The organism is Parahaemophilus parainfluenzae, from assembly GCF_001055095.1.
GTDB classification, from domain to species: domain Bacteria; phylum Pseudomonadota; class Gammaproteobacteria; order Enterobacterales; family Pasteurellaceae; genus Haemophilus_D; species Haemophilus_D parainfluenzae_Z.
Genome location: NZ_JVHG01000024.1, coordinates 1 through 57671 on the forward strand (window position 1 = coordinate 1; position 57671 = coordinate 57671).

The following is a 57671-nucleotide window of genomic DNA, read 5'->3' on the forward strand; positions in this document are numbered from 1 at the left end:
CGTATCTTTCGATACGCCTTCTTTATCTAACTTGTTACAGTTAATACATCAATTATTTGATGATTTTCGCAACAACGCCAGCACCTACTGTACGGCCACCTTCACGGATTGCGAAACGTAAACCTTGGTCCATCGCGATTGGGTGGATTAAGCTTACTGTCATTTTGATGTTATCACCAGGCATTACCATTTCCACGCCTTCTGGTAACTCGATTGTACCTGTTACGTCAGTTGTACGGAAATAGAACTGTGGACGGTAACCTTTGAAGAATGGAGTGTGACGACCACCTTCATCTTTTGATAATACGTAAACTTCTGATTCGAAATCAGTGTGTGGAGTGATTGAACCTGGTTTCGCTAATACTTGACCACGTTCGATTTCTTCACGTTTTGTACCACGTAATAATGCACCGATGTTTTCACCTGCACGACCTTCGTCAAGTAATTTACGGAACATTTCAACACCAGTTACTGTTGTTTTCGCTGTTGGTTTGATACCAACGATTTCAACTTCATCACCAGTACGGATGATACCACGCTCAACACGACCTGTTACTACTGTACCACGACCTGAAATTGAGAACACGTCTTCGATTGGAAGAAGGAACGGTTGGTCAATTGCACGCTCTGGTTCAGGGATATAAGTATCTAAGTGGTTTGCTAACTCAAGAATTTTTTCTTCCCATTCTGCAACGCCGTTTAATGCTTGTAATGCAGAACCACGTACGATTGGTGTATCATCACCTGGGAAATCATATTGAGAAAGAAGTTCACGAACTTCCATTTCTACTAATTCTAATAACTCTTCGTCATCTACCATGTCGCATTTGTTTAAGAATACGATGATGTAAGGTACACCTACTTGGCGACCTAATAAGATGTGCTCACGAGTTTGTGGCATAGGACCATCTGTTGCTGCTACTACTAAAATAGCACCGTCCATTTGTGCCGCACCGGTAATCATGTTTTTAACATAGTCCGCGTGTCCTGGGCAGTCAACGTGTGCGTAGTGACGAGTTGGAGTATCGTATTCAACGTGTGAGGTGTTGATGGTGATACCACGCGCTTTTTCTTCTGGCGCGTTATCGATTTGGTCGAATGCACGAGCTGCACCACCGTAGTGTTTTGCTAATACGGTTGTGATTGCTGCTGTTAAAGTTGTTTTACCGTGGTCAACGTGGCCGATTGTACCCACGTTTACGTGCGGTTTTGTACGTTCAAATTTTTCTTTAGACATTTGTTTAGTTTCCTAGAAAATGCTCTATAAGCCATTCGACTTATAGAGCGGATTGTTACAAAAAATTATTTTTTACGCGCTTCAATTACTGCAGCAGCAACACTTGTTGGCGCTTCAGCATATTTTAACGGTTCCATTGAGTATGATGCACGACCTTGAGTTTGTGAACGTAAGTCTGTTGCATAACCGAACATTTCAGAAAGTGGAACTTCTGCATCGATTTTCACAACGAATTCGTTCGCTTCTTGACCGTTAACCATAGCACGACGACGGCTTAAGTCACCGATTACATCACCAACATACTCAGGTGGAGTTTCTACTTCAACTTTCATGATTGGCTCAAGTAGAACTGGGTTTGCTTTAGCGAACGCTGCTTTAAATGCTAAAGAAGCCGCTAATTTAAACGCTAATTCTGATGAGTCAACATCATGGTATGAACCGAAGTGTAAACGTACACCAATATCTACTACCGGATAACCCGCTAATGGACCAGATTTAAGCTGTTCTTGGATACCTTTATCAACTGCAGGAATGTATTCACCAGGGATTACACCACCTTTGATTTCGTTTACAAATTCGTAACCAGGACCTTCTGGATCTAATGGATATAAGTCAATAACAACGTGACCATATTGACCACGACCACCAGATTGTTTTGCGTGTTTACCTTCTACATCATTAACACGAGTGCGGATAGTTTCACGGTAAGATACTTGTGGTTTACCGATATTAGCTTCCACTTTGAACTCACGTTTCATACGGTCAACGATGATGTCTAAGTGTAACTCACCCATACCAGAAATAATGGTTTCACCAGATTCTTCATCAGTGTGAACACGGAATGAAGGGTCTTCTTGAGCAAGACGACCTAATGCAAGCCCCATTTTCTCTTGGTCAGCTTTAGTTTTAGGTTCTACTGCTACAGAGATTACTGGCTCTGGGAATTCCATACGCTCAAGGATGATTGGTGCTTCGATTGCACATAATGTATCACCCGTAGTTACATCTTTTAAGCCGATTGCTGCAGCGATATCGCCCGCACGAACTTCTTTGATTTCTTCACGTTTGTTAGCGTGCATCTGTACGATACGACCAAAACGTTCACGTTTTTGACGTACAGAGTTTAATACTGTATCACCAGAGTTAATTACACCTGAGTACACACGGAAGAAGGTTAAGTTACCTACGAATGGGTCAGTTGCAATTTTGAATGCTAATGAAGAGAACGGCTCATCATCGCTTGCGTGACGTTCACCTTCAGTTTCATCTGGGTTGATACCTTTGATTGCTGGAATATCAGTTGGTGCTGGTAAGTATTCAACAACTGCATCAAGCATCGCTTGAACACCTTTGTTTTTGAATGCAGAACCACAAGTTACCAAGATGATTTCGTTTGCTAATACGCGTTGACGAAGACCTGCTTTGATTTCTTCTTCGCTTAAGTCTTCACCACCAAGATATTTTTCCATTAATTCTTCAGTTGCTTCAGCTGCTGCATCAACAAGGTTTTGACGCCATTCTTCGCACGCTGCTTGCATATCTGCTGGAATATCTTCATAAGTGAAGGTCATACCTTGGTCAGCTTCGTTCCAGTTGATCGCTTTCATTTTGATCAAATCAACAACACCAGTGAAACTTTCTTCTGCACCGATTGGAAGTTGAAGAGGAACAGCATTCGCACCTAAACGAGTTTTAAGTTGTTCAACAACACGTAAGAAGTTAGCACCAGTACGGTCCATTTTGTTTACGAACGCGATACGTGGAACTTGATATTTGTTAGCTTGACGCCATACAGTTTCAGACTGAGGTTGAACACCACCAACCGCACAGTAAACCATTACCGCACCATCAAGAACACGCATAGAACGTTCTACTTCAACAGTAAAGTCTACGTGTCCCGGAGTATCGATAACGTTGATACGGTGTTGTGGGAACTGTTGTGACATACCAGACCAGAATGCGGTAGTTGCCGCAGAGGTAATGGTAATACCACGCTCTTGTTCTTGTTCCATCCAGTCCATTGTTGCTGCACCATCGTGTACTTCACCAATTTTGTGACTTACACCAGTGTAGAATAAGATACGTTCAGTGGTAGTAGTTTTACCAGCATCAATGTGCGCACTAATACCGATATTACGATATCTTTCAATAGGGGTTGTACGAGCCATTATTATAACCTTGTTAAGTTTAATATCTGTTTATATAAGGGTAAGGCTTCATCGATGATGAAGCCCTTAAATTTTAAAAGCGTATTACCAACGGAAGTGAGCAAATGCTTTATTAGCTTCAGCCATACGGTGAACGTCTTCACGTTTTTTCACAGCTGCGCCTTTGTTATCTGATGCATCAGATAATTCATTTGCAAGACGTAAAGCCATTGATTTATCACCGCGTTTACGTGCAGCTTCAACGATCCAACGCATACCTAATGCGTTACGACGAACTGGACGTACTTCAACTGGCACTTGGTAAGTAGAACCACCAACACGACGAGATTTAACCTCAACGGTTGGGCGAACGTTTTCAAGTGCAATTTCAAATGCTTCTAAAGGTTCTTTACCTGTGCGTTCTGCAAGTTTGTCTAACGCACCGTAAACGATGGTTTCAGCAACGGATTTTTTACCGTCTACCATTAATACATTAATAAATTTTGCAAGTAACTCTGAACCGAACTTCGGATCTGGAAGAATCTTGCGTGGTTCAACACTACGACGACGTGGCATTGCGAATTTCTCCGTATATTTAATCTTCAGGATATCCAAAACTCTATAAAAATTAACCGCACTTTAAAGTGAGCTAATGTGATACTGGAGTTTCTGATTTAAATTTTTACTAATTTAGACGTTTGGCCTTACTTAACGGAGTTCCATTAAGCTTTAGGACGTTTAACGCCGTATTTAGAACGACCTTGTTTACGATCTTTAACGCCTGCACAGTCTAATGCGCCGCGTACAGTGTGGTAACGAACACCTGGTAAGTCTTTAACACGACCACCACGGATAAGCACAACACTGTGCTCTTGAAGGTTGTGACCTTCGCCGCCGATGTAAGAAGTTACTTCAAAGCCATTAGTTAAACGAATACGACATACTTTACGTAATGCTGAGTTCGGTTTTTTAGGTGTAGTTGTGTATACACGAGTGCACACACCACGTTTCTGCGGGCAAGCCTCTAATGCAGGAACGTTACTTTTTACAACCTTTTTCACACGCGGTTTGCGTACTAGCTGGTTGATAGTTGCCATTAAAAAAGCTCCAGTTTAAATGTTATTCATAATAGAATGTTGTTACAAAATCTATCTCTCTATCCAATAGACAGAAGAAATAGACGCTGAATTTTAATGGTTTCACCTCACATTGTCAATATTTAAACAGAAATAGGATCGCAAAGGATCGCTTGACAAAAAATCCAGGTGAAATAGACCGCACTTTGCCAAATCAATTGCCTGCCTGAAGCCAGGGTTTTATAATTCCAAACAGAATTATTTTATTGGCAATCATTATGTTACGTTCATTCATTTTTCATTTACGTTATTTCTATCACAAAAAGCTTCGACAAACGCATCGTATCTCTCATAAAACACTCGAATTTGTATGTTTACTGATTGGTGCGACATTTGTCGCCCTCTTTTCCTTTGGATTTGCAAAGCTAGCCGATATCGGACTTGAATTTAATGCCTATTGGTCTGCTAAATACCCTCTCGCCGTTTGGATCGTTTTACCGCTTGGTCTTGCTTTTCTCACCTGGTTTACCACCAAATACACACCTTATGTTGGCGGCAGCGGTATTCCACAAGTGATCGCCTCCATCAATATTCCTTATAATGGTTATAAAACAAAACTGGTTGAATTTCGCCAAACTATTTGGAAAATTCCGCTTACCTTCTTTGCAATGGTTATCGGTGCGTCTGTTGGACGAGAAGGCCCTTCTGTTCAAGTCGGTGCTGCTGTTATGCTGAGTTGGGGAAATTTCTGTCGTAAATATAACTTTGCTTTCCGCGGATTAAGTACGAATGAACTCGTTGCAACGGGTGCAGCAGGTGGTCTTGCTGCTGCATTTAATGCCCCTTTGGCTGGGGTAATTTTTGCCATTGAAGAATTAGGTCGAGGCGTGATGTTACGCTGGGAACGCCGAGTATTGCTTGGTGTATTAGCAGCCGGTTTTATTTTAGTGGCGATTCAAGGCAATAGCCCTTACTTTCCTGCCTATAAAGGTGCAACAGCTATTCCCTATTTATATCTTTGGCTTGCTATTTGTGGCGTAGTTTGTGGCGTACTGGGCGGTATATTTGGGCGACTTCTTGCCAAAGGATTAGCGGGACTTTCTCCACTCAAATGGCGTGATTGGATCCGCAAACACCCCATTTACATTGCCTTATTACTCGGTTTAGTGCTTGCGGCGATGGGCACCTACAGCGAAGGGCAAACTTATGGAACGGGTTATAATGTGGTCGCAAGAGCATTGGAAGGACAACTCGTTTCGCCTGAAGTGGGGATACTAAAACTCTTCGCAACGGTTACGACTTACTGGAATGGCATCGCGGGCGGAATTTTTACGCCATCTCTCACTACTGGCGCGGGTATCGGCACCATGTTATGGGAAATCAGCAACGGCATGGTTGATCAACGCTTCCTCGTCATTTTATGTATGGCGGCATTTTTAGCGGGCGGCACACAATCCCCTGTGACCGCTAGCGTAGTGGTGATGGAAATGACGGGGGCTCAACCTGTGCTGATTTGGCTCTTGATTTCCAGTATCATTGCCTCCATAATTTCGCGCCAATTTAGTCCGAAACCTTTTTACCACTTTGCGGCTGGACGTTTCCGTCAACGAATGCAGGAACAACAAACAGAAGATCTTCGCCGTAACGAGATTCAAGAGAAATAAAAAATGTCAGAAAACCAACCGCACTTTTATCGTGGCCGCTTTTCCGTTGCGCCAATGCTAGATTGGACGACACGCCATTGTCGCTATTTTCATCGTCAATTTAGTAAAAATGCGTTGCTTTATACTGAAATGGTCACAGCTCCCGCCATTATTCATGCGAAATACGATCATTTAGATTTTGATTTGCAAGAAAACCCGGTTGCCTTACAACTTGGCGGAAGCGACCCCGCACAGCTAAAACATTGTGCCAAATTAGCCGAAGAAAGAGGCTATCATGAAATTAATCTGAATGTGGGCTGCCCTTCCGATCGCGTGCAAAATGGTATGTTTGGGGCTTGTTTGATGGCAAAAGCAGATTTAGTAGCAGAATGTATTTCAGAAATGCAAAGTGTCGTGAATATTCCTGTGACCGTGAAAACGCGTATTGGCATTGATGATTTGGATAGCTATGAATTTCTCTGCGATTTTATCGAAAAAGTCCATCATGCAGGATGCCAAGAATTTATTGTTCATGCTCGAAAAGCCTGGCTTTCAGGATTAAGTCCAAAAGAGAATCGCGAGATTCCCCCTTTGGATTATGATCGTGTTTATCAATTGAAAGAAGACTTCCCGCAGTTGACCATTGCAATTAATGGCGGCATTAAAACCATCGAAGAAATGAAACATCATTTGCTATTTGTGGATGGCGTGATGGTTGGGCGTGAGGCTTATCAAAATCCATCGTTGTTAGGCTATATTGATCAAATGCTTTTTGATGCCAATGCAGATATCGTCACACCAAGACAAGCTGTGGAAGCCATGTTCCCTTATATTGAAAAACAGCTGAGCCAAGGTGTTTATTTAAATCATATCGTTCGACATATGCTTGGTACATTCCAAAACTGCAAAGGGGCAAGACAATGGCGACGCTATCTAAGTGAAAATGCCTTTAAGCAAGGTGCGGGAATTGAAGTGGTTGAAACAGCATTAAGCTTTGTGGAAATCAATTAAGCCTAAAATGAGAAGTGCGGTCAGAATTTAACAGGTTTTCTGACCGCACTTTTGTTTTCTGAGTATTTGATTAGCAATGATGTTTTTGACGATATGCCACTAAATCTTCAATCGTTAACACCGAATAACCAAATTTTTTCGCAAATTCGATAATTTCTGCAGCGCGAGCCATGGTTCCATCATCATTCGTGATTTCACAAATCACACCCGCTGGTTTAAAACCACTTAAACGCGCTAAATCAACCGAGGCTTCAGTATGACCGCGACGCGCTAAAACGCCACCTTCTGCCGCGCGTAATGGGAAAACATGCCCAGGACGGTGAAGATCTGTCGGTTTTGCCTGATCTGCAATTGCCGCTTTGATTGTGGTGACACGATCTTGCGCCGATACACCTGTCGACACACCTTCTGCCGCTTCAATCGTCACGGTAAACGCGGTTTTATTCACGCTATTGTTATGCTCAACCATCGGAGGTAAATCAAGTTGTTTGCATTGTTCATCGGTGATACATAAGCACACAATACCACTGCCATAACGAATAAGTTTTGCCATTTGTTCTGGGGTAATAGTTTCTGCTGGGAAAATTAAATCGCCTTCATTTTCACGATCTTCATCATCCAACACTAATACGCCATTACCTTGTTTGAATGCGTTTAATGCGTTAATTACCCGTTCTTCGCCGGTCGCACCAAATGCAGATAAAATTGACTGATTCATCGTAATTTCCTTTGTTGTTACGTTAAAATTAACCAGAATCAGGGCTGAGAAATGCAAATAAATAGAACGGAAGTGGGAACCCAATCCGTTTTATTCTCTTTCATCCAGACTATACTGTCGGCTTTGGAATTTCACCAAATCTGCTAACCTTAAAAGTACAAAGCGAAACAATTTTGTAAAACGCAATCAAAATTGACCGCACTTTTAAGTGCTCGTGGGCTGTCACCACCGGTAGGGAATTTCACCCTGCCCTGAGAATGCAGGTCGTAGTATAACGTAAAATGTCGCTGTAAAAAATCATTCAATGAAAAATGTTTTTATTTGCACAAAGATTGCATAAAATAGGATTATCCAGCCACCTCGCAGTGGTCATTTAGCGAAGGATACATTATGTCTAACAAACACGATAAAAAAGTGGGCGTGATTTTTGGGAAATTCTACCCTGTTCACACCGGCCATATTAATATGATTTATGAAGCATTCAGTAAAGTGGATGAGCTTCACGTGATTGTCTGTAGCGATACCGAACGCGATTTAAAGCTGTTCTATGATAGTAAAATGAAACGCATGCCGACGCTACAAGATCGCCTTCGCTGGATGCAACAAATCTTTAAATATCAAAATGATCACATTTTTATTCATCACTTAGTTGAAGATGGCATTCCAAGTTACCCAAATGGTTGGCAAGCTTGGAGTGACGCAGTAAAAAATCTATTTGAAGAAAAACAATTTACCCCGACGATGGTTTTTAGTAGTGAACCACAAGACAAAGCACCATACGAAAAATACTTGGGTCTCGAAGTTTCTTTAGTGGATCCTGACCGATCTTTCTTTAACGTATCTGCAACGAAAATTCGTACTACTCCTTTCCAATATTGGAAATTCATTCCGAAAGAAGTCCGTCCGTTCTTTGCGAAAACCATTGCCATTTTGGGTGGCGAAAGTAGCGGTAAAAGCGTGTTAGTCAGCAAACTAGCTGCCGTATTTAACACCACTTCCGCCTGGGAATATGGTCGTGAATATGTCTTCGAAAAATTAGGTGGCGATGAGCAAGCCATGCAATATTCTGACTATCCACAAATGGCATTAGGTCATCAACGCTATATTGATTATGCGGTGCGTCATGCCCATAAAGTGGCGATTATTGATACCGACTTCATTACCACGCAAGCTTTTTGTATTCAATACGAAGGTAAAGCGCATCCGTTCTTAGATTCTATGATCAAAGAATACCCATTTGATGTCACTATTTTATTGAAAAACAACACAAAATGGGTAGATGATGGCTTACGTAGTCTAGGCAGCCAAAAACAACGTCAACAATTCCAACAGTTATTGAAGAAATTGTTAGATAAATACAAAGTGCCTTACATTGAAATTGAATCACCAAGTTATCTAGACCGTTATAACCAAGTGAAATCTGTTGTGGAAAAAGTGTTAAATGATGAAGAACTTGAAGGTTTACAGCATACTAAACGCACATTGACCACCGAGAAATAACATGATTTTATTCGCAGGCGATCCGCACGGAAGTTATGAACATCTTTATCCTTTCGTGCAAGAAAATGATAACGTTGCCCTGATTATTTTGGGCGACTTGCAGCTTTCTTCGCCTGATGAATTAGATAAACTCGCACAATATTGTGATATTTGGTTTATTCACGGCAACCATGATAGCAAAACCGTCGCCGCATTTGAGGCGATTTGGGGGACACATTGGAAATCGCGTAACTTGCATAATCGTGTTGTTGAAATTCAAGGACAACGCATTGCCGGCTTAGGTGGTGTATTCCGTGGACAAATCTGGATGCCACCCAATAAACCGATGTATTTTGATCCCATCCACTATTGCCAATATAGCCCGCAAGAAAAAATTTGGCGTGGAGGTGTACCATTGCGCCATCGCACGTCTATTTTCCCTTCTGATATCGAAGCCATTGAAAATGAACAAGCCGATATTTTAATTTGCCATGAAGCACCTAAACCCCATCCCATGGGATTTCGTGTGATTAATCAACTCGCAGAAAAATTAGGGGTAAGACACGTTTTCCATGGTCATCACCACGATAATGTCGAGTACAAGACAAATTTCCCTTATAAAATCACGAATGTCGGTTTTAGAAGTGTTACTGATGCACACGGAAATTATTTATTAAAAATGATTGATGATAGAGAAAAATAACTGAGTTAGTTGTTAATTGTTTTTAATAAAAAGAAAAGTTTGAAGAGAGAAGATGGCGCACCCGAAAGGATTCGAACCTTTGACCGCTCGGTTCGTAGCCGAGTACTCTATCCAGCTGAGCTACGGGTGCGTAGTGATGTTTTATTATTCGTAACCATTTTAACTGATAGAGCCGATTTAAAATGGCGCACCCGAGAGGATTCGAACCTCTGACCGCTCGGTTCGTAGCCGAGTACTCTATCCAGCTGAGCTACGGGTGCAGAATAAATAAAACTAACAACAAATGGCGGTGAGAGAGGGATTCGAACCCTCGATGGAGTTTTTGACCCCATACTCCCTTAGCAGGGGAGCGCCTTCAGCCTACTCGGCCATCTCACCACATTCGGTGTGTGGGCGGTATAATACGTTTTTTTGAAAATATGTCAAATCATTTTTTGAAAAAGCGATGTTGGTTGCTTGATTTATCTACATTTTGCATAAATAAAGTGCGGTTGAAAAAACAAATATATTTCTCACCGCACTTTAATTTTTATCATCTCTAGCCTTTTAAAATTGCCCGCAGACGATCAAGCTGACTAGACGTTTGTTGTTGCTTCTGCTCTGCCGTTAATTTTGGCTTATCTTTTTCCCATTGCACATCATCTTGTGGCAACTCAGCCAAGAAACGACTAGGTTCTGGGCGAATTAACTCGCCAAACTGACGCCGTTCACGACAAAGAGAAAAAGTCAGCGTTTGTTGTGCTCGCGTAATGCCCACATAAGCTAGACGGCGTTCTTCTTCCACATTGTCTTCATCAATACTGGTTTGATGCGGCAAAATCCCCTCTTCCATACCAATTAAATACACATGGGGAAACTCTAAACCTTTAGAGGCATGCAGCGTCATCAATTGCACTTGATCGCTCTCGTCATCGTCTTCGCCACGTTCCATCATGTCGCGCAAGGTTAAACGAGTGACCACTTGATTTAAATTCATTGGTTCATTCACTTCATCGCCTTTGAGCATATCCTCTACCCAGCTAAATAAGGTTGCCACGTTTTTACTTTGCATTTCGGCAGCTTTCGGGCTGGTGGCATACTCATACAAATATTCTTCGTAATGCAATGAAGAAAGTAAAGAACGCACAGCCGTTTCAGGATCGGAACGTAAACTTTGATCGTTTAACTCCACAATCCAACGACCAAATTTTTGCAAAGCATCATAGGCTTTCGGTGTAACACGTTGCATGAGTTCAAACTCAAAAATCGCCTCAAATAAGCTGATATGTTTTTCCTGTGCCAACTCGCCTAGTTTTTGCAATGTTGCGGTACCAATTTCCCTTCTCGGTGTATTCACAATACGCAAGAAAGCCGCATCATCGTCTTGATTTACCACTAAACGCAGGTAAGCCATCATGTCCTTAATTTCAGCACGAGAGAAAAAAGACGTGCCACCAGAAATTTTGTACGGAATGCGGTTTTGCATCAGCACTTTTTCCAATAGACGAGATTGATGATTACCGCGATATAAAATCGCATAATCCTTAAATTTGGTTTTACGGCTAAAACGATGAGCAATTAATTCTGCCACAATCCGTTCGGCTTCATGCTCTTCATTTTTCGCTTCAATGACTTGCAGTTTTTCACCTTCGCCCAAGTTAGAAAACAGTTTTTTATCGAACACGTGCTCGTTGTTATCAATTAAAATGTTAGCACAATGCAAAATACGATGAGTGGAACGGTAATTTTGTTCTAATTTGATGACTTGCAAACGCGGAAAATCATCACGTAAGCGCACCATATTTTGCGGTCGAGCACCTCGCCAAGAATAAATGGATTGGTCGTCATCTCCTACCACCGTAAAGCAAGCTCTCTCACCAACGAGTAGTTTGATGAGTTCATATTGGCTAGTATTGGTATCTTGATATTCATCCACCAACAAATAACGGATTTTCTCCTGCCATTTTGACCGCACTTCTTCGTTCTGTTTGAAAAGCAAGGTCGGTAACATAATCAAATCATCAAAATCCAACGCATTATAAGCACGAATTTGCGCCGCATAACGCTCATAACATTTAGCAAAGGTTTGATATTTAGCATCTTTCGCTAAGGCATAAGCCTGTTTTGGCGAAACCAAATCATTCTTCCAATTGGAAATAACGGAAATTAATTCACGCAGTAAGTCTTTATCTTCCTGCAGCATATCTGCCGTCAGCTCTTTGAGTAAGGCAAGTTGATCGTGCTCATCAAACAAGGTCATATTGGATTTAAAGCCTAACGCTTTATATTCCCGTTTGATAATGTCGAAACCTAAGGTATGGAAAGTGGAAACAATCAATCCTTTGGATTTTTCTTTACCAATCGAATGGGCTACACGCTCTTTCATTTCACGAGCGGCTTTGTTGGTAAAAGTTACGGCGGCGATCTGTTTAGGTAAATAACCGCAATGTTCAATCAAATGAGCAATCTTATTGATGATCACGCGAGTTTTGCCTGAGCCTGCGCCAGCTAGCACCAAACAAGGTCCGCTGACATATTCGACAGCCTGTTGTTGTTGAGGATTGAGTTTCATATCTTAATGCAAATTAATTTGACCACGCATAAGGCAATAATGCGGTATCTAATAAAAATGACAGTGGCAAATCTAAAATAGGTAAGCCCCATTTTTGTGCCATCTCTAAATCATAAGCCGCACCCGCGTAAGGCGTGTATTTCTCCGATGGGTCAATTAATTTCACCACCGTACCACAACCCGTTAACACTAAAAATGCGGTTAAAATTAGAAGTGTTTTTTTCATTCACGACGTGCTTGTAAAGCTAAATAGACGGCTTCCGGCACCAGTTCTTTTACATTGCCATGATGCAAATAAATTTCTCGTACAATCGTGGAAGACACAAACGCCCATTTTTCTGTTGGGGGGAAGAACAAACTATCCACACCATCAGTTAATAAACGGTTTAACGCGGCCAGTTGTAATTCATATTCGAAGTCAGTCGTTGTACGCACGCCACGAATAATGGCGGTAATCTTTTTCGTTTTGATTTCATTCGCGAGTAAATCAGAGAAGCCAAATACTTCCACATTGGACAAATGAGCGACCGATTGACGCACGAGCTCAACGCGTTCTTCCAATGAGAACAATGGCTTTTTGCTCGGACTATTCGCCACCGCGACAAAAACTTTCGGAAAAATGACCGCACTTCGCGCAATGATATCTAAATGCCCGTTGGTAATCGGGTCGAACGTGCCGGGGTAAATTACGCTTGTCATTTATGGTTCTCCGAAATATTGGTTAAATAAGGATGAAGCAAATCTAAAAGTCGCTGTAATGCACCACGATTTTCAATTAACACCTCATAGCCTGCATTGCCTAAACGATGACGCGCTTCTTTTGAATTCAATAACTTATCAATAATATCTGCCAATGCTTTTTCTGTTGAGTTGATTTGCAATACACCTTGTACTTCTAGCAACGAAGTAAAGACTTCAGGGAAATTGAAAGTATACTTTCCGCTCACAACGGGTAATTTAAAGGCTAGAGGCTCTAGAGGATTATGTCCCCCATGTTTGACCAAACTTCCACCGACAAATGCAATATCAGAAATACCATACATCAACATCAATTCACCCATGGTATCGCCTAGAATCACTTGAGTATTATCTGAAGGAATCTCACCCGTTGAACGGCGGATAAAGTTAAAGTTGGCTTTTTCAATTAAATCTGCCACTGGATTAAAACGCTCAGGATGACGAGGCACCAGCAATAACAGTAAGTTTGGATGTTTTTTTAATAACAAATGATGCGCTTGTAAAATGAGTTCTTCTTCCCCTTCATGGGTGCTCGCGGCAATCCAAATTTGACGATCTTTCGCCCAGCTCTCATGAAGTGTTGCAATATCTTTGAGTAATTCATCACTGACCACAAGATCATATTTAATATTGCCGGTTAATTGCAGACGATCTTTTTCATAACCTAACTCTAAATAACGCTTTCCACTAATACTATCTTGCGGTGCAATCAAGCTGATTTGAGAAAACATTCGTTGTAGATGTTGTTTGACTTTGCCATAACGTCTCGCTGAACGTGCAGAAAGACGAGCATTGGCGACAATGAAAGGAATATGTCGATGTGCCAAACAATCAATCAAATTTGGCCAAAGTTCCGTCTCAATCACGATGAATACTTTAGGCTGAATAAAATCAATAAAACGATTGATGACACAAGGTAAATCGTAAGGCAAATAACAATGCGTCACACTTTCCCCGAACGCAGCTTTTACGCGTTCAGAGCCTGTTGGCGTGACCGTTGTAAACGTGATCGGTAAGTGAGGATAATCTTTCTGAATGCGTTTTACTAACGGTGTAGCAGCAATGACTTCACCGACTGATGCGGCATGAATGACGATCCCATCTTGCACGGGCTTAGCAAGATTCGCATAAATGCCATATCGCTCGCCTAAACGCTTGCGATAATTTGGTGCCTTGAGACTTCGTAGCAACATGAAGAACAGGACAAAAGGCTGAATCAGATACATCAGGCAGGTATAAAAAAAACGCCACATAAAATAAATTCGGTTATACTTACAAAAATTTCGGCTAGTATAGCAAAAAAAGGATCAAAATATGCCAACAATTAGCGTTGCCATGATTGTCAAAAATGAAGCGGCAGATCTTGCTCAATGTCTTGATACGGTAAAAGATTGGGTAGATGAAATCATTATCGTCGATTCAGGCAGTACTGATAACACCCAAGAAATTGCGGAACAATATGGTGCAAAATTTTATTCGCACCCTGATTGGCCAGGTTTTGGCAAACAACGCCAACGTGCACAACAATATGTCACCAGCGATTATGTTTTGTGGTTAGATGCCGATGAACGCGTCACACCTCAACTTCGAGAATCCATTCAACAAGCGGTTCAACAAGATGCACCAAATACGGTTTATGATATCCCTCGTGTGAGTGAAGTGTTTGGACGTGAAATTCGCCATTCAGGTTGGTATCCAGATTATGTGGTACGTTTATATCGCACAAACTACGCCGGGTACAATGATTCATTGGTACATGAAAAAGTGGTTTATCCTGAAAACACAAAAGTACAAAAATTAACTGGCGATCTGGAGCATTTCACTTATAAAAGTATTCATCACTATTTGGTGAAATCTGCAGGCTACGCCAAAGCTTGGGCTGACCAACGCCAAGCCAAAGGGAAAAAAGCAACGTTATGGCAAGGTATTAGTCATGCGATTGGCTGCTTTGTCAAAATGTACATTTTAAAAGCCGGTTTCTTAGATGGAAAACAAGGTTTTCTGCTAGCGGTACTTTCGGCCCACTCCACCTTCGTGAAATATGCTGATTTGTGGGAGCGTAATCAGCATTAATCAAAAACAAAAAGTGCGGTCAAAATTAACCGCACTTTTTTTATTTCTTTAAGACAAGAAAAATTAGTTTTTCGCTGCTGCCGCTGCTTTCACGATTACTGCAAACGCAGGCGCTTTAAGTGAAGCTCCGCCCACTAACGCACCATCGATATCTGGTTGAGTGAATAATTCTGCTGCGTTAGCATCATTTACTGAACCACCGTATTGAATGATCACTTGATCTGCTACAGCTTGTGATTTTGCTGCAATATGACCACGGATAAATGCGTGAACAGCTTGTGCTTGTGCTGGAGTTGCTGATTTGCCAGTGCCGATCGCCCAAATTGGTTCATAAGCAATCACGGCACCATTAAATGCTTCTACACCTAATGCGTTGATCACTGCATCAATTTGACGTGCACATACTTCTTCAGTTTTACCCGCTTCGTTTTCAGCTTCAGTTTCACCAATACATAATACTGGTACTAAACCTGCTTCTTTTAATGCGCCAAATTTTTTTGCTACAAATTCATCGCTTTCTTTGTGGTAAGTACGACGCTCTGAGTGACCGATAATGATGTATTTTGCACCAAAATCTTTTAACATTTCAGTTGAGATATCACCAGTGAAAGCACCTTTAACATTCACATCAACGTTTTGTGCACCTAAAGCAATTTGGCTGCCTGCAAGTGCCGCTTCAGCTGTACCTAAGTACATAACAGGTGGGGCAATTGCCACATCACAACCTGTTACACCTTGTAATTCAGCTTTTAATCCTTCGATTAATTCTTTGGTAAAGGCTTTGGAACCATTTAATTTCCAGTTACCCATCACTAAAGGACGACGTGCCATTTTTGTTTCTCCATATTGAATAAATAAAAAGTGTGTTTACTATACCAAACTTTAGGCAGATTTCTTTGTGCAAAATCACATTTTGAAAATTTTTTTGGGGAAATGATGATTATTTTGTGCTAAAAAGCTACAATCTACTGTACGGAACCGATAAAAAATAACCAATTTTATAAATAAACGGAAAATAGGTCTGGTAACAATGAAAATTTTCAAAGCCGAACAATGGAATATAGAAGTGCTTGCTCCACTCTTTGAAGCCTATCGACTTGCCAACGGAATGAGTGAAAATCCTGACCGCACTTTAACCTTTCTAACAAATCGTGTGCGTTTTAATGAAAGCATGTTTTTTATTGCTGTAAACGAAAATGCACAAGCGATTGGTTTTGTTCAACTTTATCCTCGCTTATCTTCTTTACAACTACAACGCTATTGGCAATTAACTGATATTTTTGTCAAAGAAGATAAACATCAAACCGAGATTTATACAGCCCTTATTTCTAAAGCAAAAGAGTTTGTCCGTTATACACAATCTAACCGTTTAGTGGCGGAATTAAGCCAAGCGCAACAGAATATTTTAGAACGCGAAGGATTTAAGCTAAATACGAAAAAAAGTTTGTTTGAATTAACTCTCTAATGCATACGCTCCTCAATCAATATTGGGATTACTTGCGAATTGAACGCCAAGTAAGCCCACATACACTCACCAATTATCAACATCAACTGGATGCAATTTTAGCGATTTTGGCTGAAAAAGGTATTCAGCACTGGCAGCAAGTGAATCCTAGTGTGGTTCGTCTTATTTTGGCGGAAAGCCGGAAGCAAGGTTTAAAAGAAAAGAGCTTGGCATTACGCTTATCTGCTCTGCGTCAGTTTTTCAGCTATCTTGTACAACAAGGGCAAATGAAAGTGAATCCGGCAACAGGTATTTCAGCGCCGAAACAAGGCAAACATTTACCAAAAAATATTGATGCTGAACAGGTCCAAAAATTGCTTTCAAATGACAGCAAAGATCCTATTGATTTGCGTGATCGTGCCATGATGGAATTGATGTATAGCTCAGGGCTTCGCTTATCTGAATTGCAAGGCTTAAACCTCAATAGCATTAACACCCGTGTACGTGAAGTGAGAGTGATTGGTAAAGGAAACAAAGAACGTATTGTGCCTTTTGGACGCTATGCTTCTCATGCAATTCAGCAATGGTTGAAAGTACGTCCTTTATTTAATCCAAAAGATGACGCCCTTTTTGTGAGCCAACAGGGAAATCGCCTTACTCATCGCTCTATTCAAAAACGAATGGAAACCTGGGGCATTCGACAAGGATTAAACAGTCATCTCAACCCACATAAACTACGTCACTCGTTTGCCACTCACATGCTGGAAGCGAGTTCAGATTTGCGTGCCGTTCAAGAGCTTTTAGGGCACAGTAATTTATCCACCACGCAAATTTATACGCATTTAAACTTCCAACATCTTGCGGAAGTGTATGATCAAGCCCATCCTCGAGCAAAACGAAAAAAATAAGCAAAGTGCGGTCAAAAATCATCGTCTTTTTTAACCGCACTTCTAAACAAAAAGGCTACCTTTCGGTAGCCTTTATTCATTTCACTATAAACTAAATGCTTGAATATAAGGAAGTTTACCTTTCTTCAGCATGTCTTCGATACCACTTTGGTGATCATTTTCACCTAAACCGCGTAATTCAAAGGTGACACCAACGCTGTTGTCATAAACCACTTGATCATTGCGTTGATTTTGGCGACTCGTCACATAACGTCTTGCGCCAACGCCTAAAGACCAGCAGCACGAGTTATATTGCACCCCCACATATTGCTCAACCGGTTTTTTCAATGCAATATCTTGATAGTATTTTCCGACAAGCGCCCAGTTATCTGATACTTCCCATGCCGCTACAACACCAACCTGTTTAATATCTTGTTGGTAACGGTTTGCGGAAGCTCCCAAGTTTTGGTTGATATACTCTTTACTCGCATAGCGATAATTTAACTGAATCAGATTATTCTTCATCGGGTTAAATTCCAAACTGCTATTCGCCAATGAGGCTTTATCTAGCAATGTATCGTATTGGTAGCTACCGCGCCAATTCCATTTATCGCTAATTTTCCAGTTAGACTCCAAGGCCCAAGAAGAAGAGGATTTTGGCGTACGATTATTTGGATTATCATCAATTTTTGATGCCGTTAAATAATAAATTTGTCCAGCAGAGAAGTTAAAACGTTCATCAGAATTCTTATCATAAAAACGAGTTGTTCCACCAAGCGTTATTTGATTAGCTGATGAAATACGATCTAAACCACTATAACGACGATCACGGAATAATGAATAATAATCTTGTTGGACTAATGCGGAATCATAACCAAAGCCAAGATAATCATTCACTCGTTTTGAACCGATATTACTTTGATCTTTGTATGGTCGATACAAATATTGAACATGAGGCTCAAGCGTTTGTGTATAACCATCAAATAAGGTTTTGTTGCTCGCTAAAACCGTTTGTAAATCTACTTTTAATTGTGGCAATACACGATTTACTGATTTTTGTACTTCTTCTGCAGCAGAAGATGAACCTTTTTTCTGGTTATAATGGGTCGCGTAAAGTTTAGTCTCAATATTCAAGCTACCATATTTATTTGACATGGCTGTAGACAAGCTTGGTTCAACGTGGAAACGCCATGCTTTTGGCATCAAGGCACTATCATTATCAAAGCGTACTGCTTGCGAAAATAATTTAAAATCGACCCAACCGTTCGCCAAATCATTTTTGTAATAATTGAAGTCAATTTGTGGCATAGCTCGGTAAGGCCCGATATTGACTTCATCAAAAATCTGGAACTGACGTGCTGAAATCGCGAAGTTGTAATTAGGTTTATAGTAAGCAATACGTGCGTATTGATTTGCATAACCATCAGTACTGTCACCATAATCTGAATCAAAATCGGTGAAATAACGTTTATCACTTACCTTAGTGTAATCAACATTTAAACGCCAGTTTTCAAGAAAAGAGGAATTATGGTTCCAATAGAACAAATGACGCTTACGATTATCACTGGTATATTCATCATAACGATCACGTCCTAAATATTCTCCCGCAAGTTTACCTTCACCAACAGGTGTTAAATAACGGAATTCACCATTTAATTGCCAGCCACGACGAGACATATATTTTGGTGCAAATGTAGCATCGTAATTTGGTGCAATGTTCCAATAAATTGGCTGTTTATACCAATAACCATCACGGCTAGAATGACCGACTGTTGGCATTAATAAACCTGAACGGCGGCGATCACCAATCGGTAATTGTAGATAAGGAGTGTAGAACACTGGCACACCTAATACTTTAAAACGTGCATGCCAAAATTCAGCATATTCTTCTTTGATGTGCTGACGAATCTCAGAGGCATCGACCGCCCACGCATTATCATCTGGCAAACAAGAGGTAAATGTCGCGTTTTTCATTACGCGATAATTATCACCTAACTCAATTTCTTGTGCTTTACCGCGACCTTGACGTCCTACAAGTTGGTAGTCAGCATCGGTGACGTTACCGTTTTTGCTATCTAAATTAAAACTCGCATCATTACCTAATAGATTGATTTGATTATCTTTATAATCAAATCCGCCTCGCAAATAAGCCCAGCGTTGAGTTTGATTGCCCTCACCTGTTTGTTTGACTTCAACTGAATTCCCAACCAAATGACGGTTTCCTTGTTTCAAATCCACATTGCCTTGATAAATCGCCTGAGTTGGCTGATTAATCTCTGCTTTATCTGCTTCAATATAAACCGGCAAATTATTGACATCACCTTTCACGACTTCCCCTGTAAAGTGAGGCACGCTGAGTAAGCATTGAGCATGCAGATCTGCCAAACTTTGTTGACTATAAAGTGCGGTCAGAATTGAGATTGAAATTAAGGTATATTTTTTATTCATAATTCAGTTCTTATTCAGATGAAATTAGGGGGATTATACTGGAATATCATTTACAACAACAGCCATTTATATGGTCGTTAACTAACCCCATAGATTGCATAAAGGCATAACATGTGGTTTCCCCAACAAAGACAAAACCACGTTTCTTCAACGCTTTTGACATTGCTTTTGAGATTTCAGTTCTAGCGGGTACCACAGAAATATCGGGGACATCATTGATAATCGGTTGATGATTTACAAACGACCATACAAAATCACTGAAATTTTCACCGCACTTTTCCATGGCTAGATAGGCTTTGGCATTTTTTACAATGGCTTCCAGTTTTGCCCGATGGCGAATAAGTTCGACATTTTCCATACAACGATCAATATCCTGCTCGGTCATTTGCGCGATTTTGGCAGGATTAAATTGATGAAATGCTGCTCGATAGGCTTCTCGTTTTTTCAATACGGTGATCCAGGAAAGACCCGCCTGTTGCCCTTCTAAACAGATTTTTTCAAACAGCTTTTGACTATCAAATTGTGGCTTGCCCCATTCCTTATCGTGGTAGTCGATATAAATCGGAAGTTCGCCCACCCAAGGGCATCTTGTACTCATGCCATATCCTTTTTGAGTTGTTCATAGATTGCGACAAAATCGGGCATCACCCCACGCCACAAATAAAATGAATGGGCGGCTTGCGCCACCAACATACCAAAACCATCGCTGACATTATTCAGACCTAAGGATTTACAGTAGGCAATAAAAGGCGTGTCACCACCTTTGGCATATTGCATGTCATAGCAAGCTCGGGCTAATGATAAGATTGAGGCATCAACGGCGGCGGTATGCCCGCTTAATCCGGCCGAAGTTGCATTGATCACTAAATCGTAGGTTTGCGCGGGAATCGCATCCATTGCGACAGCTTCAATTGTGCCGTAAGGTTTGAACTTATCTGCCAGTTGTTGCGCTTTTTCTAGGGTGCGGTTAGCCAAGACAATCTGCTGCTGTGCTTCCAATAAGGGTAGCAATACCCCTTTGGTTGCCCCGCCGGCACCTAAAATTAAAATGCGTTGTTGTGGTTGAATCCAACCTAAGCGTTGTAAATCCGTCACTAAACCAATGCCATCGGTATTGTCCGCATAGAGTTTACCGTTAGATAATTTTTTTAGTGTGTTACAGGCTTCTGCCAGTTTCGCCCGTTCGCTATGTTCGTCAGCGAGCGCATAGGCGCGTTCTTTAAATGGTGCGGTGATATTGCAACCTTGTGCTCCTGCAGCAAAAAAGGCCTGTAATTGCTGCTCAAAATCCTCAAGGTCACCTAATTTGGCAACATATTCCATCGTTTGCTGGGTTTGCTTGGCAAATAAGCGATGAATCAACGGGGATTTACTTTGAGCAATAGGGTTGCCCCAAACGGCATAGTGCTGCATATCTTATCCTTGTCTGAATAGTTGGTTTGTGAGCAAATCGCGGATTTCCGATGGATTTTGTGCTTGGCCGACTGCTTCATCAAGCACAGGGAAATCTGCCCCAAATTGGGAACACACAGCATCTGCACTGCGGCAAGGTGATAAACCGGTTAAGTTCGCACTGGTCGAGGTGAGAGCAAAGCCTGTTTCTTCGCATAAGGCTTTGACGGCAGGATGAGTACATAAACGCACCGCAATACTATTAAATTGCCCCTTCAGAAAATGTGGGACTTCTACCTTTGCCGGCACCACCCAAGTGATTGGATGTTCATATTGTGCCTGTAAGCGTGCAAGCTGTTCGTTGGACAAACAGGAAAAATCAACAAAAGGCTGCAAAAAATGCAAGCTCGGCGCGACTAAAATAAGACCTTTTTCAATCGGACGTTGTTTTAAATCGAGCAATTTTCTGACCGCACTTTCACACAGCGGATTACAGCCCAAACCGAATACCGCTTCAGTAGGATAGGCAACGACTTCGTCTTGCATTAAACGGGCGGCAATTTGTTGTACATTCATTTTTCGTTCTCAAAAATATGTCGACAGCCTTTATTCGCGCATTGCCACACTTGCTGTTCGGCATTTTCACTTTTTAATAGCGCAAGTGGAAAATGGCATTGTGGACAAGGCATGGCATAGGGTTTTGCCGGTAAGGAAAATTTGCAATGGGGAAAGTTATCGCAGCCATAAAAGATTTTCCCCTGTCGTCCGCGACGGGCAACCAAATGTCCTTTATGGCATTCCGGGCAGTCAATGGATTGCTCATCATCCTGTTGCTCATGCACCACAAAATCACAATCGGGATAATGACTGCAACCGATGAACATGCCAAAGGCACCTTGTTTGAGTTGGAGTGGATTGCCACATTGCGGGCAGGTTTCATCAAGCTCTTTCAACACCTTATGTTCAACCTTATGCAAGGGACGCAAATAATCACAGGCGGGATATGCGGTACAACCTAAAAACAGACCTTTTTTACCCTGTTTCATTTGCAAAGGCGCGCCGCATTGTGGGCAATATTCTTCGTGTTTTGTGTGTTGGAAAAGACTTTGACTCATACGCTGTCCCTATGCTTGTAGCATTACTTCCAATTTTTCTTGGGCCGCTAACCAATCCATTTCGACTTCTTCCAATGCTTTCTTCACCTCTACTTGCTGTGCTAAAAGTGCGGTCAATTTTTCTTTATTTTCTGCGCTGTAGAGTTCGGAATCAGCCAATTGGTTTTCAATCTCCGCAAGTTTGGAAGAATGTTTATTCATTTTTTCTTCAAGTTGAGAGATTTGTTTACGAAGAGGCGCAGTTTGTTGGCGAAGTTCAGCCTCACGACGTTTTTGTTCCTTGCGGTTTTGCATGGAATTTTCATTGTCGTCGTTTTTCTCCGAGGATTTATTTTCTGGTGCGCTATTTTGTTCACTCAGCCACTTTTGATAATCCTCTAAATCGCCTTTGAATTCTTCCACTTTTTTATCGTGTACCAAATAGAATTCTTCCACGGTATTGCGTAGTAAGTGGCGATCGTGAGAAACCACCACCAAAGAGCCCTCGTAATCCACCAGCGCTTCAGTTAATGCCTGACGCATATCCAAATCCAAGTGGTTTGTTGGTTCGTCGAGCAGTAATAAGTTTGGACGTTGCCAAACAATCAGCGCAAGCACCAAACGGGCTTTTTCTCCACCGGAAAAGGATTTCACCGCTTGATTAACTTTGTCGCCATGGAACGCAAAACTCCCGAGGTAATCCCGCACCTGTTGTTCCGTTTGTTCCGGTGCGAGTTTCTGCATATGCCACAGGGCGGACTCATCTGCACGTAGCGTATCAAGCTGATGCTGAGCAAAATAACCGAGTTGTACACCTTTAGCTAGTTGCACAGTACCGGAAAGTGCCGTGAGCTCGCCGGCTAACAGTTTAATTAAGGTGGATTTCCCTGCACCATTTTTCCCGAGCAAACCAATGCGCGAACCCGGTACTAAATTCAGTTTAATTTTACTTAAAATTTCTACCGCACTTTCACCGCTGCCATAACCCGCGCTCGCCTGTTCAATCATCACCAAAGGATTTGGCAAGGATTGTGGTGGACGGAATTCAAAGGTAAAAGGATTATCCACATAAGCCGGTGCAATCAGCTCCATGCGCTCTAAGGCTTTCATGCGGCTTTGTGCTTGTTTGGCTTTGGTCGCTTTGGCTTTAAAGCGGTCGATATATTTTTGTAAATGGGAAATTTTTTGTTGTTGCTGACGATACATGGCCGTTTGTTGTGCCAATTTGGTTGCCCGTTGCACTTCAAAGGAAGAATAATCGCCCGTGTATTCGTTAAGCTTCTGATTTTCGATATGGAGAATTTTCGTCACAATCGGATCGAGAAAATCACGGTCGTGGGAAATTAATACCAAGGTGCCTTGATATTGTACTAACCAACGTTCTAACCAAATAACTGCATCCAAATCCAAATGGTTGGTCGGCTCATCCAGTAATAATAAATCCGATGGACAAAGCAATGCTTGCGCCAAATTTAAACGCATCCGCCAACCACCGGAGAAGGATTTCACCGGTTGAGCGATTTCGTCTTGGCTAAAACCCAAACCATGTAATAAGGAAGCTGCGCGAGATTGGATCGTCCAAGCATCCAAGGTTTCTAATTGCCCGTGAATGCGCGCAATCGCATGACCATCATTACGTTCATTGGCTTCGTTTAATTCCTGCTGCAAACGGCAATATTCGCGATCCCCTTGAATCACATAATCAATGGCGGGAATATCCAATGCCGGCGTTTCTTGATTCACCCAAGATACCCGCCAGTTGGATGGATAAGTGACCTCGCCGCCCTCGGGCGTTAATTCTTTTTTTAATAGGGCAAAAAGAGAAGACTTACCGCAACCATTCTTACCCACCAAGCCGACTTTTTGTTTCGGATTGATGGTCGCCGTGGCATTCTCGAGCAATTCGGTTTGCCCGCGCTTTAGGGAAATATTATTAAATACAATCATTTTTTCGAATACATCTGAATTTGTGCTTATTTTGCAATATTTTTCCTTTTCTCGGAACAGTCTATTCCAATTTTATCGATATTTCTGCCTGAAAAAAACACGTATAATGACGCTCAACAAATCAATCATGAGGAAATAAAATGAAGCTCTCTATTCTTAATCTCGCCCCTGTTCGAGAAGGGCAAACTTATTTGCAAGCCGTTGAATCGATGGTCAATCTTGCAAAACATGCTGAGAACATTGGCATTGAACGCTATTGGATTGCTGAGCATCATAATATGAAAAATTTGGTGAGTTCAGCGACCGCACTTTTAATTCAGCATACGCTAGCCAATACAAAGACCTTGCGCGTAGGGTCAGGTGGCGTGATGTTACCGAATCATTCGCCTTATGTGGTAGCCGAGCAATATGGCACACTGGAGACGCTTTATCCAAACCGTGTTGAACTCGGTTTAGGCCGTGCACCAGGAACTGATATGCAAACGGCTGCAGCACTTCGTCGTGGACGAAACAGTCTGGATTTCCCTGCGGAAATTGCGGAACTTCGAGGTTACTTTAAAGATAGCAATCCTGTTTCAGCTTATCCTTCCGCAGGCTTGAATATACCGTTTTATATTTTAGGATCTAGCACCGAAAGTGCGTACCTTGCGGCAGAGCTTGGCTTGCCTTATGCCTTTGCTTCACACTTTGCGCCACGCATGATGGAAATGGCGGTGGAGATTTATCGCAAAAACTTCAAACCCTCTACCTATCTTGCTGAGCCTTATGTCATCTTAGGTGTGAACGCTATTGTCGCTGAAACCGATAAAGAAGCGAAACAACTGGCGACAACACAAACACTATTTTTCTTAAATGTGGTCACTAACGCGCAACAAAATTTACAACCACCGATGTCGTCAGAAGAAGACGTTTGGAAAGCCCAAACGCATGCCCAAAAGAAACCACACTTTGGCCCAGTCGATTTTGAGGAAATCCCGATTTACAATCAAGAGCGTGCTGTGGTGGAACAAATGACTGCTTGTTCGCTTATCGGTAGTCCTGAAAGTGTGGAATTTCAACTCAAGCAACTGCGTGAACGAGTGCATTTTGATGAAATTATGGCTGTTAGCTATATTTTTGATGAACAAAAACAAGCTCAATCTTACACGATGTTGAAAGCGATTGTGGATAAGCAATAGCGAGACAAAAATAAAAAGTGCGGTGAATTTCACCGCACTTTAAATCAAAAAATATTAATAAGCTGTTTCTATAGGTAAACCGGCTTTCTCCCAACCAGCGAACCCGCCAATGACACTAAACACGTTTTCATAGCCTTGTTCAACGAGGAAGGTCGCCACATTTCGGCTACTTACACCATGATAACAACTCACAATAATTGGGGAGTCAAAATCCACCAGTTCTTCAAATTGTAAAAAGCTTTGGTTAGTTAAATGAAACGCCCCTTTCGCATGAGAATAGGTAAAACGTTGAGGGTCCCGAACATCAGCAAGGATGGCGCCATTTTGCACCATCTCCCAAGCTTGTTCCGGGCTAATTTCTTTAAACGACATGGTTTGTTCCCTTAGCGCGCTGTTTATACACGCCATCAAAAATAATCAGGCTCATCGCCAATACTAAACAAATGAATAACGGATAGCTGTCCGCATCCATTTCCTCTCCAATTAAAAATGAAATAATCACCATCAAAATGGTTTCAACATAACCTAAAAGGCCAAGTAAATTCATCGGCAACATATTGCTAGCAATAACATAAGCGATTAATGCCGCACCACTAATAAGCCCGAGCAATACTAACAATCCCCAAATGTTAGGATTGGACTCCTGCACAGTAGCAAAATCAGTCTGAAATGCAAAATAGAAGCTAATCGGTAATAAACTCAACATTTCCAAACAAAACGCAGCAAGATCAGTATTATTCAATGCTTTTCGTATAGAAAAATAGGTCGTATAACCCACGCATATTACGATGGCTTCCCAAGATAATCCGCCTTTTAAAATGATGTTAGAAATCACTCCTACTGCCGCAATTAATACGGCAATGAATTTCAATGTTGAAATTCGCTCTTTAAAAATGATCCGCCCCGCAGCTACCATCACAATTGGTAACAATAAATAACCGAAAGAAACACTTAAGGAACTACCATTATTGGGGGCCCACAAAAAGAGCCACATTTGATACCCCATTAATGCGCCACAAATAATATAAGAAAGGGCAAAGAGCGGTCGATTTTTAATGCGTTTTAAATGCTCTGCCAATGCCTGCTTTTGTTTAAACATGATGACGGAAAGGGCAACGAAAGGGAATGTAAACAGCATTCGATAGCCGAAAATATCCGTGCCACTGAGCGGTTTCAGTAGCGTGGAAAAATAATACATATAGCCAAATAAAAGCGAGGCTAAAAGTGAAATAAGTATGCCTCTTAACATAATAAATCCTTAGGTTAATTCTGCTTATTATTCTAGTCTAACATCTCCCAAAATGCACGAATTAGGGGGTTCGCTAAATTTCTTTTTTGCACACAAACCCCTAAATCAAACGCCTCGACGGGATTGTCTAAATTTAAACGAGACACGTCTTTTGACATAGGGTTATTATCAATTACGACATCAGGCAGCATCGCTAATCCAAAACCTAGCGCCACCATTGGCACAATACCTTCGTGCCCCGCCACTGTGGCATAAATTTTGGGATGTTTAATGTGTTTGCTACGTAGCCATTGTTCAATACGCTGGCGTGCCATTCCATCTAACGGCAAAATGAAAGGCATTTGCTGCCAATTGATGGGTTCTTCCTGTAATAATTGTGTGGCTAAACAAGCCACTCGTGGGGCAATTAATGAAAGGGAAATGTCATCAATCTTATAAAATTCCAATCCCGTCGGCAGATTATTGGGTTTTCCCGCCAAGGCAAGATCCACTTGTTCTGATTGAATAAATTGCACCGCAGAAGCTGGGTCACCTGTGGTCAGTTGAATTTCAACCTTTGGATAACGAGAACGAAATTTGGCTAACACCTGCGGCAAGTGGCTATATGAAGCGGTAACTGAACAAAATAAGCGTAACTCTCCGCTTAATTCCGCTGAATTATCTCGCAGTTGGCGCTTAAACTGCTGCCAGTTTTGCCATTCTGTTTTCGCAAATTGCAGAAATTTCTCGCCTTGTTCGGTTAAGCGCACTTGTCGATTATCACGAATAAATAAAGGTTGTTCTAATTCTTCTTCTATGCGTTGAATCTGGCGTGAAAGCGTAGACGGCGACATATGATTTTGCGTAGCGGTTTTAGCAAAATTTTGTGTATCAGCAAGATGAAGAAATATTTGGAGGTCTTGAAAGTTCATATATATCGTTAAAAGCAAATGATATTGCAAAAATTGCAACACTAAGTGCAAATAATATCACTTTACGCAACAACTAAAAACCTTATAATCCACTTCACAACAAAAAACTATATTCAAACACAACCTCATACACATTAATCAACATCATAGAAAGGATGAAAAATGGCTAACTATTTCAACACATTAAATTTACGCGAAAAATTAGATCAATTAGGTCGTTGTCGTTTTATGGATCGCAGCGAATTTGCTGACGGTTGCAACTACTTAAAAGGCAAAAAAATCGTTATCGTAGGTTGTGGCGCACAAGGTTTAAACCAAGGTTTAAATATGCGTGACTCTGGCTTAGACATTTCTTATGCATTACGTCCAGAAGCGATTGCAGAAAAACGTGCTTCATTCCAACGTGCAACAGAAAACGGCTTTAAAGTGGGCACTTACCAAGAGTTAATCCCAACTGCAGACTTAGTGATCAACTTAACACCAGACAAACAACACTCTAAAGTTGTGGCTGATGTAATGCCATTAATGAAAAAAGATTCAGCATTCGGTTACTCACACGGTTTCAACATCGTTGAAGTAGGTGAGCAAATCCGTGAAGACATCACTGTGGTGATGAGTGCACCAAAATGCCCAGGTACTGAAGTTCGTGAAGAATATAAACGTGGTTTCGGTGTGCCAACATTAATCGCAGTTCACCCAGCCAATGACCCACGTGGTGAAGGTATGGCAATTGCGAAAGCATGGGCTGCAGCAACTGGTGGTGACCGTGCAGGCGTATTAGAATCTTCATTCGTTGCAGAGGTGAAATCTGACTTAATGGGTGAACAAACCATTCTTTGCGGTATGTTACAAGCAGGTTCTATCGTATGTTACGACAAACTTGTTGCTGATGGTAAAGATCCAGCATACGCAGGCAAACTTATCCAATACGGTTGGGAAACTATTACTGAAGCATTAAAACAAGGCGGTATTACATTAATGATGGATCGCTTATCAAACAGCGCAAAATTACGTGCATTTGAGCTTGCAGAACAAATCAAAGAAAGCCTTGGTTTCTTATATTACAAACACATGGATGACATCATCAGCGGTCACTTCTCAGCAACCATGATGGCTGACTGGGCAAACGGAGATAAAGACTTATTAGCATGGCGTGAAGCAACCGGCAAAACTGCCTTTGAAAATGCACCAAAAGTAGACGGCATCAAAATTTCTGAACAAGAATACTTTGATAACGGCGTATTAATGGTAGCAATGGTGAAAGCCGGTGTTGAATTAGCCTTTGATGCAATGGTAGCAAGCGGCATCTATGAAGAATCAGCTTACTATGAATCACTTCACGAATTACCGTTAATCGCTAACACTATCGCGCGTAAACGCTTATACGAAATGAACGTGGTCATTTCTGATACTGCAGAATACGGTAACTACTTATTCTCTAACGTAGCAACCCCAATTCTTGCTAAAGAAATCATCCCAACCTTACAAAAAGGTGATTTAGGTGAACCAACACCAGCAGTTGCTATCGACAACATCACTTTACGCGATGTAAATGATGCAATCCGTAACCACCCGGTTGAATTAATCGGTCAAGAGTTACGTGGTTATATGACAGATATGAAACGTATCGCAGTTGCAGGTTAATGATTAAATCAGTAAAATTCAAGCCAACTTATTCAATAAGTTGGCTTTTTTATAATCCAAAGGAATTCATATGAAAAATAATAAAATTTTTAACCGCACTTTTAAAATAAGTTTAGTCACTGCGGCTCTTGGATTGGTAAATTCAGCGCTAGCAGATGACGTAGCTTGTAATAGTAGTGGTGTGACTATTACAGGACAAAGTGGAGCTGTGTTGAATCAATGTTCGATTAATCCAACCAGTCCAACAAATGGTCCTGAATGGGGGTCTCTCTCTGCTGTAAAAATGACAAACTCAAGCGGACAATTAAATAATGTTAATGCTTCACTATCTATTCCAGCAAATAGACACAGTTCTTTTGCAGTAATGAATATCACTAATTCCACAACTGAAATCAATGGTGGAACCTATAGTATTACTAATCCTAACAATGCAGATGCTAATGGTTATTTATTTGAGTTAAATAATTCAACGGTAACCATGCATAACTCAAAAGTCTTGATGGGTGATAACAACCAAGACTCCATATTAGAGGCATTTGCTCTGAATCAGAAGAGTAAATTAACATTAAACAATGTGAATGTAACATCAAACAATGATAGTTCTATTTTTGTATATGAAGCGGAGAATCAAGCTCGGCCAGAATTGATCGTTAATAATTCCAATGTTTCAATTCCTCAAGGTGGAATCATTACTTTAAGATCTGGGGTTGGCGAAGTTATCAACAGTCACTTCTCTGCGACCTTTAATAACTCAACAATAAATGGAGGTATGCTTGCTAGTGGTGAAAATGTTAAATTTAATGATACAGAGAGCATTACAGAAAATATCCAACTAACCTTTAATAATTCTACTGTTTCTGGAGTTACTACTACCGACCGCAATAGCGTGCTCAACTTAAACTTAAATAATAGCAATTGGACAACTAAAGCTTTCACTGATGAAGATGGCGTGGTTCAAACAACAAGCTTAACTAATTTGGCTCTTAATAATGGCGTAGTAAATCTAGCCAATGATAACTACCAAGGTATCATTGTTCGTGGTAATCTCACTGGCTCAGGCACATTCAATCTAAACACGAATATCGCTGAGAACAAAAACGATAAAATCGTTGTTAAAGGCACTGCTGAAGGTAATCATAAAATTGGTGTAACCAACCAAGGTGCAAATATTGCTAACGGAAAAGTGACACTTGTAGAAACCAATGGTGGTAATGCGGCGTTTAGCTTAACGAACCCGAATAATCGTGTAGATTTAGGGGCTTACCAATATTTCCTAACAAAAGAAGGAAATAATTGGGTATTAGCGAACTCTAAAAATGCAGTCACCCCAACTCCACCTGTTGCACCCGTTACACCAAGCAAACAAGTGGTGACTCCAAGCAAACCTGAGGTAACGCCTAGCACCCCAGTAGTAACCCCAAGTAATCCAGTAGTACCACCTGCAGTTCTACCAAGCGCACCGTTACTTTCAGACTTAGCAAATGCACAAGTTTCTCTTCGTCAAGCACAATTGCTTTTAGTGGAAGATGATTTAAGTGGCATCCATCAACGTCTAGGTGAAGTGAAAAATGGTGAAAAAGGCAATGTGTGGGTTCGTAATGTGAATTCTCGCCAAAAATTAGCCGCACTTTCTACTGGTGAGAGTGAAACTTCTGGCTTTAAACAAAACGTACATAGCGTACAAGTGGGCGCTGATGCTGCTGTAACAGATAATCTCCGTGTCGGTGGATTTGTTGGTCGTAGCCAAGCGAACGTTGATTTCAATGGTCATTACGGTGATGGCAAAGTAAGAAGCAACAGCGTGGGCTTATATGCAGCTTACCTTGCAGATAACGGTATTTATGTAGATAACATTGTGAAATACAGCCGTTTACACGCTAACTCGGATCTCACCGAAAAACGTCATTACAACGCTTATACGATTTCGAGTGAATTAGGTAAACGCTTTAGCCTTGCGAATGATTGGACAATCACTCCGCAAGCACAATTAGCGTGGACACATATTTCATCACAAGGGAATGAAGATAGCTTATCTTCTGTTTATTCTCGAATTGGTTTACGTGTAGCCAAAGGCTTTGCATTAAGTAATGGTTGGAATTTGCAGCCTTATGCAGAAGTAAATGCGATTACTAGCAAAAACCGTAGCAGCAAAATTCATTACACAAACAGCGCGCTTGATGTTGCAAGCAGCCGCGGACGTTTTGAAAGTGCGGTCGGTTTAAATGCTGGATTTGCAAATCATCGTTTTGGTTTAGAAGTAAGCCGTGCTGACGGTAAAAACTTCGATAAACCTTATGCAATTCAAGCGGTTTATCGCTATCAATGGTAATATAAAAGGGCGGAGTAAAATCCGCCCTTTTTCTCTTTTTACTAAATAAATAATATGTCGAAATCTTTCCCTTCTCGCTCATTTACAACCAAACGAACGGCAAAACCTACTCGTTCATTTAAGCCTAAAGCGAAGCTACTCACACTAGAACAAACAATCGTTGTTTTATTTAACAAACCTTTTGATGTGCTGACACAATTCACCGATGAAAATGGTCGAGCTACATTAAAAGATTTTATTGCCATTCCTAATGTGTACGCAGCAGGACGATTAGATCGTGATAGCGAAGGGCTACTGATTTTAACGAATAATGGTGAAGTGCAACATCGTTTGGCGGATCCAAAGTTTAAAACTGAAAAGACATATTTTGTGCAAGTAGAAGGTATTCCTGAAGAGTCCGACTTAGACAAGCTTCGTCAAGGTGTTGAATTAAAAGATGGAATGACAAAGCCGGCAAAAGTGCGGTTGATTTCAGAACCAGATTTTCTCTGGCCTCGCAATCCACCTATTCGTGAACGTCAAAGTATTCCAACGAGCTGGCTGGAGATCAAAATTAGTGAAGGGCGTAATCGACAAGTGCGTAGAATGACTGCACATATCGGTTTTCCGACATTACGACTCATTCGTTATCAAATGAGCCATTTAACACTTGATGGGTTAGGTAATGGCGAATATCGTCGTTTAAATGAAGAAGAAATGCGTGCGCTATTCAAACAACTTCATTTAAATAACGCACGTTAAGATTAGAAACGTTGAGCGGGTTGTGCGTTTTCAACTTGCACGAAGAAACCTTTATCATTCAAGATAATGCTGTAATCCGTAACATATTTAACGCTGTTGGTTTCCACTATCGCATTACAGCTACGAATCCCTTGTTGTGGATAAGATTGGGTTTCGCGGGCTTTCGTGATTTGTTTCACTGTCATTTGGGTATTAGTAGCTGCACCTTGTTTTTTAAAGGCATCAGATAATACCGCAAAAACTTTTGAATCATTACATCTTGGCACAACGACGGATTTTGTCACAGTATTCGCTGTTTTTTGTGCAACCGTTTCCACGCTATTTTCAGTCGCTTTTTCAACGGCTTTGGGTTCCGCTTTCTTCACTTCTGTTTTAACTGCGGGTGTTTTTTTAGCAATCATTTTTTCAGGTTTAGCTGATTCTTTAACTGCACTTTGTTTGCTTTTCGCTACTGTCTTTTTGTCTTTTACTGCCGCTTGCTTCGTTTTTTCTACTGGCTGTTTACCTTTCGTTTTTGTCGGCTCTGCTTTAGCGGCTTTATTTGTCGTTTTATTTTTTATTTTTTCTTTTTTCGTTACCGCTTTTTTCGCTTCGACAATTTTAGCGGGCTTTTTCGCTTCTGCTTTTTTGACATCCGCTTTCTTTTTAGCTGTTTTAGCTACGGCTTTAGGTGTGGTTGCTTTCTTGGCTTCCACTTTTTTAACAGCCGTTTTCACTGACTTAGTTTGAGTTGATTTTGCCGTATGATTTGGCGATGCAGCAAAGGCCAAAACAGGTAACAAAGCAAAAATCACCGCGAGTAATTTTTTCATCTGTTATTCTCCTTAAACAAAAAGTGCGGTCAACATTAACCGCACTTTGAAATCATTTATAAATTAAAGATAGTAGTGTTCTACGTAGTTTAATTTATCGTCAAGTTTTAACACTAACGGTTGACCTGTTGGGATTTCAAAATCCATGATTTCCGCATCAGAAATACCGATGATGTGTTTTGCTAATGCACGAAGTGAATTACCGTGCGCTACCACTAAAACACGTTTACCAGAAAGCATTGCTGGTGCAATTTGATCTTCCCAGAAAGGTAATGCGCGTTCTAAGGTTAATTTTAAGTTTTCTGCGTTTGGTATAACATCAGACGGAATGTTTGCATAACGACGGTCATTATGTGCAGAATTTGGATCTTTCGGATCTAAATCTGGAGGAGAAATATCGTAAGAACGACGCCAGATATGAACTTGCTCATCACCGTATTTTTCTGCTGTTTCTTTTTTATCTAAGCCTTGTAATGCACCATAGTGACGCTCATTTAAACGCCAGTTTTTCACTTGAGGAATCCATAATTGGTGAGATTCTTCTAACACGATGTTACAAGTTTTGATTGCACGAGTTAAAACAGAGGTGAAGGCGATATCAAATTCATAGCCTTTCTCGAACAATTTTTTACCCGCTGCTTTTGCTTCTTCTACACCGCGCTCAGTTAAATTCACATCACGCCAACCGGTGAATAAATTTTTTGCGTTCCACTCACTGAAACCGTGACGAATGAATACTAATTCCATAAGGATCTCCTAAGTATTAATAAAAAAATGATGGCTCTGTTATAGCAAAAAATCGGTATGTTTAAAAGTAAAAAGGCGGCATTTACTGATCTTTCGCAAAAAATCGCCTGTAAACTTTTAGCCACTCAAAAATAATGCTAGTATTTAAGCTTTACTCATCCTTTAATTCTCTCAAGTTTAGATGTATGCAGCAAAGCAATCGTAGAAAAAAAATCTTATCAAAACTGACCGCACTTTTTGCTTGCGGTCTGCTTGGCTTTTCATCTTTCGCGCAAGGCAACGATCTCAATCAAATTCAAAAACAAATTAAACAACAAGAATCGAAGATCGCCGAGCAAAAACGTGCACAAGCAAAACTCCAAGCTAGTCTTAAAGAGCAAGAAAGCAAAATTAATAGCGTTGTCGGTGAATTACGTGAAACAGAATTAAGCTTAAAAGAAATCCACAAGCAAATGGCGGAAACGGAAAAGCAAATCAAGCAATTAGAAAAGCAAGAGCGCGTGCAAAAAGCGAAGCTCGCACAGCAAATCGATGCCATTTATCGCTCAGGGGTAAATCCTTCTACCTTGGAAAGAATGCTTTCGGAAGATGCGAAAAAAGCAGAACGCATGAAAGTGTATTATCAGCACTTAAATCAAGTTCGCATCGATATGATTAACAATCTGAAAGCGACACAAGAGAATTTAGCGAAACAACGCGAAGCGATTTCAGGCCAACAAAAAAATCATCGCGAGCAGCTTTCTACGCAAAAGAAACAGCAGCAAGAATTACAAAAAGCGCAACAAGAACGTCAATCTACGTTAAATGAACTCAACAAAAACTTAACGAAAGATCAGAATAAGCTGGAAACGTTGAAAGCGAATGAAAATGCCCTTCGCCAAGAAATTCAACGTGCTGAACAAGCCGCTCGCCAACAAGAACAACGTGAGCGTGAAGCCCTTGCTCAGAAAAAACAAGAGGAAGAAAAACGTACCTCAAAACCTTATCAACCAACTGATCAAGAACGTAAGTTGATTAACAGCGCCAGTGGTTTAGGTACGGCTGCTCGTCAATACAGTCGTCCAGTTTCTGGTCCGACGTTATATTCCTTTGGTTCAATCCAAGCGGGCGAAGTACGTTGGAAAGGCATGGTTATCGGTGCACCAACGGGCACCGCGGTAAAAGCCATTGCAAGTGGTCGTGTCATTCTAGCGGGTCATCTTAATGGCTATGGTTATATGGTGATTGTGAAACACGGCGACAGCGACTTGAGCTTATATGGTTTCAACCAAGCGGTATTTGTGAAACAAGGTCAGCTGGTGTCTGCGGGACAAACTATCGCACAAGTGGGTAATACGGGAGAGCTCTCTAAACCGGCGCTTTACTTTGGTATCAGCCGTAAAGGGGTGCCTGTAAATCCGGCTGGGTGGATTAAATAATGGCAGCATTCTTTCAAAGTGCGGTCAAAAATACGATCATTTTTTCAACCGCACTTTTCTCTGCGTTTACTTCTGCACAAGGCAAACTGGCTATCGTAATTGATGACATTGGCTATCATCCGAAAGAAGATGCCGAGGTTTTAGCCATGCCAAAAGAAATCTCCGTTGCTATTATTCCAGCTGCACCCTATGCCAAAATACGCAATCAAGAAGCGAAAGCACAAAATCATGATATTCTCATCCATATGCCGATGCAGCCTGTCAGCAACATTAAAATTGAAGAGGGTGGTTTGACTTTAGGCTTGTCTGAAGCGCAAGTGAATGAGCGAGTGAAAAAAGCTAAATCTATTGTGCCCAATGCTATAGGAATGAATAATCATATGGGCAGTGCAGCCACAGCCGATGCCACATTAATGACCTATTTAATGACCGCACTTCGCGAGCAGCATTTATTCTTTTTAGATAGTCGCACAATTGGAAAATCAGTCGCGGGGAAAATAGCAAAAGAACAAGACGTACGTGTATTAGATCGCCATGTGTTTTTAGATGACAGTGATAATTTGGCAGATGTACAACGTCAATTTCAAAGTGCGATTCAATATGCGCGTAAACATGGCACAGCCATTGCTATTGGGCACCCTCGCCCAAATACCGTAGCCGTATTAAAATCAGGAATAAAGAATTTACCAGATGATATTCAATTAGTCAGCATGGGAAGCTTGTGGCGAAATGAAAAAATCTTACCACCTAAACCATTTATCTTAATTTTTAATGATATTCCTGCGCCAACCTCAGTTGCGCCATTTGAGCCAATTCCTTTATTACGGGGTGTGCCGAGATAAATAAAAAGTGCGGTCAATTTTGACCGCACTTTTTTACGTTTTGAAACTTGACTATCGACCATTTCGTTCGAAGAACAAGACAGTCGCAGCAACACGTGAATGCACGTTAAGTTTACGAAGTAAATTACGAATATGCACTTTAACTGTTTCTTCCGAAATGAAAAGTTGGCCTGCAATTTGTTTGTTGGATAAACCTGTCGCGATTAAACGTAACACATCCATTTCACGATCAGTGAGTGAGTCAATTGGATCAATCGTATGTTTACGCTCTAAAAGTAAATTTTTGATTGAATCACTTAAAATCACTTCACCTTGTGCAACACGTTTAATTTGCTCAAGTAATACATCTGGCTCAGTATCTTTCAGTAAATAGCCATCAGCACCCGCATCAATTAAGGTGAAAATATCATTTTTCGCATCAGATACGGTTAAGATTAAAATACGCGCATCAATACCTTCTGCACGTAAACCTTTGAGCGTGTCTAAACCGGAAAGACCCTTCATATTAAGATCTAAAATAATTAAATCCGGTGATTCTTGAATTGCAATGGAAATACCTTCGGTACCGCTTCCTACATCAGCGACGACTTCAAAATTCTCTTCTAATTCAACTAATTGCTTGATACCACGACGCATTAATGGATGGTCGTCGATAATTAATACTTTTAATTTTTCTTGCATAATATTCTCCAAGAGATAAGCAGGCGCACATTTTATCGCCCGAAGGCAAAAACGTCTACCGCCTTAGATTATTTCTCAATAGATTTTCGGACGAGGGATTCTATCGGGATTTTGCTTATCTTCCAATGCATAATTTGCAGATAAATGAGTTTTATCCCAAACAATGCTTGTTTTGATTTAGCTATTAGCAAGTCCTTTTGCTTTTAAATTTGAACGGCATAATACGCATGCCGCTTTCTGTCGGATGCAATTGATAAAATTGCGGATAATTAAAATTCCGTTGCACCATTTTATACGGATTTTCACAATCTTTCGAACCAAGCGACTGATAAATCTGATTTATTTCACGTACTTTATCATCTTTCGAACCTTCACATTGACGATAAATTTCGAGACGATTTTTTTCATCTAACAAATAGACGTTAAAACTATCATCCACATTATCTTCAAAAAAGAACTGTAAAAAGCCTTCACTGGCAAATAAATCAATTTCAGGTGGGTATCGGCGGGCTTCCGGAATAATTTCTTTTTCTTCCAACTGAGTCGGTAAAACGTCCTCAAAATTGACCGCACTTTCTTTTCCGCCTTCAATAGGTTGCAAACTGATCCCTTTTTCCTCAAAAAAGAATTGCCAGTTTTTCCCTGCTACACGTAAACGAGAATGGGTTGTTGGACGACTATCCCCCAATTGAATACTAATACAACGATTGACTAACGCACTCACTAAGTTTCGCAACGTACGATTGTAGTGTTTACTGTAACAGAAAACCTGTACAGAACGCGGCTGATTTACACCCTGATCAATTTTATTAGAAAGCACTTTTAAGGCAAGCAAAATCGCATTCTGCCCTTCAAAGTGTAAGGTTCGAATTTCATTCCATACGTTACGGTAAGTGAAATCAATGCTTCCGACCAAACTCTGTTCTAACTGACCAAAACTGAATAAATCACTTGGGGAAATATTGGATTTAAGTTCTTCCACTTGTGCAGTTGGGTCATTTACTAAGTTCACAGCGATAAATAGATCACGGATTTCACATTGGGACGAAAGCGCCTCATTTGTAGGCGCTTGGCCATTGGTATGCGGGAAAAATAACCGTAAATCGGCAACAAAATTACGCAAAGTCAGTTGGTCGATATTTTGACTAATTAGATGTAAACACGTTTCAGCGGTCAGCAAGCGATTAAAATAAGCCCATGCAACAACTTTATTTAAACTTTCCCCATATTCAATCACGCGTTCTTTCGAAAACATAATATGATTTGGTGGCTGATTCACCAGATACCACCCATCCTTAAAATTCTTATTACCGTGAACTTCGATAAATGTGAGATGATCTTCCGCTAAATTATGCGAAATCTGTGGATTCAGTAGCGTAATTTTACCTGGTAGCTCTTCAAATGCAGTATAAAGTTTGCGAGACAACACCGTAATATCTTGAGGAATCACGCTAGAATTAATTTTATGTTTACGCGCAAAATCCACTAGATTTCGATAACTCATCATCAAGAAGGTCACTAAATTAGTGTGACTTTCTTTCACCCGTTTGACTTTCCAATTTGGACGGTGATCCAATTCTTCAATGCGCTCTTTTGACCAACCCCATTCTTGAGCCATCATTTCCATATAAGAAATACGCCAGTTTGACGCGTGATATAACGCAAAGTCTTCGGTGGCTTTCACATAAAAACAAGAGCGTACAAAATCAAGGCGCTTAAATTCTGAATGTGCGGTCAAATATTGGCTAATTCTCTCTAGAATCGCGATATAAGGGTCAAAATGATGTGCAGCGGTACTACGACCGGAAAGTAAATCTTCTTTAAATTGACGAGCAATTAAATGGGCATTTGGGTATTCTTGGGCATAGGTTTCCAACAATAAGATTTTCATTACCGATTTATACGGTGAATCAATACCTTTATAAAGTTGCCATAAGCTCGCACCGAAATATTCGCTCGCAGAGAATTGCCCCAATCCACCAAAATCCACCCAATCATTTGGATTAAGCTCACCTTCCGCCACTAGACGTGCAACTTCCGCTTCATATTGTTTTTCATCTTCCACCCACAAGTGGAGCCACAATAATGGTTTACCCGAAAGGCGTACAGCAGAACGATAAAATTCTTCCAACAGCAACATATATTGAGCAGAACCGCTGTTTTCTTTGGTTAATGGATCGGAATAACGTTCATTACGGAAGCGTTTTTGCGTCATCAAATAAAAATGCATTTCTACATGAAATGTGGATGCCCATTGGCTAATTTTCTTCGTTTTTTCTGCCAAACGTTGCTGATCTTGTTCAGATAAATCATCTTGATGGCAGATCCAAATATCCAAATCCGAAGCTGAGGTTTGGCTAATGGAGCCAAAACTGCCCATCACATAGATACCTAAGATCGGTGCGAAAACAGCATCAGAATTGACCGCACTTTGCACGTATTCAATAAGCTCAGGATGTTCTTTTGAGAGAAAATTTTGCTGATAATTAGAAAGGATAAAATCGGCAATGCCTGCAGGGGCATCTTCCACATAACCCGGCAGAGCTGGATGATTAAGATGCAACAACAGCGGCACCAAAGAGACAATGTGTCGGAATGCATCACCAGAGCCCAATAATGCACGATCAAAACGACGTTTATCTAGAGTTTCGATACATTTTCGGGCTTGAGTGAGATCGTATTTCAAGGCTTCCTACCTATGACCATATAACTGATATTACTGTACCACTTAGCTCATCAGAAATCAAAAATTTAAATGATCTGACTTTTTGCCCTAAAAATGGTAGCATAGGGCATATTTCTATTTAAAATCAGCGGTATTTATGGCAGTACTTAAAACCTTAAAAATAGCGACTCGTCAAAGCCCTTTAGCCCTTTGGCAAGCGAATTTTGTAAAAGAACAATTAGAGAAATTTCATCCAACGCTTTCTGTTGAATTAGTTCCGATGGTGACAAAAGGCGATGTCATCCTGGATTCCCCTTTAGCTAAAATTGGTGGAAAAGGCTTATTTGTTAAAGAGTTAGAAAATGCTTTACTCGAAAAACGTGCCGATATTGCCGTCCATTCAATGAAAGACGTACCAATGGAATTTCCAGAAGGTTTAGGTTTAAGTGTGATCTGTAAACGTGAAGATCCGCGCGATGCTTTCGTCTCCAATACATACTGTTCATTAGATGAATTACCACAAGGTGCTATTGTTGGAACATCAAGCTTACGTCGTCAATGCCAATTGAAACAATTACGCCCTGATCTTGATATTCGCTCTTTACGTGGCAATGTGGGCACCCGATTAAGTAAATTAGACAATGGCGAATACGATGCCATTATTTTAGCCTCAGCCGGCTTAATTCGTTTAGGACTAGCAGAACGCATCGCCTCATTTATTGAAGTAGAACAATCTTTACCTGCAGCTGGACAAGGTGCAGTGGGCATTGAATGTCGCGTTGATGACGAAGAAGTGAAAGCGTTACTTGCTCCACTTGCAGATGCGACCACGACGACTTGTGTTTTGGCTGAGCGTGCAATGAATACCCGCTTACAAGGCGGCTGCCAAGTACCAATCGGTGGTTATGCTATTGAGCAAGATGGCAAAGTTTTCTTGCGAGCACTCGTCGGCGAAACCGATGGCTCTGCGATTATTCGCGCAGAAGGTAAAAGTGCGGTTGAAAATGCCGAAGCATTAGGTGTGAGCATTGCAGAACAACTTCTAGCACAAGGCGCAGATAAGATTCTGGCGAAGATTTATTCAGCATAGGAAATCACCATGGCCGTACTAGTCACTCGCCCAGATGAACGAGGAAAAGCCCTAGTTGACCAGCTAAATCAAGCCGGTGTAGTTGCCTTGCATTTGCCTTTGCTTTCTATTGAAGCGGGAGCCGAGTTGGCACAATTACCGACAAAACTTAATCAGCTAAAAAGTGGTGATTATGTGTTTTTGGTTTCAAAAAGTGCGGTCGATTTTGCGGATAAAACCCTGAAAGATATTGGCTTTAGCTGGCGTCAAGATTTACAATACTTTACAGTTGGACATAGAACGGCACAGCATTTTTCCTGTCAAACTGAATGTACTGTTCGTTATCCAATAACGTCGGAAAATACTGAAGGTGTATTAAATTTACCGCAAATGGCAGAATTAACAGATAAAAACTTGTTAATTTTACGTGGCAACGGTGGACGAGAATTACTGCATGAACAAGCCACACTACGCGGTGCAACTGTTGAGACAGTCGAATGTTACCAACGCACGCCGATTAGTTATAATAACGAAGAGCAAACCAGTATTTGTATTCGTTCTGGCGTACAAACCCTTGTGGTAACAAGCCTTGAAATTTTACAGGCGTTAATCGAATTTGTGCCTGAAAATGAACAAAATTGGCTAAAAAATTGCTGTTTAGTCACGGTAAGTCAACGCATTGCGGATGTCGCAGTACAACAAGGTTGGCACAATGTGGTGGTTTCCGCCGGTGCGGACAATCAAAGTTTACTTAATACCTTACTTAATGAAGTAACTCCCCTTTCTCACTAAGGAAAAGATATGGCGAAAGAGAAATTAACCCCTGAAACGACAGATGAAATCCAAGAAACAGATGCAGTGGAAATTCAAACTGAAGATCGCGAGCCTGTTGCGCCACGTACACAAACCGTTGTGAAGAAAAGTGGTACTGGATTAAGTTTATTGGCTATTCTCATTGCACTTGGCGTGGGTGGTGCAGGTTATTATTTTGGCCAACAACAAGTGGATGAATTCCAACAAAAATTGACCGCACTTGAAGCTCAAATCAATAATAAAACGGTGGTTTCAGCACCAGCTCAACCTGCTCAAGAAGTAAAATTTGATACTACACAGCTTGCTCAGTTAGAGTCTGCGAATAAAGCAACGCAAAACAAAATTGCGCAAGTAGAAGAGCTAATCAATGCCAAATCACATGAGTTAGTTGGCTTACAATCACAAATTAATAAAGTGAGCGCTCAAGCTAATGCTCAACAACCTACTGATTGGTTATTCTCAGAAGCGGATTTCTTGCTCAACAATGCATTGCGTAAATTAGTGTTAGATAATGACGTGGATACAGCAGTTTCACTCTTAAAACTCGCTGATGAAACTCTTGCTAAAGTGAATAATTCACAATCAGCAGCTATTCGTAGTGCCATTAATCAAGATCTGAAACAACTTCTCTCCGTAGCTGGCGTGGATCAAAATGCGGTTATGCAAAAATTATCGCAATTAGCCAATACGGTTGATGAATTACCGGTATTAGATGTGAATTTCGGTGATGATCAAAATGCAACAAAATTATCAGATTCCCTTTCAGATTGGGCTGAAAATGCAGAAAAAAGTGCAACCTCATTCTTAAATCACTTTATTCGCATTTCACCAAAACATGGTGCGGATCGCAAAGAATTATTAGCACCAAACCAAGATATCTACTTGCGTGAAAATATCCGTTTACGCTTACAATTAGCGATTATGGCAGTGCCTCGTCAACAAAACGAGCTTTATAAACAATCTTTAGAAGCCGTTGCATCTTGGATTCGTAGCTATTTTGATACCAATGCTGAAGTAACTCAAAGCTTCTTAAAATCAGTGGATGAATTATCTGAATTGTCCATCTATGTGGATGTACCAAGCCAATTACAAAGCTTAAGCATGCTTGATAAATACTTAAACCGTACACCTTTAGATGTGCAGAAAGTAGAAATCGAAGCAGAAAAAGCAGTGGATAATTCACCAAGAAAAGAAGAAGTAAAACCGGCACCTGAAGCGAAAGCAGAAGAGCCAAAAGCGGAAGAAAAACCCGCTGAAGCACCAGCTGCACAACCGGCAACTGAACCCCAACAATAAGGATAGATAATGTTTAGAGTTCTCTTTTTAATGATCGCCTTACTTGCCGGATTGATTGCAGGGCCTTACCTCTCCGGTCAGCAAGGTTATGTCAGAATTGAAACGGCAAACACCGTGTATGAAATGTCACTTACCACATTAGTCATTCTCTTTGTGGTCGCACTTGCAGTGATTTATACATTAGAGTGGATTGTTACCCGTTTCTTCCGTTTAAGTAGCAATACCTATAACTGGTTTTCTCGCCGTAAACGTGTGAAAGCACAACGTCAAACTCTTGAAGGCTTGATGAAAATGAATGAAGGCGATTATGCCAAGGCAGAAAAACTGATTGGTAAAAACGCGAAACATTCTGCAGAGCCAGTATTGAATCTGATTAAAGCCGCAGAAGCTGCTCAACAACGCGGTGATGAATTCAGCGCAAACCGTTATTTAATTGAGGCGACGGAGCTTGCCGGTTCAGATAATCTACTGGTCGAAATTGCCCGTACCCGTATTTTATTACAACAAAATAAATTACCGGCAGCGCGTAGTTCTGTTGATAGCTTGCTTGAAATGTCAGATCGCAACAAAGAAGTATTAAAACTTGCTGCTGAAATTTATAGCCGTTCCAAAGCTTATCAAGCACTTGATGGCATCTTAGATTTAATCGAAGGTTCTGGTTTATTCTCAGCAGAAGAATTTAAAGCACTTCAACAAGAAACTGAAAATGGCTTGTTAGATGAGAAAATGAATGAAGAAGGCGTTGAAGGTCTGCTTGCTTGGTGGGAAGCTCAACCACGCCGCCGTCGCAATGACTTAGAGTTAAAAACCGCTTTAATTCAACGTTTGATTGATTGCAACGACCATGAGTCAGCTTATGAATTCACGCTTGAAATCATGAAAAAATTGGGTGATAACACTCCAATTAGCCCTGAACTTTGCACGCAAATCACTCGTTTACAAGCAGAAGATAACAGCAAACTGCTCAAACTAGTGGAAAAACGTGCGAAACGTGCGGATGAAAGCCAACGTTGTTGTCTCAATCGTGCATTAGGCTACCTTTATGTGCGTAATAATGACTTCGCTAAAGCAGCAGAAGCATTTAAAGAAGTGACTGCTTGCCCAACTCAGCTTCAACCAAATGATGTTATGATGGCGTCTTATGTGTTTGAACAAGCTGGTGACAAAGCAGCAGCAGAAAAAATTCGTCAGGACAGTTTAAAATCAGCCATGTCAATTCAAGACAAACCGGCTGAAATACAAGATGAACCAAAAACAGACGAAGAACCAACCGCACTTATCGCAAAACGTGATTAAAATAAACAAAGACGGGGCTGAATAAAGCCCCGTTTTTTTATTATTTCATCCTCACCTATCTCATTTAAAACACATCTCTTATTACATTTCATTATAAATAATGCATTTCCATTCTTTTCTCACCGATTCAAAATTTTTTACTATATTGTCAAGCAAACGATTAAATTATAAAAAATGAATTGGGATTATATTTTAAGTGTCACCCCACGTTTTATCCACGCCACGCTGATGACGCTTCATCTCGCCTTTTGGGGCATTTTATTGTCGCTGGTGATTGGTGTGATTTGTGCTGTGATTACCACCTACAAAGTCAAATCATTAACTTGGTTAGTGAAAGGTTATATTGAGCTTTCTCGTAATACGCCTTTATTGATTCAAGTATTTTTTCTCTATTTTGGGCTGTCTAAAATTGGCCTGAAATTAGATGGGTTTACTTGCGGCATTATCGGTCTGGCATTTTTAGGTGGAAGCTATATGGCAGAAGCCTTTCGTGGTGGTCTGGAAGCGGTATCAAAAGGACAAATTGAATCAGCCTTAAGTATTGGTCTAACCCCTTTTCAAGCTTTTCGCTATGTGATTTTCCCACAAGCCTTTGCGATTGCTACCCCTGCAATTGGCGCAAATTGCTTGTTCTTAATGAAAGAAACCTCAGTGATCAGTGCCGTTGCTGTTGCGGAACTCATGTTTGTTGCAAAAGAAGTCATCGGGCTCGATTACAAAACTAATGAAGCCTTATTTTTATTAGTGGTGTTTTATTTGATCATTCTATTACCGATGTCTCTGTTCATCAGTTATTTAGAACGCCGTACTCGGAGAGCAAAATATGGGGCTTGAATTATTATTCCAAGGCAGCAACATTGAACGCTTGCTCAACGGTTTATGGGTAACAGCTGAAATTGCATTCGTTTCTGTCTTCTTCGCCTGTATTTTAGGTGTCATTTTTGGCGTAATCATGACAAGCAGAAATCCCATTATCAAAGCCATCTGCCGCTTTTATTTAGAATTTGTACGTATTATTCCATTATTAGCGTTACTTTTTCTCGCTTATTTCGGTTTAGCAAAATGGTTTGATATTCACTTAGATGGCATTTCTGTATGTATTTTGGTGTTTATTTTCTGGGGAACAGCAGAAATGGGCGATTTAGTGCGTGGTGCATTAACTTCCATTGAAAAACATCAAGTGGAATCAGCCTACGCTTTAGGTTTAACGCCGTTTCAAACCTTTGTGTATATTTTACTTCCGCAAAGTTTAAAACGTGTGACACCAAGTGCTATTAACCTCTTTACTCGCATGGTAAAAACCAGCTCTTTGGCGATGTTAATTGGTGTAGTCGAAGTGATTAAAGTCGGTCAACAAATTATCGAACATTCATTATTTAGTAATCAATCGGCAGCGCTTTGGATTTACGGTGTCATTTTCGGTTTATATTTTGTGATTTGTTACCCGCTATCCTTATTTTCCCGTTATTTAGAAACCCGTTGGGAAAGTTAATTTTTATTAGGAAAACACATGGCGTTATTAGAAATTAAAAACCTCGTTAAAAATTACGGTGATGTAGAAGCACTCAAAGGCATCAATCTTTCTATAGAGAAAGGCGAAGTTGTCGTTATTTTAGGTCCATCGGGTTGTGGTAAAAGTACTTTTTTACGCTGCCTAAATGGGCTAGAGGAAATAAAGAGCGGTCATATTTTGCTGCAAAATGCAGGCGAATTAGGCAAAGACATTCCTTGGGTCAAAGCGCGTCAACGCATTGGGATGGTATTCCAAAGTTATGAACTCTTCGCTCATTTATCAGTGATTGACAATATTTTACTCGGCCCTTTAAAAGTACAAAAACGCGATCGTGCTGAAGCTGAAAAACAAGCCGATGAGTTACTTAAACGCGTAGGTTTATATGACCGAAAAAATGCCTATCCACGTGAATTATCCGGTGGACAAAAACAGCGAATTGCCATTGTTCGTTCACTTTGCATGAACCCTGAAATTATTCTGTTCGATGAAGTAACCGCTGCCCTTGACCCTGAAATGGTACGTGAAGTACTTGATGTAATCTTAGGTCTTGCCAAAGATGGCATGACGATGCTTATCGTTACCCATGAAATGAATTTTGCCCGTCAAGTGGCTAATCGCATCGTGTTTATGGATAAAGGGCAAATTATTGAACAAGCAAAACCGGAAGATTTCTTCACGAATCCAACCACGGATCGTGCGAAAACATTCTTAAATATCTTAAATTATGAACCGAGAGGGACAAACTATGAAGAAAACATTTAAAACATTGACCGCACTTTTCGCCACTGCCACCTTAGCATTTGGTTTAACCGCATGTAATGATAAAGAACCGGCTAAAGACGGAGCAAAAACGGTTTCAAGCCTTGAGCAAATACAAAAAGATGGCAAAGTACGCATCGGTGTATTTAGCGATAAACCACCATTTGGTTATGTGGATGCACAAGGCAAAAGCCAAGGCTTTGATGTCGAAATAGGTAAAGCGATCGGTAAAGACTTATTAGGCGACGAAAACAAAGTGGAATTTGTTTTAGTGGATGCCGCAAACCGTGCTGAATACTTACTTTCTAAGAAAGTTGATATTATCTTAGCAAACTTCACTGTGACACCAGCACGTAAAGAAGTGGTCGATTTTGCTAATCCATATATGAAAGTGGCACTCGGTGTCGTTTCAAAAGATGGCTCAGTCATTACTGATCTTGAACAATTAAAAGGCAAAACTTTAATTGTAGATAAAGGCACCACGGCCGATATTTTCTTCACCAAAAACTATCCTGATGTGAAGTTATTAAAATTCGAACAAAATACAGAAACCTTTGAAGCCTTACGTGATGGTCGTGGCGATGCATTATCTAATGACAATACCTTCTTATTCGCTTGGGCAAAACAAAATCCAGGTTATACCGTGGGCGTAAAAAACTTTGGTGATCAAGATGTTATTGCACCAGCTGTTCGCAAAGATGCACCTGAATTGTTAAATTGGTTAAATAACGAAATCCAAACTCTAGGCAAAGATGGGCGTTTAAAACAAGCTTACGAAAAAACCTTATTGCCAGTTTATGGTGATACCGTCAGCGAAAGCGATATCGTGGTTGAATATAAATAATTTAACCCCATTCACTTCCCCTATAATTTCCCCACAGGGGAAGTGAAAACTCCTTTATTTTTGACCGCTCTTTGAGAGATGTGGTGTAAATCTTGCCTTTAATGGCATTCTTTCCTGAATACGTTCCCGATTAATCTGCAATGCCGCTTCTGTAGCCTCATAGTCCAACCATAAACTTGGGTCATCGGGTAATGTTTCATTCCAAATATACTGCACGTTAAAGCCTCGGGCTTTACATTCCGCATGTAATGCATCATACCGTTTCTTTAAAAATTCCAATTTATTAAAGAAAAAACGCACATGCCCTTCCCCTAATTTATATTCTGTAGGCTGTCCTTTTAAGTGATATTTACCTTTCGCTACGGCATTAGGAATACGGGTTAATTCACGATGTTCAGCTAAAAGATGCTGATCACAAAGCTCCTCAGGCGGAACAAGATTAATTCGAGTCATAAACGATACCAAAGAAAAAGAAACATAGTACGGGGCATTAAGGTATTTGTCTATACTTATGCTTGATTTCATTCTAAAACCATAGATAACTCTGATGAATAGCAGACATATCTATAAAACATTAATTTACTTAACATCAATAAATTGCCACAAATCTAAAAAAATCATCTATAAAATTTTTAAATTTGTTATAAAATAACACTAGAAACTATTTCAGAAAAACTCTAATAACTTTAATAAAAATTACATTAGGAGATAATAAATATGGACATCAAAAAATTATCAGATGAATTAGATAAACTATTTAAAGATAAAAAATATAAGGAAGCAATTGAAAAACTATATTTTACCTTGGATACTGTCAAACATGATAAAGATCTGATATATGAAAGAACTAAGGTTCTATCCTTAATTGGCTCTTGCTATCAAAAAATAGCAGAAGATACAGAAGATGAAGTAGAAAAAGAAATATTTATTCAAGAGGCAATTAATAATCATAAAGAACAGTTAGAGTTATCTAAGAAAATTAAAGATAAGGAAAAACGTATTTATGAAAAAATAGAAGTAAACATTTCTCTTGCTAATAATTATAAAGAATCACAAGAGCAAAATTCATACTCTGAGGCTGCAAGATACTACAGCAATACACTAAAATTAATACTAGAATTTGAGAAAAATGACGAAAAATTTTTAGCAACATTCAAACATAAAATATATTACAATCTTGTTTATTTATACATGATGATGGCTATAGCAAACAAGAATCCTAATTCTGCAAAAGCACAATATGAGAACGCTAAAATTAATTTATCAAATTTTAAAACATTAACATCTCAAGCTGAAGATGGAGTAAGAAGACAAAAAGCACTTCTTTCATTTTTAAAAAATTTGTATTTAGAAGCCACGCCTAAGAATGGCTATATATTTGAAAATAGATACAATGAATATTTAAGTATAAAAAAAGAGGAAATTCAAAATGAATTACCCCTAAAAGATATAGATAATTTATTAGCATCATCTATAGTAACTGTTTTAGCCATCTTAAATATCCCTCCGATTGAATCAAAACAGATTCCTCTTGCGCACTACACATCTTCAACTGTATGCAATAAGCTATTTAATATATTATCTAATGAGAATAACGAAATACCTCAGATGCGCATAGGAAGTTCCACATATATGAATGACCCTTCTGAAGGAAAAGGATTACTAGAGTTATTAAATATACCTGAATGGAAATTAGAAAATAAAACTGATTGCTCTACTTCCAATGCTTTTTTCACTTGTTTTTCCAGTAGAGTCAATGATTTAAATCAATTTCGCTTATACGGTAAAGAAGATGGTGTCGAAGCATCTGGATGCTGCTTGGTTTTTAATAAAAAAGGAAACTGGTTAAAAGAACCAAATATCTCTTCATCATTTCCTGGCATTATAGATCCTTTAGATGGAGAACAGATTGATCCCCCTATCAAAAATGAAAATTTACCTCTTTATCAAGTTGCCTATATTGCATATAAAGACGAATACATTTCTGATGAAAATTTTGATATATGGCTTCCAGATAAAAATAACCTTAAATTTGGTATCCGACTAAAATTAGTAGGAACAAATAAAAACTGGCAGAGTTTTCGTATACAAGAATTAGAAAAAGCATTACATAAACTCATTAAGTACTTTGAAAATAAAACAACCATCAAAGATGATGAGAAAACTGCCTTAGAATGTATTCGTTATTTATTTAAAGATTTTGCATTTAGAGATGAGGAAGAATTCCGTTTATTAAAAATTGTACACATAGACTCAGAAGAAATCGAATACTGTGAAATGACAAATTCGATTTATCTACCTTATGCTGATGTAAGAAATATGGTTGATGAAGTGATTTTAGGCACCAATTATGAGAAAACAAACAGCAAACGAAAAATAGAAGTATTTCAGCATCTAATGAAGAAAGAATGCTCTAATGTCAGCGTATCTCTATCATCACTACCAATTTATGCTAATTCTCCAATAGGAAAAAATTAATAAGTAATCTTCTACTAAAAAATGACCGTTTTCTTCGGTCATTTTTTATCAACTCTTCATAAGAGAAAAGATTGGTTGTCTTTCATTTGATTGATACAATGCTTCCGTTTTTCTATTAACTGGACATCTCATGAAAAAATATCTTAAAGCATTTATTCTTTTACCATTGATTATTCAAATTATCGGCACTATTGGTCTAATGTTCGCAAACAATGATGCCGATGGATTTCAATCTTCAGCGGTTACCGTCTTTATCGTGGCTGCGATACCGATTTTTCTCATTACACTTTGGGCAGCATTTCACCGTTATGCGAGTTATCACGTAAAAGCCATCGCATTAATTTCGGTACTAATTGGATTTTGTTATACCGTAGTGGCGGGGATCTTTTATGCAACGCTAGTAAATGACATGGGATTTGGCGAATGGTTACGTGCTGGAGGATTAGAAATTACCTGCTTAATGGCCGCAGGTTTAGCACTTTATTCTGTTATGGTATTACCGCTCTTGTTACCGAAAGAACGCCCGCTATAAGGCGATTTGAGGCGAATATTGAGCAGTTAAATCCACCAAATCTGTTAATGAAATTGACCGCACTTTATTGTTTTCTAGCAAAAGTGCGGTTAAATTTCGGGCTAAAACATCTTGTTCTAGCACAAAGCATTGTCCTTTGCATTGAGTAAACATTTCTCTGTACTTTACCGCTAGCAACACGCCGTCTTGCCATAAAACCACCGCATCATTTTCCGTGATGCCAGTCAAATAACGTTGAAGGTCTGTCTCAGAATAATGAGCTCGAGAAAAGGTATAAAGCATAATATTCCTTAAAACGTAAACACTTTTTCGGCTTGGCTAAGTTTATTGATCAGCGAAGTGCGGTCAATTTTTTCAGCAGAAATAATAAGTTGTTCAGTATTCAAATTGTATTGGTCGAGCGAATCGGCGCAGACAAAGCACTGTTCAATATCGTATAAATCCAACAATTTAAAGGTGCGGATAAAATCTTTTTGTAACAATAACTCAGGATTTTGCCCATCAAATAAATTCAACACGCCATCATCAATAAAAAAGACACCAATATCTTCTTCATCACAAAATGCTGTTGCCGCGAGCAAAGCATCTAATCCTTCACGAGAAATCGCGTTTCCATGTGGCGCAGTACGAAATAAAAATGCCAGCTTCATAATGTCACCACCCGATCTGCTTTTAATGCCATCGCCATAAACTCGCCTAAGCCTGTAATTTCAAAGCCATCAGCAAGATTCGTTTGATCCGTATCTTTTGCCGTAAGTGCATCCACCACACCACGACGTTGTGAAGCGGCTACACATAAATGCAAAGGAACATGATGCTGCACTGAAAAGGCTTGCCAAGCTTGCGTGAGATTAAATTCATCATTGGCAGGATAAACCAAGCCATTGCCATTACTCACACCGTCTTGGAAAAAGAAAATTTGGCTAATGACATGCCCTTTTTCGAGTAAAGCTTGGGCAAATTGATAGGCAAGAAAAGCCCCTTGTTTTCCATAAACGGGACTTTTCACAGCGAGAACATAGTTCATTACTCTTGCTCTTGTTTGATTTGACGAATATATAAATACACGGTGTGGCGAGAAATCGCGAGGCGATCAGCCACTAAATTGATCGCATCTTTAATATCAAAAATGCCTTTTTCGTAAAGTGAAATCACAATCTGACGGTTCTTATTATTGTTTGAGACTGAGCGATCTGCATTCACTTCTTCAATGGTTTTTTCTACCGTTTGAGCCACCAATTCTTCCACTGAACTTGCAAAATTGACGGAAGAGGTTTCATTTTGTTCCTGCGTTGGCATAAAGGCCTGCATAAATTGAGAAACTGGCACATCCAAATTAATATTGATACAAAGTAAACCAATAATACGCTGCTTGCTATTTCGAATGGCGATGGTCACAGACTTCATCAACACATTGCCTTTCGCACGCGTGAAATAAGGCTTAGACACACTCTCACTTTGCATATTACGCAAGGATTTCAGGGCTAAATCCGTAATCGGGGAACCCACTTGGCGATTGGTATTATGCCCATTGGCAATACAAATGGCGGAATGTTCAATGTCTTCCAAAGAGTGTAAGACGATTTCACAATGCTCGCCAATCAACGCACTCACGCCATCAACTACCGCTTTATAGGAAATCAGAATAGCACGATCTTCATCAGTGAAAGGTTGTCTATCAGTTAGTATCATTTTTCAAATCTGGTAGGGAAAATGACCGCACTTTGGACAAAGTGCGGTTGAATTAAGGATTATTTTTTAGGATTAACGTCTAATACTTCAACTTCGAAGTAAAGTGTTGCATCAGGTGGAATTGAATCGCCTGCACCTTGTTTGCCATAAGCTAATTCAGGTGGAATCACTAATTCGATTTTACCGCCTTTCTTCACTAACTGAAGACCTTCAGTCCAACCTTTGATCACTTGGTTTAATTTAAACTCAACCGGTTGACCACGTTCAACAGAGCTATCAAATACTTTACCATCTGGTAATTTACCAGTGTAATGTACTTTCACAGTATCTGTTGCTTTAATCGCATCACCTTTACCTGCTTCAGTGATTTTGTAAAGTAAGCCATCTTTAGTGCTTTTTACGCCATCTTTTTTCGCAAATTCAGCGCGGTATTTATCGCCTTCTTCTTTTGCGGCTTTCGCTTGTTGTTCTACTTTTGCTTTCGCTGCAGACACTAATTGCTCTTGAATGCCATCTAAGGTTTTTTGAATTTTTTCGTCTTTACGAACATCAACTTTACCTTCTAATGCATCTTTTAAGCCATCTAAAATACGTGCATTGTCGTATTGAATCACTTCTTTTTGAGCGTCCACTAAATCTTTTACTTGGTTACCCATTAATGCACCTACAGCATAAGACGCATCACTTGCGCTTGGCGCAGTTTTATCTTCTGCAAAAACAGAACCTGAAACAACCGCACTTACCATAAGTGCAGCAAGAGAAAGCTTTTGAATTTTCAACATTTTGCTTGATCCTTTATAATAGAAATGGAATAGCGAATAGGTTAAATCGTATTGACCAAATTCACAACATTTTTTTAAAAATTAGAGAAATTTTATGCAAAATCAACAAATTTTAGAAGATCGCATTGCTGAACTTGAAATGAAAATTGCGTTTCAAGAACAACTTTTAGACGAGCTAAACCAAGCATTAGTTCAACAACAGTTTGATATGGATAAAATTCAACTTCAACTCCGCTATCTCGCCGGCAAATTAAAAGATATGCAACCTTCTAATATTGCCAGCCAAGCAGAAGAAACGCCGCCTCCGCATTATTAAAATGTAATAAAACCATATTTTATCTAAATGCGTGATCTTCATCACAAATTCATAAAAAATATTTTTATTTTATTGAAAAAATAACCAAGTGTTTTATGGTTACCTCTATAGTTGTATAGCCAAATAGAGGATGTAAAAATGGCAAAGTTAGAAATAAAAAATATTACAAAAAAATTTGGTGACTTTTACGCAGCAAATAATATTACTTTTACCGCTGAAGAAGGCGAGTTTGTCACCTTATTAGGACCAAGTGGCTGTGGTAAAACCTCCTTATTAAAATTAATCGCTGGATTTCATGTGGCTGATGAAGGTGAAATCCTTATTGGAGGAAAAAATGTTAACCATGTTCCTCCAGAAAAACGCAATACAGCCATGTGTTTCCAATCTTATGCCCTTTTCCCTCACCTCAACGTTTCTCATAATATTTGCTATGGTTTAAAGCAACGTAAAATTGATATTGAAGAACAAAAACAGCGTTTAGATCTCGCATTGAAGCAAATGGATTTAGAATTTCATAAATTGAAATTACCCAATGAGCTTTCTGGAGGCCAACAACAACGTGTCGCATTAGCCAGAGCCATGGTAACTCGTCCAGATGTGATTTTATTTGATGAGCCACTTTCTAACTTAGATGCCAAATTACGCGAAAGTGTACGTTTTGAAATTAAGCAACTCTCAAAACAATATAATTTAACTAGTATTTATGTGACTCACGATCAGGCTGAAGCCCTAACTATGTCAGATAAAATCATCGTGTTAAATAAGGGCTCTATTGAGCAAATTGGCTCTCCTCAAGATATTTATCATCATCCTAAAAACCGCTTTGTGGCAGATTTTATTGGTATTGCCAATATCACGGAAGCCAATGTGAAAAACATCGGTGAGAACCTGTATGCGGTGAGTTCTATTTTTGGCGATTTCACCGTATTTTCTGAGAAAAAACCGGAATCTGAACGAATTTATATTTGCTTTCGACCAGAAGACATTGAATTGTTACCAAACGCACAAACGGAAGCGGAAAACCAAATTACAGTAGATATCATCAACACCGCTTTTATGGGCAATATCACGGAAGTGCAAGGAATCATTAAACGTAATGATGAAGAGAAAAAATTACGTCTGCAACTAACAAAATGCCCGAATTTGAGCAATAAACTCACCTTTACGGTTCCCCGCCATGCGATTAAATTCTTGGAGTCCGTAAAATGAAAAGTCTCAAAAATGATGTAAAAGCATGGTTATTACTATGCAGTGGTTTAGGTACGATCCTATTTTTAATGGGGTCCACGTTCTACATTGTAGTCTCTCAAAGTCTTGGTTTATACAGCATGGGCGGGGAAGAAAGCCAATTTAGTTTGGAGTATTGGCAAGCCGTATTAAATAGTCCGGTATTCCAAAATTCGTATATTTATTCCGTAAAAGTGTCTTTACTAGGGGCGATTTTATCTATCATCGTGGCTTATCCCATTGCCATGTGGTTACGTAAAAAATTACCAGCCAAGGTAACAATTATAACCATCTTGCGGGCGCCTATGTTGGTACCAGGATTAGTTGCAGCCTTCTTGTTCGTCAATATGATTTCTTACCACGGTATTCTTAATGAGGTATTTGTTTATTTAGGCATTTGGGACGAACCAAAAACCTTACAAAATGATGAATTTGGTTGGGGGGTTGTGATTTTACAAATGTGGAAAAACATTCCCTTTGCTTTAATCCTTATTGGTGGAGCAGTCAATTCACTGAAAACCGATTTATTAGATGCGGCAGCTAATTTAGGTTCGAGTCCTTGGCAACGTTTTCGTTATGTGATCTTCCCACTAACCTTAGGTGCGGTACAAGTTTCCTTTATTTTGATCTTTATCGGCGCACTGGGCGATTTTGCCTTTTATAGCATCGCCGGTCCGCGTAGCACTTATTCTTTAGCGCGTTTAATGCAAATGTCCGCCTATGAATTTGAAGAGTGGAATCAAAGTGCGGTCATGGCATTAACTATTATGTTGACCTCTGCCTTCTTCACCATCCTAGTGTCATTATTGATTAAACCATTAGCCGTCAAACGTGGAGAAGTCAAATGAGTAGTTCCGTACAAATCACAACGAAAAATGGTCGATTAATCGCACGTATTTCCTTAACTTTCTTTATTCTTGCTAATTTTATTTGGTTGTTCCTACCCTTTTTAATGGCTGGTTTATGGTCATTGGTAGATCCCGCTAAACCGTGGAGTTATCCAGATATTTTCCCTCAATCATTATCTTTTGAACGTTGGAAAATTGTATGGGAAACCACGTCTTTACCTGAAGCAATGTTTAATAGCTATACCATTGCGCCTACGGTTTCTCTGATCACTATTTTACTCTCTCTCCCAACAGCTTATGCATTTGGACGTATGGAGTTTAGAGGTAAAAAATTAGCAGAATTATTAACACTGATTCCATTGGTTATTCCAGGCATGATTATTGCCCTATTCTTTAGCCGTATGTTATTGGATTTAAATATTAATAATCCATTCATTGGTATTGTTATTGGGCATGTTGTACTCACGTTACCTTATGCTATTCGGATTTTATCCGCGGGCTTTTCTTCTGTACCACAAGACCTCATTGATGCTAGCCGTGACTTAGGTGCATCTAAATTTACCGTTTTCAAAGATGTGTATATGCCGATGTTAAAACCCAGTTTTTTAGCATCAATTATTTTCTGTTTAGTGAAAAGTATTGAAGAGTTTGCTATCGCTTTCGTTATCGGCTCACCAGACTTTATTACCGTGCCAACCATTTTATATTCTTTCCTCGGTTATTCTTTTATTCGTCCGAATGCGGCCGTTGTATCGATTATTTTGTTGGTACCAAACATTATTTTGATGATGATTATCGAAAAATTGTTGAAAGGGAATTATCTCTCTCAATCCACAGGAAAAGCATAATTTTCACAAGGAGCATCTTATGCAAAAAAATATCCGTAAACTTCTATCCATTGGTCTTACCGCTGCAGCCTTAGCCGTTAGTACTTTCGCCTCGGCTTCTACTGACTTAAGTGGTAAATCTTGGAGTGAAATCGTAGAACTTGCCAAAAAAGAAGGAAAATTGACAGTTAGCGTTTGGTATTTGCAGCCGCAATTCCGTAATTTTGTCAAAGAATTTGAAAATCAATACGGTATTAAAGTCAAAGTACCTGAAGGCACCTTGGACGGTAATATCAATAAACTGATCGCTGAAAAAAATCTAGAAACCGGCAAAATGGATGTGGTTGTGTTAAATGCTGACCGTTTAGGCAACGTAGCGAAAAATGACATTCTTGTAAAACTCAATAACTTACCAAATTTCGATAAATTAAATCACCACTTACAAGGTGTTGAATTAGGTGATATGGCTGTAGGTTACTGGGGTAATCAAACCGGTCTAGCTTATGATCCTATGCGAATTAAAGAAGAGGAATTGCCACAATCTTGGGCAGACATGGAAAGCTATATTGATAAAAATCCAAAAAAATTCGGCTATTCAGATCCAAATGGTGGTAGCTCTGGTAATGCCTTCATTCAACGAGCTTTAGTGTACATCAATGGTGATTATGATTATCGTACTGATAAAATCGATGAAGCACAGATTGCTAATTGGAAAAAAACCTGGGATTGGTTTAGCAGTAAAAAAGATGCGCTAATCCGTACCGCTTCGAATGCTGATAGTTTAACCCGTTTAAACGACGGTGAGTTAGTAATTGTCTCCGCATGGCAAGATCACTTGTTCAGCTTGCAAAAACAAGGTGCAATTACTGACCGTTTAAAATTCTATGTACCAAAATTTGGGATGCCTGGCGGTGGTAATGTTGTAACCGTCGCAAAAAATGCACCGAATCCAGCCGCATCACTTGTGTTCGTGCATTGGATTACCTCACCTGAAGTACAACAGAAATTAAGCCAAGAATTCGGTGTTCGTCCACTAAATAGTGAATCTGGTTTGAAAGATACTATTTTCTTCTCAACACCATGGCGTAAAGCCGAAATGGAAGCCTTCACAAAAGAGGTTATTTCGAGATAAATAATAAACCGCACTTTAACGTGCGGTTTACTTTTATAGGCTAATAAAGTGCGGTCAGTTTTAACCACATTTACAACCAAACAAAATAAGTCATGCTGCCGATGATGGCGATACAGAATAGGTTTAGAATCAAACCGACTTTCGCCATATCAAGTTGTTTCACATTTCCTGTTGCAAATACAATAGCATTTGGCGGTGTAGCAATTGGCAACATAAATGCGCAACTTGCCCCACAAGCGATAATTGCGGCTAAAGCGATAGGCGGTAAATTCATGGATTGTGCCACTGAAATCACAATTGGCATAATCAATGCAGCACTGGCGGTATTCGATGTGAATTCTGTTAAGAAAATAATAAATGCGGTTATCACAAAACAAAGCACCCAAAGTGGTTTGGTTTGTACAAACTGAACGATGCTATCTGCCATAATTTTACTGGCGCC

General features: G+C 40.0%; 58 protein-coding genes, 3 tRNA genes and 1 riboswitch (1 of these 62 running past the window's edge). Of the genes, 28 read left to right on the forward strand and 33 right to left on the reverse strand.

The features are described 5' to 3' along the window. Positions 1-52 precede the first annotated feature (52 nt). The 4 genes from tuf to rpsL form a co-directional block, all read right to left on the reverse strand. Complete coding sequence (tuf, locus tag ADA56_RS06990; protein ID WP_005635637.1) at positions 53-1237, reverse strand: elongation factor Tu; 1185 nt, start codon at positions 1235-1237, stop codon at positions 53-55. 65 nt (positions 1238-1302) lie between these two features. Then, a complete protein-coding gene (fusA, locus tag ADA56_RS06995) occupies positions 1303-3405 on the reverse strand; it encodes an elongation factor G (protein ID WP_049365197.1) in 2103 nt (700 codons plus the stop codon). An 84-nt stretch (positions 3406-3489) separates the two neighbouring features. Continuing rightward, the gene (rpsG, locus tag ADA56_RS07000; RefSeq protein ID WP_005699184.1) at positions 3490-3960 is read right to left on the reverse strand and encodes a 30S ribosomal protein S7; all 471 of its coding nucleotides are present in this window, start codon (positions 3958-3960) and stop codon (positions 3490-3492) included. Between the two features lie 146 nt (positions 3961-4106). After that, positions 4107-4481, reverse strand: coding sequence for a 30S ribosomal protein S12 (gene rpsL / locus ADA56_RS07005; protein ID WP_005543325.1), 375 nt, complete (start codon positions 4479-4481; stop codon positions 4107-4109). 257 nt (positions 4482-4738) lie between these two features. On the opposite strand from rpsL, the gene ADA56_RS07010 reads away from it, so the two are divergent. Both ADA56_RS07010 and dusA read left to right on the forward strand, forming a co-directional pair. Further along, positions 4739-6124, forward strand: coding sequence for a chloride channel protein (locus ADA56_RS07010; RefSeq protein ID WP_049369936.1), 1386 nt, complete (start codon positions 4739-4741; stop codon positions 6122-6124). Between the two features lie 3 nt (positions 6125-6127). Then, the gene (gene dusA, locus ADA56_RS07015) at positions 6128-7114 is read left to right on the forward strand and encodes a tRNA dihydrouridine(20/20a) synthase DusA (protein WP_049369937.1); all 987 of its coding nucleotides are present in this window, start codon (positions 6128-6130) and stop codon (positions 7112-7114) included. A 70-nt stretch (positions 7115-7184) separates the two neighbouring features. On the opposite strand, the gene ribB is transcribed toward dusA, so the two are convergent. Further along, a complete protein-coding gene (gene ribB / locus ADA56_RS07020) occupies positions 7185-7832 on the reverse strand; it encodes a 3,4-dihydroxy-2-butanone-4-phosphate synthase (RefSeq protein WP_049369938.1) in 648 nt (215 codons plus the stop codon). An 88-nt stretch (positions 7833-7920) separates the two neighbouring features. Further along, a riboswitch (FMN riboswitch) is annotated at positions 7921-8095 on the reverse strand. A 127-nt stretch (positions 8096-8222) separates the two neighbouring features. On the opposite strand from ribB, the gene nadR reads away from it, so the two are divergent. Both nadR and ADA56_RS07030 read left to right on the forward strand, forming a co-directional pair. Then, the gene (gene nadR, locus ADA56_RS07025) at positions 8223-9332 is read left to right on the forward strand and encodes a multifunctional transcriptional regulator/nicotinamide-nucleotide adenylyltransferase/ribosylnicotinamide kinase NadR (RefSeq protein ID WP_080972353.1); all 1110 of its coding nucleotides are present in this window, start codon (positions 8223-8225) and stop codon (positions 9330-9332) included. A gap of 1 nt (position 9333) precedes the next feature. After that, complete coding sequence (locus tag ADA56_RS07030; protein ID WP_049369939.1) at positions 9334-10014, forward strand: metallophosphoesterase family protein; 681 nt, start codon at positions 9334-9336, stop codon at positions 10012-10014. Between the two features lie 53 nt (positions 10015-10067). Here the strand turns inward: ADA56_RS07030 and ADA56_RS07035 are convergent. The 7 genes from ADA56_RS07035 to waaA form a co-directional block, all read right to left on the reverse strand. Further along, positions 10068-10144: transfer RNA gene (locus tag ADA56_RS07035), tRNA-Arg, on the reverse strand. A 53-nt stretch (positions 10145-10197) separates the two neighbouring features. Further along, positions 10198-10274, reverse strand: a tRNA-Arg gene (locus ADA56_RS07040). Positions 10275-10298: 24 nt separating this feature from the next. Then, positions 10299-10392: transfer RNA gene (locus tag ADA56_RS07045), tRNA-Ser, on the reverse strand. Positions 10393-10552: 160 nt separating this feature from the next. Further along, positions 10553-12565 carry a DNA helicase Rep gene (gene rep, locus ADA56_RS07050; protein ID WP_049369940.1) on the reverse strand — a complete coding sequence of 671 codons (2013 nt, stop codon included), beginning with the start codon at positions 12563-12565 and terminating at the stop codon, positions 10553-10555. A gap of 13 nt (positions 12566-12578) precedes the next feature. Continuing rightward, complete coding sequence (locus tag ADA56_RS07055; protein WP_049369941.1) at positions 12579-12791, reverse strand: YceK/YidQ family lipoprotein; 213 nt, start codon at positions 12789-12791, stop codon at positions 12579-12581. Continuing rightward, positions 12788-13264, reverse strand: a complete 477-nt coding sequence (gene coaD, locus ADA56_RS07060; protein WP_049369942.1) for a pantetheine-phosphate adenylyltransferase — start codon at positions 13262-13264, stop codon at positions 12788-12790. The genes ADA56_RS07055 and coaD overlap by 4 nt, the downstream gene beginning before the upstream one ends. Beyond that, entirely contained in the window at positions 13261-14556 is a 1296-nt protein-coding gene (gene waaA, locus ADA56_RS07065) for a lipid IV(A) 3-deoxy-D-manno-octulosonic acid transferase (RefSeq protein WP_049369943.1), read from the reverse strand. Before waaA ends, coaD begins: the two co-directional genes overlap by 4 nt. Before the next feature lie 61 nt (positions 14557-14617). On the opposite strand from waaA, the gene ADA56_RS07070 reads away from it, so the two are divergent. Then, entirely contained in the window at positions 14618-15376 is a 759-nt protein-coding gene (locus ADA56_RS07070) for a glycosyltransferase family 2 protein (RefSeq protein WP_049369944.1), read from the forward strand. Between the two features lie 63 nt (positions 15377-15439). On the opposite strand, the gene tpiA is transcribed toward ADA56_RS07070, so the two are convergent. Next, on the reverse strand, positions 15440-16207 hold the full coding sequence (gene tpiA / locus ADA56_RS07075; protein WP_049365182.1) for a triose-phosphate isomerase: 768 nt from the start codon (positions 16205-16207) through the stop codon (positions 15440-15442). Between the two features lie 199 nt (positions 16208-16406). On the opposite strand from tpiA, the gene ADA56_RS07080 reads away from it, so the two are divergent. Together ADA56_RS07080 and xerC are read left to right on the forward strand one after the other, a co-directional pair. Beyond that, complete coding sequence (locus ADA56_RS07080; protein ID WP_049369945.1) at positions 16407-16841, forward strand: GNAT family N-acetyltransferase; 435 nt, start codon at positions 16407-16409, stop codon at positions 16839-16841. Next, positions 16841-17728, forward strand: a complete 888-nt coding sequence (gene xerC, locus ADA56_RS07085) for a tyrosine recombinase XerC (protein ID WP_014064388.1) — start codon at positions 16841-16843, stop codon at positions 17726-17728. Before ADA56_RS07080 ends, xerC begins: the two co-directional genes overlap by 1 nt. 84 nt (positions 17729-17812) lie before the next feature. Here xerC and lptD read toward each other — a convergent pair whose 3' ends face one another. From lptD to ADA56_RS07115, 6 genes are read right to left on the reverse strand one after another with little or no spacing between them, the layout of a single operon-like run. Then, on the reverse strand, positions 17813-20155 hold the full coding sequence (lptD, locus tag ADA56_RS07090; protein ID WP_049369946.1) for an LPS assembly protein LptD: 2343 nt from the start codon (positions 20153-20155) through the stop codon (positions 17813-17815). A 46-nt stretch (positions 20156-20201) separates the two neighbouring features. Next, positions 20202-20753 carry a DNA-3-methyladenine glycosylase I gene (locus ADA56_RS07095; protein WP_049369947.1) on the reverse strand — a complete coding sequence of 184 codons (552 nt, stop codon included), beginning with the start codon at positions 20751-20753 and terminating at the stop codon, positions 20202-20204. Beyond that, positions 20750-21568 carry a shikimate dehydrogenase gene (gene aroE / locus ADA56_RS07100; protein WP_049369948.1) on the reverse strand — a complete coding sequence of 273 codons (819 nt, stop codon included), beginning with the start codon at positions 21566-21568 and terminating at the stop codon, positions 20750-20752. The genes ADA56_RS07095 and aroE overlap by 4 nt, the downstream gene beginning before the upstream one ends. Positions 21569-21571: 3 nt before the next feature. Next, on the reverse strand, positions 21572-22123 hold the full coding sequence (locus tag ADA56_RS07105; protein ID WP_049369949.1) for a Sua5/YciO/YrdC/YwlC family protein: 552 nt from the start codon (positions 22121-22123) through the stop codon (positions 21572-21574). Then, positions 22120-22662 (reverse strand): DNA topoisomerase family protein, encoded by a 543-nt coding sequence (locus ADA56_RS07110; protein WP_049369950.1) that lies wholly within the window; start codon positions 22660-22662, stop codon positions 22120-22122. The genes ADA56_RS07105 and ADA56_RS07110 overlap by 4 nt, the downstream gene beginning before the upstream one ends. Before the next feature lie 9 nt (positions 22663-22671). Then, positions 22672-24588 (reverse strand): ABC transporter ATP-binding protein, encoded by a 1917-nt coding sequence (locus tag ADA56_RS07115; RefSeq protein WP_049369951.1) that lies wholly within the window; start codon positions 24586-24588, stop codon positions 22672-22674. A gap of 140 nt (positions 24589-24728) precedes the next feature. Between ADA56_RS07115 and ADA56_RS07120 the strand changes: the two genes are divergently transcribed. Then, a complete protein-coding gene (locus ADA56_RS07120; RefSeq protein WP_049369952.1) occupies positions 24729-25766 on the forward strand; it encodes an LLM class flavin-dependent oxidoreductase in 1038 nt (345 codons plus the stop codon). 54 nt (positions 25767-25820) lie between these two features. On the opposite strand, the gene glpE is transcribed toward ADA56_RS07120, so the two are convergent. Genes glpE through ilvY form a run of 3 tightly spaced genes read right to left on the reverse strand, consistent with a single transcriptional unit; the run spans position 25821 to position 27926 of the window. Continuing rightward, positions 25821-26138: a thiosulfate sulfurtransferase GlpE gene (gene glpE / locus ADA56_RS07125; protein ID WP_049369953.1), complete on the reverse strand. Its 318-nt coding sequence runs from the start codon at positions 26136-26138 to the stop codon at positions 25821-25823. Continuing rightward, the gene (rarD, locus tag ADA56_RS07130) at positions 26128-27015 is read right to left on the reverse strand and encodes an EamA family transporter RarD (protein WP_049369954.1); all 888 of its coding nucleotides are present in this window, start codon (positions 27013-27015) and stop codon (positions 26128-26130) included. Before rarD ends, glpE begins: the two co-directional genes overlap by 11 nt. Before the next feature lie 32 nt (positions 27016-27047). After that, on the reverse strand, positions 27048-27926 hold the full coding sequence (gene ilvY, locus ADA56_RS07135) for an HTH-type transcriptional activator IlvY (RefSeq protein WP_049369955.1): 879 nt from the start codon (positions 27924-27926) through the stop codon (positions 27048-27050). A 162-nt stretch (positions 27927-28088) separates the two neighbouring features. Here ilvY and ilvC point away from each other — a divergent pair, with 162 nt between their 5' ends. The 3 genes from ilvC to ADA56_RS07150 all read left to right on the forward strand — a co-directional run bounded on the left by ilvC (position 28089) and on the right by ADA56_RS07150 (position 32640). Further along, the gene (gene ilvC, locus ADA56_RS07140) at positions 28089-29570 is read left to right on the forward strand and encodes a ketol-acid reductoisomerase (protein ID WP_049369956.1); all 1482 of its coding nucleotides are present in this window, start codon (positions 28089-28091) and stop codon (positions 29568-29570) included. A gap of 70 nt (positions 29571-29640) precedes the next feature. Further along, complete coding sequence (locus ADA56_RS09865) at positions 29641-31899, forward strand: autotransporter outer membrane beta-barrel domain-containing protein (protein ID WP_049369957.1); 2259 nt, start codon at positions 29641-29643, stop codon at positions 31897-31899. 54 nt (positions 31900-31953) lie between these two features. Next, complete coding sequence (locus tag ADA56_RS07150) at positions 31954-32640, forward strand: rRNA large subunit pseudouridine synthase E (RefSeq protein ID WP_049369958.1); 687 nt, start codon at positions 31954-31956, stop codon at positions 32638-32640. A gap of 2 nt (positions 32641-32642) precedes the next feature. Here the strand turns inward: ADA56_RS07150 and ADA56_RS07155 are convergent, their stop codons facing one another. Both ADA56_RS07155 and ADA56_RS07160 read right to left on the reverse strand, forming a co-directional pair. Beyond that, a complete protein-coding gene (locus tag ADA56_RS07155; RefSeq protein WP_049369959.1) occupies positions 32643-33452 on the reverse strand; it encodes a hypothetical protein in 810 nt (269 codons plus the stop codon). Between the two features lie 63 nt (positions 33453-33515). Next, a complete protein-coding gene (locus tag ADA56_RS07160; RefSeq protein ID WP_049369960.1) occupies positions 33516-34199 on the reverse strand; it encodes a 2,3-diphosphoglycerate-dependent phosphoglycerate mutase in 684 nt (227 codons plus the stop codon). Between the two features lie 185 nt (positions 34200-34384). On the opposite strand from ADA56_RS07160, the gene envC reads away from it, so the two are divergent. Both envC and ADA56_RS07170 read left to right on the forward strand, forming a co-directional pair. After that, positions 34385-35617: a murein hydrolase activator EnvC gene (gene envC / locus ADA56_RS07165; RefSeq protein ID WP_049369961.1), complete on the forward strand. Its 1233-nt coding sequence runs from the start codon at positions 34385-34387 to the stop codon at positions 35615-35617. After that, entirely contained in the window at positions 35617-36459 is an 843-nt protein-coding gene (locus ADA56_RS07170; RefSeq protein ID WP_049369962.1) for a divergent polysaccharide deacetylase family protein, read from the forward strand. Before envC ends, ADA56_RS07170 begins: the two co-directional genes overlap by 1 nt. 51 nt (positions 36460-36510) lie before the next feature. Here ADA56_RS07170 and ADA56_RS07175 read toward each other — a convergent pair whose 3' ends face one another. Both ADA56_RS07175 and ADA56_RS07180 read right to left on the reverse strand, forming a co-directional pair. Then, positions 36511-37140 carry a response regulator gene (locus ADA56_RS07175; RefSeq protein WP_049369963.1) on the reverse strand — a complete coding sequence of 210 codons (630 nt, stop codon included), beginning with the start codon at positions 37138-37140 and terminating at the stop codon, positions 36511-36513. 184 nt (positions 37141-37324) lie between these two features. Continuing rightward, entirely contained in the window at positions 37325-39826 is a 2502-nt protein-coding gene (locus ADA56_RS07180; RefSeq protein ID WP_049369964.1) for a class I adenylate cyclase, read from the reverse strand. Between the two features lie 136 nt (positions 39827-39962). Between ADA56_RS07180 and hemC the strand changes: the two genes are divergently transcribed. The 8 genes from hemC to ADA56_RS07220 all read left to right on the forward strand — a co-directional run bounded on the left by hemC (position 39963) and on the right by ADA56_RS07220 (position 47395). Next, positions 39963-40895 carry a hydroxymethylbilane synthase gene (hemC, locus tag ADA56_RS07185; RefSeq protein WP_049369965.1) on the forward strand — a complete coding sequence of 311 codons (933 nt, stop codon included), beginning with the start codon at positions 39963-39965 and terminating at the stop codon, positions 40893-40895. 9 nt (positions 40896-40904) lie between these two features. After that, positions 40905-41666 (forward strand): uroporphyrinogen-III synthase, encoded by a 762-nt coding sequence (locus ADA56_RS07190; RefSeq protein WP_049369966.1) that lies wholly within the window; start codon positions 40905-40907, stop codon positions 41664-41666. 9 nt (positions 41667-41675) lie between these two features. Continuing rightward, positions 41676-42983 carry a uroporphyrinogen-III C-methyltransferase gene (locus ADA56_RS07195; protein ID WP_049369967.1) on the forward strand — a complete coding sequence of 436 codons (1308 nt, stop codon included), beginning with the start codon at positions 41676-41678 and terminating at the stop codon, positions 42981-42983. Positions 42984-42992: 9 nt separating this feature from the next. Continuing rightward, positions 42993-44279 carry a heme biosynthesis protein HemY gene (locus ADA56_RS07200; RefSeq protein ID WP_049369968.1) on the forward strand — a complete coding sequence of 429 codons (1287 nt, stop codon included), beginning with the start codon at positions 42993-42995 and terminating at the stop codon, positions 44277-44279. A 174-nt stretch (positions 44280-44453) separates the two neighbouring features. Further along, positions 44454-45113 carry an amino acid ABC transporter permease gene (locus ADA56_RS07205; RefSeq protein ID WP_049369969.1) on the forward strand — a complete coding sequence of 220 codons (660 nt, stop codon included), beginning with the start codon at positions 44454-44456 and terminating at the stop codon, positions 45111-45113. Beyond that, the gene (locus ADA56_RS07210) at positions 45103-45771 is read left to right on the forward strand and encodes an amino acid ABC transporter permease (RefSeq protein ID WP_005699119.1); all 669 of its coding nucleotides are present in this window, start codon (positions 45103-45105) and stop codon (positions 45769-45771) included. The genes ADA56_RS07205 and ADA56_RS07210 overlap by 11 nt, the downstream gene beginning before the upstream one ends. 18 nt (positions 45772-45789) lie before the next feature. Then, a complete protein-coding gene (locus ADA56_RS07215; protein WP_005694860.1) occupies positions 45790-46554 on the forward strand; it encodes an amino acid ABC transporter ATP-binding protein in 765 nt (254 codons plus the stop codon). Continuing rightward, a complete protein-coding gene (locus tag ADA56_RS07220; protein WP_014064400.1) occupies positions 46538-47395 on the forward strand; it encodes a cysteine ABC transporter substrate-binding protein in 858 nt (285 codons plus the stop codon). The genes ADA56_RS07215 and ADA56_RS07220 overlap by 17 nt, the downstream gene beginning before the upstream one ends. 54 nt (positions 47396-47449) lie before the next feature. Here the strand turns inward: ADA56_RS07220 and ADA56_RS07225 are convergent, their stop codons facing one another. Continuing rightward, entirely contained in the window at positions 47450-47848 is a 399-nt protein-coding gene (locus ADA56_RS07225; RefSeq protein ID WP_049369970.1) for a pyrimidine dimer DNA glycosylase/endonuclease V, read from the reverse strand. A 264-nt stretch (positions 47849-48112) separates the two neighbouring features. Here ADA56_RS07225 and ADA56_RS09925 point away from each other — a divergent pair, with 264 nt between their 5' ends. Together ADA56_RS09925 and ADA56_RS07235 are read left to right on the forward strand one after the other, a co-directional pair. Continuing rightward, positions 48113-49873 (forward strand): hypothetical protein, encoded by a 1761-nt coding sequence (locus tag ADA56_RS09925; RefSeq protein ID WP_053086267.1) that lies wholly within the window; start codon positions 48113-48115, stop codon positions 49871-49873. 130 nt (positions 49874-50003) lie between these two features. Beyond that, complete coding sequence (locus ADA56_RS07235; protein ID WP_049369971.1) at positions 50004-50405, forward strand: hypothetical protein; 402 nt, start codon at positions 50004-50006, stop codon at positions 50403-50405. Here ADA56_RS07235 and tusB read toward each other — a convergent pair. The 5 genes from tusB to fkpA are packed head-to-tail and all read right to left on the reverse strand — an operon-like array spanning position 50400 to position 52879. Then, a complete protein-coding gene (gene tusB / locus ADA56_RS07240; protein ID WP_049369972.1) occupies positions 50400-50687 on the reverse strand; it encodes a sulfurtransferase complex subunit TusB in 288 nt (95 codons plus the stop codon). The two genes, ADA56_RS07235 and tusB, sit on opposite strands and share 6 nt — an antisense overlap. Before the next feature lie 8 nt (positions 50688-50695). Continuing rightward, entirely contained in the window at positions 50696-51055 is a 360-nt protein-coding gene (tusC, locus tag ADA56_RS07245; protein WP_049369973.1) for a sulfurtransferase complex subunit TusC, read from the reverse strand. Beyond that, a complete protein-coding gene (gene tusD, locus ADA56_RS07250) occupies positions 51052-51432 on the reverse strand; it encodes a sulfurtransferase complex subunit TusD (RefSeq protein ID WP_049369974.1) in 381 nt (126 codons plus the stop codon). Before tusD ends, tusC begins: the two co-directional genes overlap by 4 nt. Next, a complete protein-coding gene (locus ADA56_RS07255) occupies positions 51432-52097 on the reverse strand; it encodes a helix-turn-helix transcriptional regulator (RefSeq protein WP_075875883.1) in 666 nt (221 codons plus the stop codon). The genes tusD and ADA56_RS07255 overlap by 1 nt, the downstream gene beginning before the upstream one ends. A 59-nt stretch (positions 52098-52156) precedes the next feature. Beyond that, entirely contained in the window at positions 52157-52879 is a 723-nt protein-coding gene (gene fkpA / locus ADA56_RS07260) for an FKBP-type peptidyl-prolyl cis-trans isomerase (RefSeq protein WP_049369975.1), read from the reverse strand. A 94-nt stretch (positions 52880-52973) separates the two neighbouring features. Between fkpA and ADA56_RS07265 the strand changes: the two genes are divergently transcribed. From ADA56_RS07265 to ADA56_RS07285, 5 genes are all read left to right on the forward strand, one after another. Continuing rightward, positions 52974-53195, forward strand: coding sequence for a SlyX family protein (locus tag ADA56_RS07265; RefSeq protein WP_005699194.1), 222 nt, complete (start codon positions 52974-52976; stop codon positions 53193-53195). Positions 53196-53333: 138 nt separating this feature from the next. Next, positions 53334-54404 carry an ABC transporter ATP-binding protein gene (locus ADA56_RS07270; protein WP_049369976.1) on the forward strand — a complete coding sequence of 357 codons (1071 nt, stop codon included), beginning with the start codon at positions 53334-53336 and terminating at the stop codon, positions 54402-54404. Next, positions 54401-55270 (forward strand): ABC transporter permease, encoded by an 870-nt coding sequence (locus ADA56_RS07275; protein ID WP_014064417.1) that lies wholly within the window; start codon positions 54401-54403, stop codon positions 55268-55270. The genes ADA56_RS07270 and ADA56_RS07275 overlap by 4 nt, the downstream gene beginning before the upstream one ends. Further along, positions 55267-56118 (forward strand): ABC transporter permease, encoded by an 852-nt coding sequence (locus ADA56_RS07280; RefSeq protein ID WP_049369977.1) that lies wholly within the window; start codon positions 55267-55269, stop codon positions 56116-56118. The genes ADA56_RS07275 and ADA56_RS07280 overlap by 4 nt, the downstream gene beginning before the upstream one ends. 19 nt (positions 56119-56137) lie before the next feature. Beyond that, a complete protein-coding gene (locus tag ADA56_RS07285; protein ID WP_049369978.1) occupies positions 56138-57229 on the forward strand; it encodes an extracellular solute-binding protein in 1092 nt (363 codons plus the stop codon). A gap of 70 nt (positions 57230-57299) precedes the next feature. Here the strand turns inward: ADA56_RS07285 and ADA56_RS07290 are convergent, their stop codons facing one another. Beyond that, positions 57300-57671, reverse strand: the end of a protein-coding gene (locus ADA56_RS07290; protein ID WP_005699102.1) for an SLC13 family permease. The gene runs 1014 nt beyond the window's last position; only the last 372 of its 1386 coding nucleotides appear in the window; its start codon lies beyond the right edge, outside the window; it ends in the stop codon at positions 57300-57302.

Coding starts and splice junctions, on each gene's coding strand:
- tuf (WP_005635637.1), bottom strand. CDS start 1,237: ATGTCTAAAGAAAAATTTGAACGTACAAAACCGCACGTAAACGTGGGT.
- fusA (WP_049365197.1), bottom strand. CDS start 3,405: ATGGCTCGTACAACCCCTATTGAAAGATATCGTAATATCGGTATTAGT.
- rpsG (WP_005699184.1), bottom strand. CDS start 3,960: ATGCCACGTCGTCGTAGTGTTGAACCACGCAAGATTCTTCCAGATCCG.
- rpsL (WP_005543325.1), bottom strand. CDS start 4,481: ATGGCAACTATCAACCAGCTAGTACGCAAACCGCGTGTGAAAAAGGTT.
- ADA56_RS07010 (WP_049369936.1), top strand. CDS start 4,739: ATGTTACGTTCATTCATTTTTCATTTACGTTATTTCTATCACAAAAAG.
- dusA (WP_049369937.1), top strand. CDS start 6,128: ATGTCAGAAAACCAACCGCACTTTTATCGTGGCCGCTTTTCCGTTGCG.
- ribB (WP_049369938.1), bottom strand. CDS start 7,832: ATGAATCAGTCAATTTTATCTGCATTTGGTGCGACCGGCGAAGAACGG.
- nadR (WP_080972353.1), top strand. CDS start 8,223: ATGTCTAACAAACACGATAAAAAAGTGGGCGTGATTTTTGGGAAATTC.
- ADA56_RS07030 (WP_049369939.1), top strand. CDS start 9,334: ATGATTTTATTCGCAGGCGATCCGCACGGAAGTTATGAACATCTTTAT.
- rep (WP_049369940.1), bottom strand. CDS start 12,565: ATGAAACTCAATCCTCAACAACAACAGGCTGTCGAATATGTCAGCGGA.
- ADA56_RS07055 (WP_049369941.1), bottom strand. CDS start 12,791: ATGAAAAAAACACTTCTAATTTTAACCGCATTTTTAGTGTTAACGGGT.
- coaD (WP_049369942.1), bottom strand. CDS start 13,264: ATGACAAGCGTAATTTACCCCGGCACGTTCGACCCGATTACCAACGGG.
- waaA (WP_049369943.1), bottom strand. CDS start 14,556: ATGTGGCGTTTTTTTTATACCTGCCTGATGTATCTGATTCAGCCTTTT.
- ADA56_RS07070 (WP_049369944.1), top strand. CDS start 14,618: ATGCCAACAATTAGCGTTGCCATGATTGTCAAAAATGAAGCGGCAGAT.
- tpiA (WP_049365182.1), bottom strand. CDS start 16,207: ATGGCACGTCGTCCTTTAGTGATGGGTAACTGGAAATTAAATGGTTCC.
- ADA56_RS07080 (WP_049369945.1), top strand. CDS start 16,407: ATGAAAATTTTCAAAGCCGAACAATGGAATATAGAAGTGCTTGCTCCA.
- xerC (WP_014064388.1), top strand. CDS start 16,841: ATGCATACGCTCCTCAATCAATATTGGGATTACTTGCGAATTGAACGC.
- lptD (WP_049369946.1), bottom strand. CDS start 20,155: ATGAATAAAAAATATACCTTAATTTCAATCTCAATTCTGACCGCACTT.
- ADA56_RS07095 (WP_049369947.1), bottom strand. CDS start 20,753: ATGAGTACAAGATGCCCTTGGGTGGGCGAACTTCCGATTTATATCGAC.
- aroE (WP_049369948.1), bottom strand. CDS start 21,568: ATGCAGCACTATGCCGTTTGGGGCAACCCTATTGCTCAAAGTAAATCC.
- ADA56_RS07105 (WP_049369949.1), bottom strand. CDS start 22,123: ATGAATGTACAACAAATTGCCGCCCGTTTAATGCAAGACGAAGTCGTT.
- ADA56_RS07110 (WP_049369950.1), bottom strand. CDS start 22,662: ATGAGTCAAAGTCTTTTCCAACACACAAAACACGAAGAATATTGCCCA.
- ADA56_RS07115 (WP_049369951.1), bottom strand. CDS start 24,588: ATGATTGTATTTAATAATATTTCCCTAAAGCGCGGGCAAACCGAATTG.
- ADA56_RS07120 (WP_049369952.1), top strand. CDS start 24,729: ATGAAGCTCTCTATTCTTAATCTCGCCCCTGTTCGAGAAGGGCAAACT.
- glpE (WP_049369953.1), bottom strand. CDS start 26,138: ATGTCGTTTAAAGAAATTAGCCCGGAACAAGCTTGGGAGATGGTGCAA.
- rarD (WP_049369954.1), bottom strand. CDS start 27,015: ATGTTAAGAGGCATACTTATTTCACTTTTAGCCTCGCTTTTATTTGGC.
- ilvY (WP_049369955.1), bottom strand. CDS start 27,926: ATGAACTTTCAAGACCTCCAAATATTTCTTCATCTTGCTGATACACAA.
- ilvC (WP_049369956.1), top strand. CDS start 28,089: ATGGCTAACTATTTCAACACATTAAATTTACGCGAAAAATTAGATCAA.
- ADA56_RS09865 (WP_049369957.1), top strand. CDS start 29,641: ATGAAAAATAATAAAATTTTTAACCGCACTTTTAAAATAAGTTTAGTC.
- ADA56_RS07150 (WP_049369958.1), top strand. CDS start 31,954: ATGTCGAAATCTTTCCCTTCTCGCTCATTTACAACCAAACGAACGGCA.
- ADA56_RS07155 (WP_049369959.1), bottom strand. CDS start 33,452: ATGAAAAAATTACTCGCGGTGATTTTTGCTTTGTTACCTGTTTTGGCC.
- ADA56_RS07160 (WP_049369960.1), bottom strand. CDS start 34,199: ATGGAATTAGTATTCATTCGTCACGGTTTCAGTGAGTGGAACGCAAAA.
- envC (WP_049369961.1), top strand. CDS start 34,385: ATGCAGCAAAGCAATCGTAGAAAAAAAATCTTATCAAAACTGACCGCA.
- ADA56_RS07170 (WP_049369962.1), top strand. CDS start 35,617: ATGGCAGCATTCTTTCAAAGTGCGGTCAAAAATACGATCATTTTTTCA.
- ADA56_RS07175 (WP_049369963.1), bottom strand. CDS start 37,140: ATGCAAGAAAAATTAAAAGTATTAATTATCGACGACCATCCATTAATG.
- hemC (WP_049369965.1), top strand. CDS start 39,963: ATGGCAGTACTTAAAACCTTAAAAATAGCGACTCGTCAAAGCCCTTTA.
- ADA56_RS07190 (WP_049369966.1), top strand. CDS start 40,905: ATGGCCGTACTAGTCACTCGCCCAGATGAACGAGGAAAAGCCCTAGTT.
- ADA56_RS07195 (WP_049369967.1), top strand. CDS start 41,676: ATGGCGAAAGAGAAATTAACCCCTGAAACGACAGATGAAATCCAAGAA.
- ADA56_RS07200 (WP_049369968.1), top strand. CDS start 42,993: ATGTTTAGAGTTCTCTTTTTAATGATCGCCTTACTTGCCGGATTGATT.
- ADA56_RS07205 (WP_049369969.1), top strand. CDS start 44,454: ATGAATTGGGATTATATTTTAAGTGTCACCCCACGTTTTATCCACGCC.
- ADA56_RS07210 (WP_005699119.1), top strand. CDS start 45,103: ATGGGGCTTGAATTATTATTCCAAGGCAGCAACATTGAACGCTTGCTC.
- ADA56_RS07215 (WP_005694860.1), top strand. CDS start 45,790: ATGGCGTTATTAGAAATTAAAAACCTCGTTAAAAATTACGGTGATGTA.
- ADA56_RS07220 (WP_014064400.1), top strand. CDS start 46,538: ATGAAGAAAACATTTAAAACATTGACCGCACTTTTCGCCACTGCCACC.
- ADA56_RS07225 (WP_049369970.1), bottom strand. CDS start 47,848: ATGACTCGAATTAATCTTGTTCCGCCTGAGGAGCTTTGTGATCAGCAT.
- ADA56_RS09925 (WP_053086267.1), top strand. CDS start 48,113: ATGGACATCAAAAAATTATCAGATGAATTAGATAAACTATTTAAAGAT.
- ADA56_RS07235 (WP_049369971.1), top strand. CDS start 50,004: ATGAAAAAATATCTTAAAGCATTTATTCTTTTACCATTGATTATTCAA.
- tusB (WP_049369972.1), bottom strand. CDS start 50,687: ATGCTTTATACCTTTTCTCGAGCTCATTATTCTGAGACAGACCTTCAA.
- tusC (WP_049369973.1), bottom strand. CDS start 51,055: ATGAAGCTGGCATTTTTATTTCGTACTGCGCCACATGGAAACGCGATT.
- tusD (WP_049369974.1), bottom strand. CDS start 51,432: ATGAACTATGTTCTCGCTGTGAAAAGTCCCGTTTATGGAAAACAAGGG.
- ADA56_RS07255 (WP_075875883.1), bottom strand. CDS start 52,097: ATGATACTAACTGATAGACAACCTTTCACTGATGAAGATCGTGCTATT.
- fkpA (WP_049369975.1), bottom strand. CDS start 52,879: ATGTTGAAAATTCAAAAGCTTTCTCTTGCTGCACTTATGGTAAGTGCG.
- ADA56_RS07265 (WP_005699194.1), top strand. CDS start 52,974: ATGCAAAATCAACAAATTTTAGAAGATCGCATTGCTGAACTTGAAATG.
- ADA56_RS07270 (WP_049369976.1), top strand. CDS start 53,334: ATGGCAAAGTTAGAAATAAAAAATATTACAAAAAAATTTGGTGACTTT.
- ADA56_RS07275 (WP_014064417.1), top strand. CDS start 54,401: ATGAAAAGTCTCAAAAATGATGTAAAAGCATGGTTATTACTATGCAGT.
- ADA56_RS07280 (WP_049369977.1), top strand. CDS start 55,267: ATGAGTAGTTCCGTACAAATCACAACGAAAAATGGTCGATTAATCGCA.
- ADA56_RS07285 (WP_049369978.1), top strand. CDS start 56,138: ATGCAAAAAAATATCCGTAAACTTCTATCCATTGGTCTTACCGCTGCA.